36 protein-coding genes and 2 tRNA genes are annotated in these 40800 nt (G+C 48.9%); 20 read left to right on the forward strand and 18 right to left on the reverse strand.

Annotated features, from left to right (window positions below; translation table 11 throughout):
• Positions 1 to 284 precede the first annotated feature (284 nt).
• Both nadA and D9T21_RS14715 read left to right on the forward strand, forming a co-directional pair.
• A complete protein-coding gene (gene nadA, locus D9T21_RS14710; protein WP_123325708.1) occupies positions 285 to 1343 on the forward strand; it encodes a quinolinate synthase NadA in 1059 nt (352 codons plus the stop codon).
• Positions 1344 to 1471: 128 nt separating this feature from the next.
• Positions 1472 to 1562: transfer RNA gene (locus tag D9T21_RS14715), tRNA-Ser, on the forward strand.
• Positions 1563 to 1676: 114 nt separating this feature from the next.
• Here the strand turns inward: D9T21_RS14715 and D9T21_RS23140 are convergent.
• Together D9T21_RS23140 and D9T21_RS14725 are read right to left on the reverse strand one after the other, a co-directional pair.
• Positions 1677 to 1829 (reverse strand): recombinase family protein, encoded by a 153-nt coding sequence (locus D9T21_RS23140; RefSeq protein ID WP_277423860.1) that lies wholly within the window; start codon positions 1827 to 1829, stop codon positions 1677 to 1679.
• Positions 1830 to 1958: 129 nt separating this feature from the next.
• On the reverse strand, positions 1959 to 2648 hold the full coding sequence (locus D9T21_RS14725; protein WP_123325709.1) for a hypothetical protein: 690 nt from the start codon (positions 2646 to 2648) through the stop codon (positions 1959 to 1961).
• A 293-nt stretch (positions 2649 to 2941) separates the two neighbouring features.
• Between D9T21_RS14725 and D9T21_RS14730 the strand changes: the two genes are divergently transcribed.
• Complete coding sequence (locus D9T21_RS14730) at positions 2942 to 4567, forward strand: glycoside hydrolase family 43 protein (protein WP_123325710.1); 1626 nt, start codon at positions 2942 to 2944, stop codon at positions 4565 to 4567.
• Between the two features lies 1 nt (position 4568).
• Here the strand turns inward: D9T21_RS14730 and D9T21_RS14735 are convergent, their stop codons facing one another.
• The 4 genes from D9T21_RS14735 to D9T21_RS14750 all read right to left on the reverse strand — a co-directional run bounded on the left by D9T21_RS14735 (position 4569) and on the right by D9T21_RS14750 (position 7292).
• Entirely contained in the window at positions 4569 to 4952 is a 384-nt protein-coding gene (locus tag D9T21_RS14735) for a VOC family protein (RefSeq protein ID WP_123325711.1), read from the reverse strand.
• Between the two features lie 22 nt (positions 4953 to 4974).
• Entirely contained in the window at positions 4975 to 5478 is a 504-nt protein-coding gene (locus D9T21_RS14740; RefSeq protein WP_123325712.1) for a hypothetical protein, read from the reverse strand.
• A gap of 33 nt (positions 5479 to 5511) precedes the next feature.
• On the reverse strand, positions 5512 to 6189 hold the full coding sequence (locus D9T21_RS14745) for a YehS family protein (protein ID WP_123325713.1): 678 nt from the start codon (positions 6187 to 6189) through the stop codon (positions 5512 to 5514).
• Positions 6190 to 6398: 209 nt separating this feature from the next.
• Positions 6399 to 7292, reverse strand: a complete 894-nt coding sequence (locus D9T21_RS14750; protein WP_123325714.1) for a LysR family transcriptional regulator — start codon at positions 7290 to 7292, stop codon at positions 6399 to 6401.
• 120 nt (positions 7293 to 7412) lie between these two features.
• Here D9T21_RS14750 and D9T21_RS14755 point away from each other — a divergent pair, with 120 nt between their 5' ends.
• From D9T21_RS14755 to D9T21_RS14765, 3 genes are read left to right on the forward strand one after another with little or no spacing between them, the layout of a single operon-like run.
• On the forward strand, positions 7413 to 9089 hold the full coding sequence (locus tag D9T21_RS14755; RefSeq protein ID WP_123325715.1) for an ABC transporter transmembrane domain-containing protein: 1677 nt from the start codon (positions 7413 to 7415) through the stop codon (positions 9087 to 9089).
• Positions 9082 to 10119 (forward strand): efflux RND transporter periplasmic adaptor subunit, encoded by a 1038-nt coding sequence (locus D9T21_RS14760; protein ID WP_123325716.1) that lies wholly within the window; start codon positions 9082 to 9084, stop codon positions 10117 to 10119. The genes D9T21_RS14755 and D9T21_RS14760 overlap by 8 nt, the downstream gene beginning before the upstream one ends.
• A 9-nt stretch (positions 10120 to 10128) precedes the next feature.
• Complete coding sequence (locus D9T21_RS14765; protein ID WP_123325717.1) at positions 10129 to 11532, forward strand: TolC family protein; 1404 nt, start codon at positions 10129 to 10131, stop codon at positions 11530 to 11532.
• Between the two features lie 42 nt (positions 11533 to 11574).
• Here D9T21_RS14765 and D9T21_RS14770 read toward each other — a convergent pair whose 3' ends face one another.
• The 3 genes from D9T21_RS14770 to D9T21_RS14780 all read right to left on the reverse strand — a co-directional run bounded on the left by D9T21_RS14770 (position 11575) and on the right by D9T21_RS14780 (position 15865).
• A complete protein-coding gene (locus D9T21_RS14770) occupies positions 11575 to 14847 on the reverse strand; it encodes a S41 family peptidase (RefSeq protein WP_123325740.1) in 3273 nt (1090 codons plus the stop codon).
• A gap of 134 nt (positions 14848 to 14981) precedes the next feature.
• Positions 14982 to 15194 (reverse strand): helix-turn-helix domain-containing protein, encoded by a 213-nt coding sequence (locus D9T21_RS14775; RefSeq protein WP_123325718.1) that lies wholly within the window; start codon positions 15192 to 15194, stop codon positions 14982 to 14984.
• A gap of 2 nt (positions 15195 to 15196) precedes the next feature.
• Entirely contained in the window at positions 15197 to 15865 is a 669-nt protein-coding gene (locus D9T21_RS14780) for a DUF2975 domain-containing protein (protein WP_164464703.1), read from the reverse strand.
• Between the two features lie 394 nt (positions 15866 to 16259).
• Here D9T21_RS14780 and D9T21_RS14785 point away from each other — a divergent pair, with 394 nt between their 5' ends.
• Genes D9T21_RS14785 through D9T21_RS14795 form a run of 3 tightly spaced genes read left to right on the forward strand, consistent with a single transcriptional unit; the run spans position 16260 to position 19017 of the window.
• Positions 16260 to 17888 (forward strand): ATP-binding cassette domain-containing protein, encoded by a 1629-nt coding sequence (locus D9T21_RS14785; protein ID WP_123325720.1) that lies wholly within the window; start codon positions 16260 to 16262, stop codon positions 17886 to 17888.
• A 40-nt stretch (positions 17889 to 17928) separates the two neighbouring features.
• Positions 17929 to 18390: a hypothetical protein gene (locus D9T21_RS14790; RefSeq protein WP_164464704.1), complete on the forward strand. Its 462-nt coding sequence runs from the start codon at positions 17929 to 17931 to the stop codon at positions 18388 to 18390.
• Positions 18391 to 18420: 30 nt separating this feature from the next.
• Entirely contained in the window at positions 18421 to 19017 is a 597-nt protein-coding gene (locus D9T21_RS14795) for a GNAT family N-acetyltransferase (RefSeq protein WP_123325722.1), read from the forward strand.
• 10 nt (positions 19018 to 19027) lie between these two features.
• On the opposite strand, the gene D9T21_RS14800 is transcribed toward D9T21_RS14795, so the two are convergent.
• The 3 genes from D9T21_RS14800 to D9T21_RS14810 are packed head-to-tail and all read right to left on the reverse strand — an operon-like array spanning position 19028 to position 22984.
• A complete protein-coding gene (locus D9T21_RS14800) occupies positions 19028 to 21049 on the reverse strand; it encodes a transglutaminase TgpA family protein (protein WP_123325723.1) in 2022 nt (673 codons plus the stop codon).
• Positions 21036 to 22025: a DUF58 domain-containing protein gene (locus D9T21_RS14805; RefSeq protein WP_123325724.1), complete on the reverse strand. Its 990-nt coding sequence runs from the start codon at positions 22023 to 22025 to the stop codon at positions 21036 to 21038. Before D9T21_RS14805 ends, D9T21_RS14800 begins: the two co-directional genes overlap by 14 nt.
• Positions 22025 to 22984 (reverse strand): AAA family ATPase, encoded by a 960-nt coding sequence (locus tag D9T21_RS14810; RefSeq protein ID WP_276309512.1) that lies wholly within the window; start codon positions 22982 to 22984, stop codon positions 22025 to 22027. The genes D9T21_RS14805 and D9T21_RS14810 overlap by 1 nt, the downstream gene beginning before the upstream one ends.
• 205 nt (positions 22985 to 23189) lie before the next feature.
• Between D9T21_RS14810 and seqA the strand changes: the two genes are divergently transcribed.
• The 7 genes from seqA to D9T21_RS14845 all read left to right on the forward strand — a co-directional run bounded on the left by seqA (position 23190) and on the right by D9T21_RS14845 (position 31548).
• Positions 23190 to 23816, forward strand: coding sequence for a replication initiation negative regulator SeqA (gene seqA, locus D9T21_RS14815; RefSeq protein ID WP_123325725.1), 627 nt, complete (start codon positions 23190 to 23192; stop codon positions 23814 to 23816).
• 39 nt (positions 23817 to 23855) lie between these two features.
• Positions 23856 to 25508, forward strand: a complete 1653-nt coding sequence (pgm, locus tag D9T21_RS14820) for a phosphoglucomutase (alpha-D-glucose-1,6-bisphosphate-dependent) (RefSeq protein WP_123325726.1) — start codon at positions 23856 to 23858, stop codon at positions 25506 to 25508.
• A gap of 191 nt (positions 25509 to 25699) precedes the next feature.
• Complete coding sequence (locus D9T21_RS14825; RefSeq protein ID WP_123325727.1) at positions 25700 to 28180, forward strand: glycogen/starch/alpha-glucan phosphorylase; 2481 nt, start codon at positions 25700 to 25702, stop codon at positions 28178 to 28180.
• 180 nt (positions 28181 to 28360) lie between these two features.
• Positions 28361 to 29686, forward strand: coding sequence for a putative bifunctional diguanylate cyclase/phosphodiesterase (locus tag D9T21_RS14830; protein WP_123325728.1), 1326 nt, complete (start codon positions 28361 to 28363; stop codon positions 29684 to 29686).
• Between the two features lie 110 nt (positions 29687 to 29796).
• Positions 29797 to 30825 carry a succinylglutamate desuccinylase gene (astE, locus tag D9T21_RS14835; protein WP_123325729.1) on the forward strand — a complete coding sequence of 343 codons (1029 nt, stop codon included), beginning with the start codon at positions 29797 to 29799 and terminating at the stop codon, positions 30823 to 30825.
• Complete coding sequence (locus D9T21_RS14840) at positions 30818 to 31231, forward strand: HIT domain-containing protein (RefSeq protein ID WP_123325730.1); 414 nt, start codon at positions 30818 to 30820, stop codon at positions 31229 to 31231. Before astE ends, D9T21_RS14840 begins: the two co-directional genes overlap by 8 nt.
• Positions 31228 to 31548 carry a heavy metal-binding domain-containing protein gene (locus D9T21_RS14845; protein WP_123325731.1) on the forward strand — a complete coding sequence of 107 codons (321 nt, stop codon included), beginning with the start codon at positions 31228 to 31230 and terminating at the stop codon, positions 31546 to 31548. Before D9T21_RS14840 ends, D9T21_RS14845 begins: the two co-directional genes overlap by 4 nt.
• Before the next feature lie 6 nt (positions 31549 to 31554).
• Here D9T21_RS14845 and D9T21_RS14850 read toward each other — a convergent pair whose 3' ends face one another.
• Genes D9T21_RS14850 through D9T21_RS14865 form a run of 4 tightly spaced genes read right to left on the reverse strand, consistent with a single transcriptional unit; the run spans position 31555 to position 33897 of the window.
• A complete protein-coding gene (locus D9T21_RS14850) occupies positions 31555 to 31746 on the reverse strand; it encodes a DUF2897 family protein (RefSeq protein ID WP_123325732.1) in 192 nt (63 codons plus the stop codon).
• A complete protein-coding gene (locus D9T21_RS14855; protein ID WP_123325733.1) occupies positions 31743 to 32426 on the reverse strand; it encodes a M15 family metallopeptidase in 684 nt (227 codons plus the stop codon). Before D9T21_RS14855 ends, D9T21_RS14850 begins: the two co-directional genes overlap by 4 nt.
• On the reverse strand, positions 32423 to 33550 hold the full coding sequence (dapE, locus tag D9T21_RS14860) for a succinyl-diaminopimelate desuccinylase (protein WP_123325734.1): 1128 nt from the start codon (positions 33548 to 33550) through the stop codon (positions 32423 to 32425). Before dapE ends, D9T21_RS14855 begins: the two co-directional genes overlap by 4 nt.
• Positions 33550 to 33897: an ArsC family reductase gene (locus D9T21_RS14865; protein WP_123325735.1), complete on the reverse strand. Its 348-nt coding sequence runs from the start codon at positions 33895 to 33897 to the stop codon at positions 33550 to 33552. Before D9T21_RS14865 ends, dapE begins: the two co-directional genes overlap by 1 nt.
• A gap of 299 nt (positions 33898 to 34196) precedes the next feature.
• Between D9T21_RS14865 and D9T21_RS14870 the strand changes: the two genes are divergently transcribed.
• The gene (locus D9T21_RS14870) at positions 34197 to 34628 is read left to right on the forward strand and encodes an OsmC family protein (RefSeq protein ID WP_123325736.1); all 432 of its coding nucleotides are present in this window, start codon (positions 34197 to 34199) and stop codon (positions 34626 to 34628) included.
• An 11-nt stretch (positions 34629 to 34639) separates the two neighbouring features.
• Here the strand turns inward: D9T21_RS14870 and D9T21_RS14875 are convergent, their stop codons facing one another.
• The gene (locus tag D9T21_RS14875; protein ID WP_123325737.1) at positions 34640 to 35152 is read right to left on the reverse strand and encodes a PTS glucose transporter subunit IIA; all 513 of its coding nucleotides are present in this window, start codon (positions 35150 to 35152) and stop codon (positions 34640 to 34642) included.
• A 341-nt stretch (positions 35153 to 35493) separates the two neighbouring features.
• On the opposite strand from D9T21_RS14875, the gene D9T21_RS14880 reads away from it, so the two are divergent.
• The 3 genes from D9T21_RS14880 to D9T21_RS14890 all read left to right on the forward strand — a co-directional run bounded on the left by D9T21_RS14880 (position 35494) and on the right by D9T21_RS14890 (position 39124).
• The gene (locus D9T21_RS14880; protein ID WP_123325738.1) at positions 35494 to 36570 is read left to right on the forward strand and encodes a patatin-like phospholipase family protein; all 1077 of its coding nucleotides are present in this window, start codon (positions 35494 to 35496) and stop codon (positions 36568 to 36570) included.
• Positions 36571 to 36684: 114 nt separating this feature from the next.
• Positions 36685 to 36761, forward strand: a tRNA-Val gene (locus D9T21_RS14885).
• Between the two features lie 650 nt (positions 36762 to 37411).
• The gene (locus D9T21_RS14890; RefSeq protein ID WP_123325739.1) at positions 37412 to 39124 is read left to right on the forward strand and encodes an NAD-binding protein; all 1713 of its coding nucleotides are present in this window, start codon (positions 37412 to 37414) and stop codon (positions 39122 to 39124) included.
• A 166-nt stretch (positions 39125 to 39290) separates the two neighbouring features.
• On the opposite strand, the gene tnpC is transcribed toward D9T21_RS14890, so the two are convergent.
• A complete protein-coding gene (gene tnpC / locus D9T21_RS14895) occupies positions 39291 to 40700 on the reverse strand; it encodes an IS66 family transposase (RefSeq protein ID WP_123323152.1) in 1410 nt (469 codons plus the stop codon).
• Between the last annotated feature and the right edge of the window lie 100 nt (positions 40701 to 40800).

Here is a 40800-nt window from a genome sequence, read left to right on the forward strand (position 1 = left end):
AACAAACCATACATGCCCGCGCAGGATGCGAACCAGCGAAGCTGTTCGACACTAAACTATTCCTCTTATCAGCTCGTAGTAGGGCAAAGCTTGAGGAGTGCTGTCTACGCTGCAGATCTGCTGCTTGAAAGAAGCAACACCAGCCCCACATCTACAAAGAGAGGCAAACCGTAAACATTATTCTGATTATTTAATAAACAAGCGCCCGAGTGTATGAAATTTTTATGTCACTCGTGTATAATCGCCGCCCGTTGAGCCATAACCAGGTTAGGTATTTAGTAGCCATGACAATAGCGTATCGTATCGACCAGATTGATTATCCGTTTCCGGCAAAACCAGCCGTGCTGTCTGACGCCCGTAAAGCGCAGCTTAAAGATAAGATCAAAGCGTTGCTGAAAGAAAAAAATGCAACCATGGTCGCGCACTACTATACCGACCCTGAAATTCAGGCGCTGGCTGAAGAGACCGGCGGTTGCGTTGCAGACTCACTGGAAATGGCACGTTTTGGTCGTGACGCAGCCGAGCAAACGCTGTTGGTTGCCGGCGTAAAGTTTATGGGCGAAACAGCCAAAATCCTGAGCCCCGAAAAGCGCGTTTTTATGCCTACCATGGAAGCAACCTGCTCGTTGGACTTAGGCTGTCCTATTGAAGAGTTCTCTGCGTTCTGTGATGCGCATCCTGATCACACTGTAGTGGTGTACGCTAATACCTCAGCCGCGGTTAAAGCTCGTGCCGACTGGGTGGTTACTTCCAGTATCGCGCTTGAAATCGTCGAGCACTTAGACAGTCTGGGCAAACCTATTATCTGGGGCCCGGATCGTCACTTAGGTTCTTATATTGCTAAGAAGACCGGTGCTGACATGCTAATGTGGCAGGGCGAGTGTATCGTTCATGATGAATTCTCCTCACAAGCACTGCAGGACATGAAAGCACTATATCCTGATGCCGCTATACTGGTTCACCCGGAATCGCCGGCCAGCGTGGTTGAGATGGCTGATGCGGTGGGATCTACCAGTCAGCTGATTCAGGCTGCACAGGATATGCCTAACCAAACCTTTATCGTGGCTACCGACAAAGGCATTTTTTATAAAATGCAGCAGCTGATGCCTGAGAAGCAGTTTATTGAAGCCCCTACGGCTGGCAATGGCGCTACCTGTAAAAGCTGCGCACACTGCCCGTGGATGGCGATGAATGGCCTTGAGGCTATCTATGAGTCGCTTTCTACCGACGACACCAGTGCTCATGAAATCTTTGTTGATGACGCCTTGCGTGAAAGAGCCCTCATTCCACTGAACAGAATGCTGGACTTTTCAGCGCAGTTAAAAGCAAAGAAAAGCGCATAGTGCCTAATTAATCAGCAGTTGGCTGATTTTTTAAGGGTAGTTCTTGATTCGAAGCGCGGCTTTACCTACTATACGCGCACTTATTCGCAGCGACGTGTTTATGATCATGTGCTTCGAAGAAACAATTTGGAGAGATGGCTGAGTGGCTGAAGGCGCACGCCTGGAAAGTGTGTATACGTTTATAGCGTATCGAGGGTTCGAATCCCTCTCTCTCCGCCAAATACCTACAGGCCCCTAATTCACTGGGGGCTTCATTCTTAAAGGCCTAAAGAGAAAGACGGTAACCCCCTTGAGGTACAAAAGGGCGGTACAAAATGGGCATCATGGCAACTCCTAAGCCATTGCACAGACTGCGCCTGATACAGTCTCCTCAACAACCAAGCCCTCTTTGACCTCATAGCCTGTATCTCTGAATGATTGCACTTGATTAGCTGTAGTTTGCTCTGAGGTTGATACACGGCAATAGAAGTAAGTTCTCTGGCTCACAAGGTTTCTCTATAGATAAAAAGTAGGGGTATCCTATGCGCCTAGCTCATTAATGTTAAATCCCTACTTTTGATACTATGCGAGGCTAGCTCAAAGTGACAGGCTCATATATGAATGTTTATGAGCCCTTTAAGATAACTCAAATTCTTTTAGTTTCCCGCTATCTCGCAATCTTTGCTTCTCTAAATCAGTGTAAGGAGGAAGGTTTTTAATCACTGATAAAAAGGTGCGGCCAAAATTTGACTGTGTAAAACGTATCAATCCTAATTCGTCTTGCCTACCGTCATTGATTAGCTTTTGTTGGTCGATATGTTCTATTTTGAGTATTGGTGTACCTATGAGGCTTGTTAAACCATATGATTCTAAATCATCACTAGTATCACCAGAGAGCCAATTGACAGAGGAGAGCTTCTCTAGGTCACCTGCATATAGCTTTTGGATAAGATCAAGTGACCGCAGGAAGTCTTCTTGGGTCAACTCTAATTGACTATATAAATGCAGAGCTTGAGCGATGTACTTTGCTTTTGATAGATCATAGAGGCTATCTACAGCAAGTATTATTTTGTCAGCGAGATCAGATACAGGTGAGTTCTCTAGCGCATTGTTAATCTGCTTTAAATCACCATGTGTTAGCGAATTTATATCCTCCACAAACCTTGATAATTTTTTGATAAATATGTGATTACTTATGTTTTGTACTTGTTCTGCGTACTTTACGAACTGTCCAAAATAAGGAATATCTTTAATTGCCCCGGTTTCTATAACGGCATTAGTAAAGTCTTCATAAACATTGCCAAATTGACGGTGACTTTTTCCCATGTCTTTATATTCCTTTTTCTGTCTCAAATTTTTTAGGGTGATAGTGATTAATTAAGTACAGTAATATAATATGTGAACAGCTCTCAAGATCACTAGTTTGTGGACCCATCAAAAATTATCATATTCGTCTGAGTCTCAGGTTAACAAAAAGTTAAATATAACAACCGCTTCGTCTTAAAAGGTAAAGCCTGTGGCATTTACCCTCCCGCAGAATTCGCCTAATGTGCAACTCATTGTAATACCGAACACTGTTGTGGTGTCGGTAGCGAGTGATCAACATATAGGTGTTAATAATGAAATGGTTCGGTGTGGTAGGCAGTCTGTTATTGGCTTTTCTTTGTCCTCAGGCGAGTGCTGCACAAAATCCCGTTATCTGGGCTGACGTACCGGATGTCAGCACTATCAGAGTGGGCGATACCTATTATATGAGCAGTACCACCATGCACATGAGTCCGGGTCTGCCGATTATGAAATCCAGCGATCTGGTTAACTGGGAGATAGCAGGCTACGCCTATGATCGGTTGGTCGAAAACGACAAAATGAACCTGGAGAATGGTCAGGATGCTTATGGCAAGGGCTCCTGGGCCAGCAGCCTGCGATATCACAACGGCATGTTCTACGCCGCCACGTTCTCGGCTACTACCGGTAAAACCCATGTTTACAAAACCCCTGACATCGAAAGCGGCCCGTGGCAGGCCCACGAGTTTGCGCCGGTGTTACATGACAATTCTTTGTTTTTTGACGATGACGGCCGTGTTTACATGATATACGGCGGCGGCAAGATTTCTCTGGTTGAGCTTAAATCTGACGCGTCAGATATCAAGCCGGGTGGTACACATAAAGTCATCATCGAAAATGTTAACAAGGCCTTTGGTGAGAATGAGGTTGGCGGGCTGCCGGGTGAAGGTTCACAGATGCACAAGATTAACGGTAAATACTACCTGTTTACTATTGCCTCGCCGAAAAGCCGTTGGGCACGTTCTGTTATTATTAATCGCGCTGACAACATTGAAGGGCCTTATGAAAGCCGTGTGGCACTCGACTTTGCGCACATTGCCCAGGGCGGGTTGGTAGATACCCCTGAAGGTGACTGGTATGCCATGCTATTTGGCGATCGGGGCAGTGTAGGGCGTATTCCTTATCTTGTACCGGTAACCTGGCAGGATGGCTGGCCGGTACTCGGCGAAAACGGTAAAGTGCCGGAAAAATTGCCGCTACCCGATAATATAGCCGGTATTAAGGGGATCGTCGCCTCAGACGACTTTGAAAGAAGCGCAGGGCAGCCAGTATTGCCGCTGGTGTGGCAATGGAATCATAACCCGGATAACGCCAACTGGGCGGTGCTGGATAATCCCGGGCGCTTAAAAATTACCACCGGGCGTACCGATAAAACCGTACTTACGGCCAAAAACACACTGACACAAAGAACCTTTGGTCCTCGTAGTTCCGCAACCACGGCCATTAATGTTCAGCACATGAAGGCGGGTGACGTTGCCGGGTTAATTGCGCTGCAAAATAAGTATGGTTATGTAGCGGTGAAGGCCGGTAGCAATGGGCAGAAGTCACTGGTTATGGTGCGTTCTATTCTGGGCATCGATAACGAAGACGAAAAGCAAGGGATCGTTGGCGTGCATCAATTAAGTCAGCGCTATGAAACACTTGCCACACTGCCGGTAAAACAAGACCGGGTATATTTACGAGTCGATACGGATTTTAACCGAGATGTGGCTTTATTTTATTACAGTCTGGATGGCGAGCGCTGGCATCAAATAGGCAAACCGTTACAAATGCTATATACGTTTACCAAGCACTTTATGGGGTATCGCTACGGGCTATTTAACTATGCTACGGAGCAGGCTGGCGGCTATGTTGAGTTCGATTATTTTAAAATCGGCAGAACCTACGATAAGCCTTTTTAAGCTATAAGGCTTTAATGTTGACTTTCCACGGTGGGTTTAAGCGGTTCTCGCCGGCTCGGTATAGCTTAATTTTATTGCCCGACGGATCTCTCAAAATGGCTTCTTTCCACAGATAACGTTGCTCTGTGGGCGGTTGCTCAAAAACGATACCCTTTTCAAGTAACTCCTCGTAGAGCTCATCGAGCGCTTCATGTTCAAAATAAATCACCGTAGGATTGGTTATCCCGGCATCTTCCAGCGACAGTGAGAAGGTGGTATCGCCATCAGGGCAACTAAAGCGTGCGTAGTGAGGCGTATCTACAATCTGGGTAAAGCCCAGGGTTAAGTAAAACTGTACCGCTTGTGACATGTCCTGCACCGGCAGGGTGACCTGATTGAGCTCCATATCTTTGCTTTCTCCAACTGGGTTAATAATGCTTTTTGCGGGTGTGCCAGTGCACTACATAAAATAACACCGCCCCAAGCATACCACTGTAGAGGCAGAGTTTGTGCAGAGTACTCACTGATATTATTGCCAGTAATGGGTTAGCTAGCGTTAGTGGATAGGCGGGCTGGACATCCCCATGCATGATGGCATCCAGTCCTACGTGGCTGTAACTGCCAATAAAGGCGCTCAGAAAAGCCACCCACCAGGCAATAACTATGGGCTTCGAGGGCTTGGCGATTCCTATTATTTTCAGACCAAACTCGGATAAGTACTTGCCGGTTAATGCGGCAAATATAGCAATGAGTGAACTACCGGGTATGGTGTGAGAAAAACCGTGCAGGTGTCCATGGCCCACAATCATTACCCACAGCGGCTGCACGTCCATCACAATTTGCGTCCAGCCAAATACCATCAAACTAAAGCTACCTTGCAGCAGCGCTTTAATCAGCAGGCCCGGGCCCATGTGGACAGGTGTAAATGGCATTGCAGGTTCTGGTTATCAGTTAAGTGGTGGCTACTAATCCTGCTCGCGGCGTTTTGCCGGGCGTTTGGCTTTCTTACTATCATCCGCCTTGTGCCACACAGATATGCGGCCACCTGACTTGGTCCGTTTTTCATCGGGCTTGCTAGTCGCTCCCGGTCGCTTAGGCTTTACTTTCTTTTTCAGCGATTTTTTGATGGCAGGGGAGTTAACCGGTGCACCATTGTCGGTTACCGGTGAAGCGACATCGGGTCTTAATTTACGGGCCAGACCGAGCAGAAAATACCGCAGAACCTGATCGCCGCAGGGTTTAAAATTACGATGGTCGGGCTTACGGAAAAACGCCGACATTTCACCCTTACTCATATTGAAATTGCCGAGCTTCATCACTTCCAGCATATCGTCGTCACGAAACGACAGGGCAATTCGTAGTTTGCGCAGGATTTCGTTATTGCTTAAAAACTCCCCCTTAGCCAATTGCGGTGGCGGTGTATCAGACCGGGCACCGCGCATTTTAATGATCAGACCATCCAGAAACATCGCCATCACGCTGTCCCGGCAGGGCAGGTAACCGGGTTCTTCTTCTTTTCGCATGTTGGCTTTCAGATACTCAATATCCATTTTATAGCCAGCTAACTTAAAAATATTAATGGCGGCGGTATCGTCTATTCGCAGGGCGAAGCGCACTCTGCGCAAAACATCATTGTGGTTCATATTGATTGGGACTTATAAGTTGTCGAAGGTCTGTCGCGCCAGGGGGCATTTGCGTGTCGCATGCAGCAGGATGAGCCAGTAAAGCAGCCAGGACCCTAAATAGGTGGCGGTAAGTGCCACGTCACTGGTTAACAGTATACGTTAATTCTGCCGTGCGCGTATTCTTAGTTGCTGACCACAGCAGATTTTTAAACGAGTTTGTGCTGAATCTAACCCAGCAAGGCCTTCGCCTCCGCCACGATACTGTTAACCAACATGTGCTGAGCACGGTTTTTACCGGTAATGGCATAAAAACGCTCGGTAATATCGGTAATTTCGCCAATGCATGACACATTGTAAAAATCTGCCACGTGATCGGCAATTGCTGATGGCGCGCAAAATACGCCAAAGCCTTCGCTGCCAAATACTTTAAGCAACGCGCTGTCGTCAAACTCTGCCACAATTCTGGGGTGCAGCTGGTTGGCTTCAAGCCAGCTTGTAAGGCCAAGTGTAATACCCGATTTAATGCCGGGTAACAGTAAACTCACGCCGTTGAGCGAATGTGGGAAGTCCTGATGAAGACTTAACTGGGCATGGCTGGCAAAAAAACTTAAGTGAGATTCACCCAAAAAATAGCTGCTGGCATTTAACTGAGTGCCGGGAGCCACCCCACGATCGGCGATTATCAGATCGATATGGTTTAACGCTAAGTCACTGATTAACGAGTCAAATGGTCCTTCCCTGAAAATAAAGCGTACATTATTCGACAGGACCATGGTGGAATGCACAAAATCATAAGCCAGGACCTTGGGGATGGCATCAGTAATCCCTATAACAAAAGTCTGATCGATGGTCTCATTATCGGCATGGAGCAACTCAACCAGTCTGGCGCCTTTTTGAAATATTTCACTGGCATGCTGGTAAACTAGTTTGCCTTTACTGTTGAGGTAGAGACGTTTGCTCACCCGGTCAAACAGCGAATAGCCCAGTTGTTTTTCAAATGTACTAAGCTGACCGCTAACGGTTTGCGGTGTAACATGCAACAGTTTAGCGGCACTGGCGATACTGCCTTCACGGGCGATAAGGTAAAAGTAGTAAAGGTGATGATAATTTAATTGATGCATAATAAGGAAAATTCGATGTTTATAGTAGAATATAACAGTTTTACTCTTTTTTGTGGCCGGTTTATTATTGCTTTTAGTAAATGATATTGCATTCTTATCTTTAGTTGGATAAATATTGAAATGGAAAAAAACATCGATTTACGACAAACCAAAAAATACCTGGTTTCCTTATTAAAGCCGGAAGGCGGCTTTTTTGGTGTGGCAGTGGTGTATGGTGTAGCAATCAGTTTGCTTACCCTGGCGGTGCCGATTGCAGTGCAAACCCTCATCAATAGTATTGCCAACATAGGCTCTATCCGTGCCGTAACGATTCTGGCAGCAATCCTGTTTACTACGCTTTTTGTATCGGGCATTTTCAGTGCGCTGCGTATGCGGGTGATGGAGTACTATGAGCGCCGTGTGTATACCCGGCTTGTCTCTCAGCTCGGGCTTAAAACCATTATGGCGCCCCACAGCTTTTTTGAAGGGCGGCGTAACACGTCGATTACCCACCGCTATTTCGACATTATGACATTACAGAAAAACATCCCGTCACTGATGGTTGATGGGTTCGCCTTAGTGCTGCAAATTATTGTGGGTTTTACCCTGGTGTCGTTCTATCACCCGTTTTTGTTTGTACTGAATATGATCATTCTGCTGGTGATGTATCTGGTGTGGAAAATATGGGGGCCGGGCGCAAAACGCACTGCCATTGAGCTGTCTCAAACCAAATACGATACCGCGAAGTGGTTAAACGATGTGGCTGCTGCCCATGAGTTTTTTAAATCCTCCGACCATATGGATTACGCCGGGCGCAATACCGAAAGCTTCATTAAAAATTACATTGCCAAGCATAAGGGCCACTTTACCTTTACGTTTTCGCAAGCGGTGTCTTTTCTGCTGCTGTATGCCTTTGCCAGCGCCACCTTGCTCGGCCTTGGCGGCTTTCTGGTCGTGCAGGGGCAACTCTCTATTGGTCAGTTGGTGGCGGCAGAGCTGATTATGTCGGCAGTGTTCTTTGGGATCTCGCGGTTCAGCCAGTACCTTAAACTGTATTACGAGCTGTATGGTGCGGCAGAAAAAATAGGCTCTGCACTGGTTATCCCACAGGAAGAAACCCACGATGACGGCGCACGCATTCCGTCCTCATCCAAGCTGGTGTTTAAACGTCTGGCGCTGAGCCATTTTGAAGACAGCTGTTACCTGGATGCCACGCTGGAAGCGGGCCATAAGTACTTTATAACGACTCGCAAGAGCTGGGTGCAAAAACAACTGGTGGGTTTCCTCAAGCGTTTTGAACGCCCGGCAAAGGGCGAGATTCTGCTCGGAGATTACAGTTTATTCGACTACGACATGTACGAATTACGCCAAGCCGTGAGCACGCTCGACCGCTCATTGATTGTGGAGTGTACTATCGAAGAATACCTGCGTCTGGCAGCACCTGAGGCAACGATAGCCGAGGTGCGAAAGGCGCTGGAATATGTCGGTCTTGATGAAGTGGTTGATAATCTGGATGAGGGCATTGCAACACGTATTTCAGTACTAGGCGACCCCTTACAGCCGCTGGAGTTTCTATTATTAAAACTGGCTGCGGCGGTTCTTTCCAAACCGCAGGTACTGGTGATCAATCAGCATTTTGATGCTATTCCGCAAAGCATTAAAGAGCGCTTGCTGGACCGTATCGACCGGTTAGAGTGCACCGTTTTATACTTTACCAATATGCCCCTTAAAGGCGTGTTTAATGCCACTTTAAATTTGCAGGACGTGTTATACGTGGAAGACAGCGCAACCGATAACAAGGGAAAAGGTCATGAGTAAAGCAGAAAACCGTTTTATGCAAAATATCACCTCCTTACCTGCGCAAATTATTCCCAGTGTGCACAAGGTGGTGTGCTGGGTGATTGCCTTTTTAGTGCTGGTTGTGGCGGCCGGACTGTACTTTACGCCGTGGATCCAAACCGCACATGGCTCGGGCGCGGTAGACTCGTTGGACCCGGTGGATCGCATGCAGGCCATTTCGGCGCTGGTTGATGGCCAGATCCAAACCTGGCATGTACGAGAGGGGATGCAGGTGAGAGCCGGCGATCCCATTGTTACGCTCATTGATGTGGATGCCCAGCGACTGGAAAAACTGCAGTCGCAGCTAGCGGCCACGCGGCAGGCGCATAAGGCCAACGAAACCGCTGTCGCCAATGCCGAGAGCAACCTGCAACGCCAGCAGGCACTTCAGGAGCAGGGTTTGGTGTCCCGTAAGGATGTGGAAGCGGCGCTGATTAAAGTGCAGGAGCTAAAAGCCAAGGCGGCTTCATCGCTGGCTGATATTAATCAGGTATCCATGGTACTTTCTCGTCAGGCTACCATGACCAAAACTGCGCCGGTCGATGGCACCATCCTGCGTTTATTTAACGGCGGTGGCTCAACCTTTGTAAAAGCCGGAGATGTGCTGGCGCAGTTTATTCCGAAAAATGCCGAGCGTACGGTACGTGTAATCATTAGCGGGCTGGATGCGCCACTGGTGAAGCCCGGCGCAAAAGCCCGCCTGCAGTTTGAGGGCTGGCCGGTGTTTCAGTTTAGCGGTTGGCCGGGCACTGCCATTGGGACCTTTGGTGGTGTAGTCACGTATGTTGAGCCTGTGGCGGATGCTACCGGCGCGTTTCAGGTGTGGATCAAGCCTGATGAGTCCGAGATGCCCTGGCCAGAGGAAAACATTGCCCGTTTAGGTAGTCGGGTGAAAGCCTGGATCCTGCTGGAAGAAGTGCGCCTGGGTTACGAGTTGTGGCGACAGCTCAATAACTTCCCGCCCCAGAAACCGGCCACCCAGGCCAGTTCGTCTGCACCAGGCTGGTAGGGGGCGGCAATGACTAAACGCATTTTAGCGGTGGCCCTGCTGACGCTTACTGGTGGGGCGGTTACGTCGATTAAAGCGGAGCAGCTGTTGCCCACGGTTCCTGCGCTTATCGACAACATGCAGCAGTTGCACCCCTATGTAAATGTGCTGACTGAGAAAAATAACCAGCTGGTTTACGGCCTGGATAGCGCCCAGAGCGAATTCGACGGCCGCATTGAGCAGGATGTCAGTGGCCGGGTAGCTGGTTATTACGACGGCTCTGCCGCGGCCCAGCGCTTTGTCAAACCACTGGGTGATATGAACGCAAAGCTTATCAGTGAGTACCGCGTTGCCACCGGCGACTTCCCGGTTTACGAAGAGCAGTACAATACCTTATCAGGCGGTGAGGCCAGTATTGGTGTCGCCCTGTCGCTGCTGCAAAACCGCAGTATCGACAAGCGCCGGGTAGGGGTGAGTAACGCCGCATTAGCTATTGAGCAGTATCAGGCTGAATTAGCCCTGAGCATGAATGACTTTTTATATAAGGGCCTTAGCCAGTATTTAAAGTGGTATGAAGTAAGCCTTAAAATTGCCGCGGTAGAGGAGTTGCTCGGTACGTTGAAATATCGTCGCGAAGGACTGTCGACCCGATTGAAAAGCGGCGATTTAGCCGAAGTCGATCTCACCGAATTTGAAGCCAGTATTCTGGAGCAGAAGCTGGCCTTGTCGCAACTGCGTCAGACTCAGCGCGCCTCGGCACAGGCGCTGGCTTTTTACTGGCGAAATAGTGAGGGTGAGTCACAGGTGATTGCCAGCGATGCGGCGTTGCCAGCCGATATTGAATGGCCATTTAATATCACCCCTGCACAGGCGGCCCGTCTGCGTAATGCCATCATGCAACATCCGGCGTTAGCGGTACTGCGCACGGAGCAGAGCGTTACGCAGAATAAGTTTCGACTGGCAGAAAACCAGCTCTTACCCAAACTCGATGTAAAGGCGCTGGTGGCTAAAGATATGGGCAGCGGCCCGACATCACTGGCCGAAACCGAAGGTAAAATTGGCCTGACATTCTCTTATACTCTGGGGAACCGCAAAGCCAAAGCGGAAAAGGCGACCATGCGCTCTAAACTTAAGGTGCTGGAATATGAGGTCACTCTGGCCCAGGACCAGCTTAACCAACAATTTGAACAAGCCTATGCTTACTGGCAGCAGGCCCACGAAGTGCTGGCACTGCAGCAGCAAAATGCTGAGCTGGCGGTTACCTTGTCGCAGCTTGAGCGCAAACGGTTTGATGCCGGCGACAGTGATATGTTTAAGCTGAATGCCCGGGAGTCGGGTGTGCTAAAGGCAAAATTAAAAGCCATTGAGGCGCAGGTAGATTTACTTGCTGCAGAGCTCACTTTGCATAAAGTGGTGGCAGCGATTACTTCGTAAGAAAGAAAAACGCTGCCCTGTTAACAGGGCAGCGACAGTTAATTACGGCTCAATGTCATCCGCAGGTTCACTAACGCCAGGGTAGGCCTTGGGCGTTAAAGGTTTTACCGGGCGCTGCTTAATACGCTGCTGCAGATACTCAATCGCGGCATCCAGCTGCGCATCTTCACCCATAAAAGTGGCATGCGGCAGATTGTCTACTTCAATGTCCGGAGCAATCCCCAATCCTTCGGTGATCCAGCGGCCATCCTCGGCGAATACCGGTAGCTCAGCTACCCGCGCCATGCCGTTATCGGCCAGGCGGTTGCGGCCACGCAACCAGATGCCGGCACCAGCGGTTTGTTTGCCGATCACCGGGCCTAAATCCATGGCTTTTACCCCTGCAGTGAAGGTTTCACCGTCAGAGTAAGTGTACTGATCGGCCAGCACCACCAGGTGACCACGGAAAGTCTGTTGCATGTTGGTATTAGGTTCGCGGTTACCGCTGGTCCAGAACATCCAGACTTTGCGTAGCAGCTTTTCCAGAATCCAGCTATCGATATTGCCGCCGCGATTACGGCGTACATCAATGATCAGGCCGTCTTTTTTGTAGGCGGCGTAAAACTCGCGAGCAAAATCCGACACATCATTGCTGCCCATGGCATACAAGTGCAGGTAGCCAATATCCTGGTCGGCCTGTTCTACTTTCTGGCGGTTACGGGTTGTCCAGTCCTGATAGCGCAGGCGGGCATCGGTGCGATTACTTACCGGATACACAATGGTTTGCAGTGCTTCACCATTGCGGCTCAGCCCCAACAGTACCTGACGGTCTGCCTGATTAAGCAATGCCTGATTTAATTCAGCCAGCGTGTTAATCGGGCGCGCATTAATGCTGGTAATAATGTCACCTTCTTTGGCGTCAGTACCAGGTTTTAACAAGGGTGAGGCTTTGGCAGGCACTTCGTTGTCGTACTGGTAAATGCTGGCAATTTGCACGCCCTCATCGGTTTGAAGCAAATTGGCGCCTAAACTGGCTGGGGCAGGACGATCAGGCTCCTGCGGTGTGTCGCCGCCATACACCTGTGAGTGCAGCACATTAAGCTCACCGGTCATCTGGCCAAGCACGTCGTTCAGTTCGGCGCGATCGGTAATGCGAGCCACCAGTGGCTGATATTTTTGTTTCATTGCTGCCCAGTCAACGCCCCGCATGGCTTTGTCGTAGAAGTAATCACGGTGCATCAGCCAGGCATCATGAAACAGTTGTTGCCATTCCTGCTGCGGATCGATACGTAATTTCCAGGCCGACACATCGGCTTTCTGGTCGGTTTTATCTGACGGGAATTGTTTAGCAGCGCCAACAATAAAGATCTGATCGTTATTGCCGCTTTGTTTTAGCACCAGCATACTCTTGCCATCAGCGCTAAGCTTGTAGCTACTCAGGCCAGACATAAAGGTGCTGGTTTTATGATGCGGTGTTTGTTCAATAGCCTTAAGCACCGGTTTGCTGCCAGGCTCGGTCACCTGATCCCTGACATACAGGTATTTGGCGTTGGCTGCCAGGTCGCTATAGTTGCCGGGACTCACCGGTACCTGCCAGAGTCTGTTCGTTAACTGTTCCCAGTCAATAAGCGGTGCCTCAGGGGCATTGTCTGCTTTCTCGCTGTCGCTGTCTTCTTCCGGTTCGACCTGTACCGTCAGTTCGGTAGGTTTTTGGAACGGGAAGGTTGCATCGGCTTTCAGCGCGTAGGCGAAAATCTGAGTGCGGCGGTCAAAGGTGGTACCCATGTTGCGGTCGCCCCAGGGCGAACGGGTGGTGGGGGTAAATTCCCGGTCTGATAAGAAGTACAGCCATTGCTGGTCCTGACTAAAAGCCGGAGAGTAGGAGTTGTACTTGTCGCTGGTTAGCACCTGGCCGCGGTTTTCGGCAAAATTATGCACATAAATGCGCTGGCGTTCGTCGCCGAGCTTACTGGTGGTAATCGCCAGCAGCTGACTGTCGGCACTAAATACAATATCAGCGTAAGGGCTCATTTCGGTCTGGCCGGAGTAGAGCTTTTCAGTATCGCCCGTGTTGATATCGAGGATCCAAAGATCGCCGTTAAAATCGTCGAAGGCGAGCTTATTGCCATCGGGCGAGAGCACCAGTTGCCAGCGGCTGATGCTGGCGCCGCTGGTGAGCTGTTTGCGCTCGGATGAACCATCGGCAGCAAACTGCCAGATTTCCATTTCGCCACTGGCATCATTAATCGCATACACCCATTTACCGTCGTGGCTTAAAATAGCCTTACGTGAACGAGATGCCGCTGGCGTGTCAATTTCCACCAGGCGTTTGCCGTCGGTGCTGGCGATGGCCAGACGGCCGCGGGCCGTGAGGACCACCTGCTTGTTTTCGGCATTAAAATCTGCTGAAGTCAGGTATTTGGTGGGTTTGGTCAGCCAGTTATCCCGTAACTGAGGAAAGTCGCCACTCAGGGCAATGTCCAGTGTGCGGGTACGGCGATTGGCGATGTCGTAAATTTTAAGATCAGCGCCATGCTGAAAAATAATCCGGCCATTATCGAGGCTGGCCCGCTTAATGGGAAAGTCCTGAAAATCGGTTAGCGCTTTGGCGTTTTTACCAGAAGCCGACATAACCCACAGGTTGTCGTTACCATTTTGATTACTCACGAAATACAGTTTGTCGCCAGCCACCATGGGTTCGCGAGCCGAAGCGTCGTGGGCGTCGGTCAGCAGCAGCGCCTCGGTTTGGCTGCCCAGTTTATAACGCCACAATTCGCCCTGTGCACCGCCGCGATAATAACGGGCGTTGTCGCGTGACACCTGCAGGCCAAACTGGGTGAAATAAAGCGTGTCAGAGGCTTCGTCAATGGCGCCTTCAATGGCATCGGCAACCGGTACTTCCTCGGTATTCAGGGTAACCGGATCCACCTGTTTTAACGACCAGTTATTGGTGGGGCCTACCCGGGTATTGGTGCTGTATAACAACTTGCCGTCGCCGGTCCACTGCTGCAGATAAACGTAGCTGTTTTCAAAGGTCACCCGCCTGGCCAGTCCGCCTTCAGTGGGGATCACATACACTTCGGTTGCGCCTTCATAGTTAGCGGTAAAGGCGATTTGTGTTCCGTCTGACGAAAAGGCCGCTTGTTGTTCCTGCGCCAGATTGGTGGTCAGGCGGCGGGTGGCTGTGTTTGTTATGTCATGTAACCAAAGGTCGCCTTCGGCGGTAAATACTACCTGGTTATCGTGCAGGTCCGGGTCGCGGTAGTAGCCGGATTTGGCCATGGAATGGAAGGACATGAGCAACAGGCTCATGCCGACAATGGTTCGTTTTTTCATGGTGTTATTCACTTTGTCGTCGTTTTTTATAGTTGGTCGTGCACAGGGCAGTAAACGAGAGAAAGCCGGTAAAGTCAAACCGGGGCCGACAGATGGCTGTAAATCCCGGTTTGCTGGCAGGAGCAGGTGTAATGCTAATCTTCTTCCAGTTGAATAAGGTCACCCGGCTCGCAATCCAGTGCCTCACAAAGGGCGAGCAGTGTGGAGAAACGAATAGCTTTGGCTTTGCCGGTTTTCAGGGTCGACAGGTTAGCCATGGTGATTCCAACGCGTTCAGACAATTCGGTGAGTGACATCTTGCGTTGCAGCATGACCATATCCAGATTTATTTTAATGGTTTTAGACATAATTATATGGTCAGTGATTGTTCTTGTTTCATCTGAAAAGCGTACTCAAGGATCTGGGCCAGTACCAACAATGCTCCGCTAATCAGGATCCCTTCAATGGGTATTGAAACATAGGGGGAAAGTTGAAGCTGCTCATGAAATTCACCAATTTCAGCCAGTATTGCCATGCCGCACAGGTAGGTAATAAAAGGCGAAACAATGCTATATACCAGGATAATCAAGCCCAGTTTTTTTACATAAGCGACATTTTCTAAGTCGAAAATACGCTGACCAGCCAGGTTAGCGAACAATTTACGCAGGTTATATAGCGCGAGCAAACTGAATATACCGCTAATGAGTATTCTGTCTGTGTTGGCAATGAAAAAGGCTGCCTGGCCGCTGGTATTATTGAGCTTGAGCTTGCCATCAACCTGCATTATCTCACTTGCCGTTGCGGTAACATCATTGGTAATTACCCTGGCGTTAAACAAGTATTCGATATCAGTATGACGCTCGCTGATTTCCGCGGGAATATTTAATCCGACAACGAGGATAAATCCAACTCCCACAACCATTGCAAGTACGCTTAAGTAATAAAGCAGATCGAACCACATCTTGAGCTCAGGGGTGTATTTAGGAGGGGGTAACTGGCTACTAGTATCAATAGTGTCTGATGATTCCTGATTTTTCATGGTCATTTCCTTGCTTGGTTATGCTGATTGTTACTTTAGCGCATGTTTCTTTTTTTACAATAATTTTTTATTGAAAAACAATAAAAAGTTATCGTTGTTCGTTATTTTTCATTGCTTTTTAGCTGCTTACATCAGCGCCGAATCTGTAACAAAATGTTGTGATCGCTTGCAATACTCAAAGGTGTTGGTTAAATTCTGCGCACTACCTTATGCGGAGTTAGCGCCATCATGAACAACTAAGCCTGTCGTCCATTTTTATTGTTATTTTTTTTGGATCTACAGGGTTAGTCGGCGTAGCTCACTGTCGAAATAGTATGGCGCTTTACCGGCGCGATACCGCCTCTTAATATTTGTATGTGCTGCTAAGCTGAAGCCCGCTTATCGGGAGGCGCTAATGCCGATACTTCAAGCTCACAATCTTAGTTATCAACTGCCTGCGGGCGACACGCTTTTTCATTCGGTATCGGTATCGATGTCTTGCCGCCGGGTGGGGCTGGTGGGCCGTAATGGCGCCGGTAAATCGCTACTGGCAACAATTTTAATGGGTGAGCGGATGCCTACTGGCGGCAGCGTAGTGTGCAATGCCGATACCGGCGTGTTCTGCCAGCAACCGTCGCATTTACTGACAAGTGAGGCGACTATCGCCGAATTTCTTGGCGTGGCACCTGTACTTGATGCGCTTTCGCGAATTACCAAAGGTGAATGCACCGACTATTTGTTTGAGTCGGTGGGTGAACAATGGGATCTGCCTGCCCAGCTTGCCAGGGAGCTGGCAGTGCTGGGACTGCCTGATGATCCGCAAACCCCATGCGCAACGCTAAGTGGCGGTCAACTGGCAATACTGCGGTTATGGCAACTCTTTAAGGGGCCGCACAATTTGTTAATTCTGGATGAGCCGTCCAATCATCTTGATCGTCGTGCCCGGCGCTGGTTACAAGCGCAACTTCAATCTACTGCGGCAGCGGTGCTGCTGATAAGTCATGATCGTGAACTATTGCAGGGGATGGCAGAAATCTGGGAACTTAATCAAACCGGGATAACGGTGTATGGCGGCAATTACGCCCACTATGCAGCGCAAAAGCAACTTAAAGAGCAGGCATTAAACCGCCAACTTGAAACGCTACACAAGCAGCAAAAGCAAGTGCAGCAACAAGCCCAACGAAGCCTTGAAAAGGCCGCGCAACGGGCTGCGCAGGGGCAAAAGCTGCGGGGCAGTCAGGCTAAGTGTTTACTGGATAAACAAAAGGACCGCGCGACGGCCAGTGCTACCAGTCGCAATAAAAATATCGAAAGCAGGCAAAAACAATTACAGCAACGAGCAAGCCAGTTGCAGTCAGCACAATGCCTAACACAAAAACAGGCTATTTATTTATCCTCTGCTAATGCGGGTAACAAAAAGGCCATCTCTGTCCTTAACGGCGTGCTGGCATTTGGCAGCTCACAGACAGTTAATCTGCAGGTGGCAGAGGGAGATAAGCTGCATCTGCAAGGCGGTAATGGGAGTGGTAAATCCACGTTATTAAAAACGCTGACAGGCCGGCTACCGCTGCAAGCCGGTGAGTTACATGTGAATACCCCGCTGTGTTATCTCGATCAGCATTTTAGCTCGGTGCTCCCCACGCTCAGTTTACTGGATAACCTTTTACAGCAGTGCCCGGCGTTAAGCGAGTCTGACGCGCGCACCTTACTGGCTGGCATCGGCTTTCGTCGCGACAGTGTTTTTAACCCGGCCGAAACCTTAAGTGGCGGCGAGAAAATGAAACTGGCTATGTTAATCGCCAGTCATCAGCCGCAGCAGCCATTTTTGTTACTCGATGAGCCCGACAATCATCTGGATTTGAACGCCAAAATCCTGTTGGCAGCAGCGCTTAATCGTTATCAGGGCGGCTTTATTTTAATTAGTCACGATACTGCATTTGCGGATGAGGCCGGGGGTAAAAGTGCCTATCAACTTACCCGTGATGAAAGCCAGGCATCATTTGGTGCTGGCATTTTGTCAGACGTTACTGTACAAGGGCGGTAAATTAACATAGGTACTACGCTTTTATGAGTCATGAGCAGCAGTGAAAGTTTATCCTCAAGCCGGAATAGACCGGTTATATTTTGGCATGACCATGACCCAGGTACGCGATGCCTGGGGGCAACCAGAAGACATATACCATTTCCATCCGCTATGCGACAGCCTGGAAGAGCGGGATGTAGTGTGGCAATACGCCAACGGTACTGAGCTGAGTTTTTCATCCTGCGATAATTTTGTGCTCGGCACGATTTCGGTCTCATCCACTGAAGCAGAGCTGGAAGGCAAATGTGTTATTGGTAAATCGATTCTGGAAATTCGCCTAATGTTTCCAGAACTGGAATTAGATGACGATTTCGACGAGTTTGGCCAGGACTACCTGCTAGCCGACAAGGATGTGTCGTTGTGGGTGGTGGCCGGTAAGGTTGACACCATCAGTCTGTACCCGGACTATGATGAGCATGGCAGTATGAGAGTTAATCAACCGCTCAGCGAACGGGGCAGTTAAGCGGTTATTATTCAATGTTGAGAAAATGGTATGACGACCTTTGTTAAAGCAGTAACCCTTAGCGCTAACGGCGTGGCGTTGGTGCCACTGGAAGTCGCTCATGAGGCAGGTTTAAAGGCTGCCGCCGCCGATGGCGAATTATGGCAGTTGCGGGTGACTTCGGTACCTGAACCCGATGCCACGGCGGATTATATCGGCGCAGCACTGCGCGCTCGCGAGGCCGGCGACCGCTTCGCTTTTGCGGTTATTGAGCAGGCAACAGGAAATGTGCTTGGGACCACCAGTTATCACGATATTCTGCCTGCGGTTAAACGTCTTGAAATTGGCTATACCTGGTATGCTAAAAGTGCTCAGCGAACCCATGTAAATACCACCTGTAAGCTGCTGATGCTGTCGCACGCTTTCGATGTACTCAACTGCAATGTAGTCGGGTGGCGCACCGATAATTATAATTATGCCAGTCAGCGGGCCATAGAGCGGTTAGGAGCGAAAAAAGACGGTGTGATCCGCGGCCACCATATGCGCCGTGACGGCACTATCCGCGACACCGTGATGTACAGCCTGCACCAGGGAGAATGGCCGGAAGTGCGTGCCCACCTCAATTACCTGTTAAGCCGCTACCGTTAAGCCACTGGTGTTACAGTGCCTTAGCCTGGCGTATAAACGTTTTACACTGCGTAATAAAGGCATTGCTCTGGGCGCTGGCCTCACCATCTCGTGCGTAATTCAGGGCGATAAAAGCCTGACAGATTGCCTTAAACTGACTGGCCGATTGGGGCGAAAGCCGCTGGGCTGCGCGTTCGGCAAAGTGCTCAGGACCGTCATTATGACGCTCAAGACCGGTAATCTGTTCAGCCTTTTGGCTGGCCTGTAAAAACCAGCGTAGATTTGCTGGTGGGCGTTTACGCTGCCAGTGCGGGATAAAGTAAAGTGCCAGCAGCAACCCTATCACCAGGCATATACCCAGCATCAGAAACATAATCCGCTGAGTAGTTACTTTGCCCAATAACAGTACTAACAGGTTTTGCTGACGTTCAGCGTCGAACCCAAGCACCCAGCGGCTCCATTGGTAATCCAATAAACTGTAAAGATTGCGTAGCTCGGCAAACAGCGGCAGCTGTTGCAGTCTGGCCATCTGGTTATTGGCCAGGAACGACTCCTCTTCCACGGCTTGCTGCAACCCCAGCTCCAGTCGGGCCGGAGCGACGATACCGCTGGGATCAAAACGGACCCAGCCGCGGCCGTCCAGCCACGCCTCTACCCAGGCATGAGCATCATACTGATAGACGCTGAGTACGTCTGGTTGTAACGATTCGCCGCCATGATAGCCGGCTACCATTCTGGCCGGAATGCCCAGTAACCGCAGTACATAACTCATGGCACTGGCGTAATGAGCACAAAAGCCTTCCTGATGTATGAACAGAAAATCATCAATGGGATGATCCGGCATAGGCGGCGGTGTAAGGGTGTAACGGAAGCCCTGGTCAACAAAATAATCCAGCACGGCCTGTACCCGTTCAACCTGAGTAACGTTGTCGGCAGCTATTTGTTCGGCCCAGGCCTGGGTTTGTGGATTCACCGCCGGATTATTCGGTAGCTGCAGGTTCAGCCTGCTATCGATACTGTAGAGTGTCTGGTCCATCGGCGTGGTGGGATAAGAACGCACCCGGTAAGCTCGTCGTGAAGTAATCGGTGTTTCGCTGAGTAAGGAATAGTCACTGCTTTGCCAGATGGCTTGGGAACTGTTCAGGTCGTCGGGTATGCCTACGTCTATGCTGAATAACCAGTGCTTGTTAGTGGGCTCAGTTATTACTTCATACTCCCACCAACTGCCGCTCACCCGGGGCTTAAACTCGTTATTAAGTAGGCGATATTGCTTGCGTACTTGTTTGCGCAGCGGGCTGACAGACCATTGTTTGCCATCAAAATACTCAAGTGTCAGGGCCCGCCAGTAACGTTCGGCGGGAGGCGGCAGAGCGCCCGTAAACGTGGCTCTGAAAGCCAGTTCGCCGGATTGGGTCAGGTTGGCTATATCGCCGGGAGTTACCGTATCGGTTAATCCGGTCTCGGTACTTTTCGACACCGGCATTTTCCATAAAGGGGGCAGTTTGGGCAATATGAGAAACAGCAGGATTGCGATGGGCAGTGCCTGCACACTCATTACCGCCAGCCGTTTGATATGCCAGGGTAAATGCTGTGACGGTGAAAAGTAGCGGCCAAGGGCAACTAACAACGACAGGGTTAGCAGGCCATAAAATAACGTCATGACGACAGACTGATGAAATGTAAAACCCATGCCAATAACAAACAGGCAGGTGCAAAACAGGTGAAACAAGTCCCGTGGCCGGTTGAGTATAATAAGCTTTAAGGCGCCAGCCAGAATCAGCAGGTTAACCATGGTGAGTAACAGGCCAATCTGCAGGCTGAACCAGCCCAGACACAGACAACACAACAACCCCAGCAGATTAATGGTACGCAGCGAGGGCATAGGCTGATACCAGCCAAAGTACATCACGAGGCGAATGCCGGTAGCGCACAGGGAAATCAGTAGTACCCAGAATAACAGGGGCTCAAACAGACTCATACTCAATACGCAAAACACCAGAGCGATAAGCGCACTGGCGGTTTGGTTGCGAATGGGTTTATCAATCGGCTGCATAGTCTTGCTCGCATTGCCGGTAACGGGCCAGTGATTTAAGACAACGGTGTTTATGGGCCTCGCCGGTGGAGGGCTTTATGCGTTTGTTGCCAATGTTCAGGCCGAAAACATGTTGCTGAGAAGATAACCGGTTAACCTGATAAGTAAGCAACCCCAGCGCTTTCTCAAGAGGTTCACCTGCATAAGTATCGAGGCTCAGCCAGCCACCTTCCTGCTGTGCCTGGTTAAAAGTTTTTGTGCTCAGTTCGCCGCCTTTGGCAGCTTGTTTCCAGGCCACTCTGTTCATCGGGTCACCGGGCTTAAAGGTACGCAGGGTGTCAAATTCATCAATGCCGGCCACATTGCCAGCGGTGTCGCCCTGACTGGCATCAGTGGACGTCAGTTTTAATGCTGAGGCAATGGGTTTAGGGTAAATGGCCAGCGACTTATTGAAATCAAGGTGGGTCCAACAGCGAAACAGCCCCAGAGGGTAGGTGGATGACAGGGTGATTCTGGGTAAACGAAAAATGCCGCGCTGCGCAGCGGGCAGCAATAATTTAACTTCGCGATCCCGATCCGCGCGGCGATTTAACAAGGCCAGAGAAGTGCCCCGTAGCTGAATATGTAACCCCCCGTAAAAGGGCATGTCTTCATTATTTACGTGCAGTTGCAAACACAACAGGGCATGTTCTGAAACGTAGACCGGCTGGATATCCTTTAACGATAGCGACACAGCGGTAAAGTTACGGTAGCTGACAAATAGATGCAGCAAGAAGATAGCCAGCAGGAACTGGCACAATAACAACATCAGGTTGTTCTGATAGTTGGTACCTAAAATAAACAGTCCCACACAGGTGAGCAGATAGCCAAAGCCAAACCGGCTGGGGAAAATAAACACGTTTTTCAGGTTTAACTGATAGCGAGGGCTCGGCGGTATACGCCGCTGTAACCAACGGTTTTGCAGATCGTAAACTGAACGTTTAAGCCGTGAGACCATCAGGCAGCTAGCGGATCGGTAAGGTCAAGAATACGCTGGCTGAGCAGGCCATCTTCCCGGTAGTCAGTCTGACTGCCACGCAAGCGGTGCTCGGCAACGGCGGTAAAGATTGCCTGTAAATCTTCCGGCAACACAAAATCACGCTGATGTAGCAAAGCCCAGGCCTGCGCGGCGCGCATCAGTGCTTTACTGGCCCGCGGCGAGAGCGGGTAGGGGAATTCACTGTTATCACGGCTTTGATTTACCAGCCGAAGCAAGTAGTCCAGGATCGGATCGCTTACATGAATATCGCTGACCTGCTTTTGGATGGCCTGTAATTGTTCAGCACTTAATACCTGACTGGCAGGCTTTTGATGATGACTGCTGACACCTGCTGATTCCCGCAACATGCGCTTTTCAGCTTCGCCGTCGGGATAGCCCAGGCTGATACGCATTAAAAAGCGGTCAAGCTGAGACTCTGGCAGCGGATAGGTACCGGCCTGATAACTGGGATTTTGCGTGGCGATAACAAAAAACGGTGAGGGCAGTGAATGAGTACTGCCGTCTATGCTTACCTGGTTTTCTTCCATCGCCTCGAGCAGTGCGCTCTGCGTTTTCGGGCTGGCCCGGTTAATCTCATCAGCCAGCACTACCTGGCTAAACACCGGACCCTGATGAAATTCAAATTCGCCCTGCCGGGTATTGTAAATATTAACCCCCAGCATATCAGCGGGAAGCAGATCGGAGGTAAACTGGATACGAGAAAAGTGTAAACCAAACACCGTTGCTAAAGCATGGGAGAGAGTGGTTTTTCCCATGCCGGGTAAATCTTCTATCAGTAAATGACCGTCTGCCAGCAGGCAGGTTACCGCGAGCTTAATCTGATGTTGCTTACCAAGGACCTGGCTATCGAGATAAGCCAGCGCCGGTGAGAGATCTGTATGCATGATAATGTCCGGTTTTAGCGCTTTCGTTTTTATACGTCAATTCCATTAGCAGGATTACTCTAGCAAATATAAACAGCAACTTAGGTGATTGTCCTGATACTTAAGTATAGGAGAGAGTAGCGCGCCTGACAGAGATTTTAGGCAGTCGATTGGCGATCGGTGGAAGTTGTCTGTATAAAGTGCTGCGATCCTCAGCCGGGTTGACTATAATGACCGCCAAAAAACGGAAGTAGTATGTATGAAAACAATAGAAATAGATGATGAGCTGTATGCGTTTATCGCCAGCCAGACAAAACATATTGGTGAGAGTGCTTGTGAAATTTTACGTCGGTTACTGATCGACGAGCCCGGAATCGTTACTACCGTAGTAACCAGTGGCGCTTCAATTCCTGCGGCATCCGCTGCACCCGCTCAGGCAGAAACCACTCCGGAGCCGGCAGCTGAAACGCCGGTTAAAACCACTGCTAAGGCAAAACCCTCGCCTGTGCCAGCAGCAACAGCCACTGCGCCATCGGTATCGGGCGATGACTTACTGCAGTGCGTTAATAAAGATGCCCTGAGCCAGTTCGACAAAAGGGTTGATCAGTTCCTGTTTATCCTGCAACAGATTTATCTGCAACACCCGGGCGACTTTGCCAAAGTTGAATCGATTGTTGGCAAAAACCGTAAGTACTTTGCCAGCAGCAAAGAAGAACTGCTTAAATCTGGCAGCAGTACTAATCCAAAAGCCATTCCTCAAAGCGGTTTTTGGGTGGTAACAAACAACAATACGGCAAAAAAACTGGCCATGCTGAGCCAGGTTTTGCAGATTTTAGGATATGACGATAAGGTAGTGAAATCCGTTAGCGAAACCTTTGATTCGTAAACAATGATGTGATTTCACGACTTACAAAAGGATATTTTCATGGCGTTACACTCGGAAGCTGGTAAGGCGGCTGCTCCTGAGCAGCTTATTAATGTGGCCCAACTGGTTAGCCAGTATTTTAGTTATCAACCGGATGCTACCGACCCTGCACAGGCGGTTAGCTTCGGCACCTCAGGCCACCGTGGCACAGCGGCACAAACAACGTTTAACGATATGCATATCGCTGCCATCTGTCAGGCGCTGGCGGAATATCGTGAGCACCAGCAAATTACCGGCCCGGTGTTTATTGGTAAGGATACCCACGCACTCTCAGAACCGGCGATGATTACGGCCATTGAGGTGCTTAGTGCTAATGATGTCTCGGTGGTGATCCAGCGCGACGACAACGACTCTAAAGGCTACACCCCAACGCCGGTTATTTCCCGCACTATTATCCGTTACAACCGCGGTCGTAGTGAAGGCCTGGCTGATGGCATTGTTATCACGCCTTCGCACAACCCGCCATCTGATGGTGGTTTTAAATATAACCCGCCGCACGGTGGACCGGCCGACAGTGATGTCACCAAAATCATTCAGGAACGCGCTAACAGCCTGATTGCCAGTGGCAATAAAGACGTTAAACGTATCGACTTAAAAGCCGCCATGGCCTCTGACTTTGTGTCGGAACAAGATTTTATGGTGCCGTATATTGAAGATCTGGCAGAGGTGGTGGATATGCAGGCCATTGCCAAAGCCGGTTTAAAACTGGGTACCGATCCGCTCGGTGGTGCCGGTGTGGGCTACTGGAAATATCTGGCAGAACACTATGGTCTGGATATTAATGTGGTAAATCCGCAGGTTGACCCGCAGTTTGGTTTTATGCGCCGTGATAAAGACGGTAAGTTACGGATGGACTGTTCCTCGGCCTATGCCATGGCCGGACTGATAGAGCTTAAAGATAAGTTTGATTTAGCCTGGGGCAACGACCCGGACTTTGACCGCCACGGTATTGTATGCCCCAGCAGCGGTCTGATGAATCCTAATCATTACCTCGCGGTTGCCATTAATTACCTGTACCAGCACCGCCCACAGTGGGATGCCAGCCTGAAAGTAGGTAAAACGCTGGTTTCCAGTTCCATGATCGATCGTGTAGTGGGCGATATGGGTCGCGAACTGGCAGAAATGCCAGTGGGCTTTAAATGGTTTGTTGAAGGGCTGTCGGATGGCACGCTCGGGTTTGCCGGCGAAGAAAGTGCTGGCGGTATTTATCTGCAGCGTGACGGACAGACCTGGGCCACCGACAAAGACGGCTTTATTATGTGTTTGCTGGCGGCGGAAATCCTGGCCGTTACCGGTAAGGATCCCGGCGAGCATTACCAGGCACTGACCGAGAAATTTGGTTCACCGTGTTATCAGCGTGTGGATGTGGCGGCCAGTCTGGAAGAGAAAGCCAAACTGTCGGCCATGGACGCCAGCGTAGTTACCAGCGAATCGCTGGCCGGCGAACCGATCACCAACGTGCAGACTCACGCGCCTGGTAACAACGCCGCCATCGGCGGGGTTAAAGTGTCTACCGAAAACGGCTGGTTTGCTGCGCGTCCGTCCGGTACCGAACAAATTTACAAGATTTATGCTGAGAGCTTTAATGGTGAAAGTCACTTACAGGAGCTCATTAAAGAAGCCGAGCAATTAGTAGCAAAAATTATCAAGTAGCTACTTCATCTCATTAATTTTTGTAAAATAAATGTTAAAATCCAGCATGCCGATTAAAATCCATGCTGGATTTTTCTATTTTTAACAAATATTTTACAAACAAGTCATTCTAATGCTGTTATATTTGAACTATAGAGTTGTAATTAAATTACATTTTACTGTTAACCAGACATCTATAGTGAGAACCACACATGAGCGCCAAGAAACCCAACGTTGAACGCGATGTGACTATCAACAAAAGCGAATTTAAAGCTGCGGTCGTCAGGCACCTGCACTGTACGTTAGGTACAGATGAGAACAAAGCCAATAACCATGCATGGTGGAAAGCAACTTGCTCAGCCATGCAGGAGCAAGTGCTGGAAGGGATCCGCAAAACCCAGAAAACCCATTATCTGAATGATACCCGCGCGGTACATTACTTTTCGGCCGAGTTTCTGATGGGCCGCTTATTGTCGAATAACCTGCAAAACTTTGGTTTGTTTGATGTCGCGAATGATGCGCTCAACGAACTGGGGGTTAGCCTGAGCGATGTGCTGGAAGAAGAGCCGGACATGGCACTGGGCAATGGTGGCCTCGGTCGTCTGGCTGCTTGTTTTATTGACTCCCTGGCAACTATGGAATTGCCGGCCATCGGTTATGGTATTCATTACGAACACGGTCTGTTCCGCCAGGAAATTCAGGGCGGCGCACAAATTGAGCGTCCGGACAGCTGGCGTGATTACGGCAACCCGTGGGAAATTTGCCGTCCTGAGTCGATTCAGGAAGTTTCGTTATACGGCTACGTAGAAACCAAGTACGGTGAAAACGGCCGTATCCAGAAAGAATGGCACCCGGGGCATATTGTTAAGGGTATTCCATGGGATATTCCGGTGGTGGGTTACGGCGGTAAAACCGTAAACGTGTTGCGGTTATGGCAGAGTAAATCTTCTGGTTACTTTAACTGGGACGTATTTAATGCCGGTGGTTATGTGGATGCGCAGGTCGAAAACGTACAGGCAGAAACCATCTCTAAAGTGTTGTACCCGAATGATGAAACCGAAGCGGGTAAAGAGCTGCGCCTTATCCAGCAGTATTTCTTCTGTGCCTGTTCACTTAAAGACATTATCCGCCGTTATAAGCGTGCCCATGGCGATGACTGGAGCCGCTTTATCGATCAGGTGGTTATCCAGTTAAACGACACGCACCCGGCTATTGCTATTCCGGAACTGATGCGTATCTTAGTCGATCGCGCCGAGCTCGACTGGGATCAGGCCTGGGGTATCTGTACCAAGGTATTTGCGTATACCAACCATACCTTGCTGCCTGAAGCGCTGGAAAGATGGCCGGCTCGCATGCTGGAGAAAATCCTGCCGCGTCATCTGGAAATCATTTACGAAATTAACCACCGCTTTATGAAAGAGGTTGATAAGAAATGGCCTGGCGATAACGCCGTAAAAGCCCGCTTGTCGATCATTGAGGAAGGCAATGAGAAGATGGTCCGCATGGGGCATCTTTCTGTGATAGGCTCCTTTGCGGTGAACGGTGTAGCCGAACTGCATTCGCGCCTGGTGAAACAAAACCTGTTCCCTGAGTTTGACGCCTTATGGCCAGGCAAACTGACTAACGTGACCAACGGTATTACGCCGCGTCGTTGGTTAAAAGCCTGTAACCCTGCGCTGTCTAAACTTATCGATAAGAAAGTCGGGGCCGACTGGCCGCTGGAACTTAAAAAGCTGGAAGGGCTGGAAAAATACGCCGGTAACAAAACCTTCCAGAAGCAATTTATGCAGGTGAAGCAGCAGAATAAACAGCTGCTGGCCGCCGAAATTAAAGAATCGCTGGGTTTTGATGTAGACACTAACGCCATCTTTGATGTGCAAATTAAGCGTCTGCACGAATACAAGCGTCAGCACCTGGCGTTACTGCATATCATGGCACTGTATCGCCGATTGCTGGAAAATCCGGATTACGATATGCATCCCCGGGTGTTTATCTTTGGCGCCAAAGCGGCACCAGGCTATAAACTGGCGAAAGATATTATCTATGCCATCAACAAAGTGGCCGATAAGATCAATAACGATGCACGGGTGAATCAAAAACTCAAAGTGGCGTTTTTGCCTAACTATCGTGTGTCGCTGGCCGAGAAGATGATCCCTGCGGCCGATGTGTCAGAGCAAATCAGTACCGCTGGTAAGGAAGCTTCGGGTACCGGTAACATGAAACTGGCATTAAATGGTGCAGTAACCATCGGGACCCTGGATGGTGCTAATATTGAAATTGCCGAGGAAGTGGGCGATGACAATATCTTTATTTTTGGTTTAACCGTAGATGAAGTCAACGAGCTTAAAGCGTCTGGCTACAAGCCGTACGATTACTACTACAAAAACCCGGAAATTAAAGCGGTGCTGGACTGGCTGGAAACCGATTACTTCACGCCGGGTAAACCCGGTGCGCTGGCGTCAATTAAGCAAAGCCTGCTGGATCATGGCGACCAATACCTGGTACTGGCCGACTACGAAGCCTATTCCAAAGCGCAGGAAGAGGTGGATAAAGCCTACCGCGACAAGGAACGCTGGGCCAAAATGGCCATCATTAATACTGCCAAAATGGGTAAATTTACTTCCGACCGTTCAATCAGAGATTACGTTGAACGCATCTGGAAGCTAAATGCCTGTCCGGTACGAAAAGGCTAACTGTTAGTTATTCTAAAGCCCCTTTACGGGGCTTTTTTTGTTGCCTGAATAAACGAATTTGTAAATAATACTAAGGTATTGCGATGAATACTTGATTGCGCTTGCATGTCGCAGTGTTCAATGTTTCTATAGTTTATTATCAATAACTTGCGTTATTTTGTTTTAGGATTTTATCACTGCATGCTTCGCTCACATTTATCGCTGGCAACCATCCCCAATCGATATGCGTTTATCGATAAAATAGCGCAATGTGGGGACCGTCACAATCAGCTGTCGCTGATGCTGATCGATGTGGTGCGCTTCTCAGACGTGACGACCAGCTTTGGTATAGAGGTAGGCGATCAATTCCTGTTGGAAATTGCTAACCGTTTGCAGGGACTGTTTAACCACGATTTTGAGTTTGGGCGCATTAGTGGTGATGTATTTGGTGTGGTGTTGCCCGGTGTTCACTCGCCGGTGGTGCTGCAGCAACAATTTGAGTTCCTGGTTGAGCACTTCAAATCGCCCATGTATTACGACGGCCATGCGTTCATTGCCGACTTTAATGTTGGCGTGGTGTCTAAGTCCCAGGGCGAATTCGATCTTACTTTGTTTGTTTCGCGGGCCGAAACCGCGCTTAAGCAGGCAAAGGAAAACAAATACGAAAACTTTTACCTGCTGGGTATGCTGGATAAGGCTGAGACTGGCCGCAGCCTGGCGTTAAAAGCAGATTTACAGCGAGCGCTGGCCAGAAACGAGCTGGAGCTGTACTTTCAGCCCAAGGTCAATTTGCAAACGCTGGAAATCGTTGGGGCGGAGTGCCTGCTGCGCTGGAACCACCCGACAGACGGTTTGCTGTTCCCCGGTCCACTCATCGAGGCGGCCGAGTCGTACAACATGATGAACGAGCTGGGCTACTGGACGTTAGAAACGGCTTTAAAGGGCCTGGTGGATTTTGACCTGCAAGGGCTTGATATTACCTTGTCAGTGAATATTTCTCCGACCCAGTTATACGATACCCGCCTTATTGCCAACCTCAAATCCTTAAGTAACAAATACAATATCCATCTGTCTCGTCTTGAGCTGGAGCTTACCGAAGACATTGCGGTGTCTAATTCACTGATGGTGAAAAAGCAGTTAGCTGAACTTCATGACATGGGTATTAAGATCGCTGTGGACGATTTCGGTAAAGGTTATTCAAACCTGGCCTATATTCGTGAAATTACCCTGGATGCGCTCAAGATTGATAAAACCTTTGTGATGGAACTTAGCGACAATCCGGTGAATAAGGCCATCATTGAAGCGGCTCGGGTGATTGGCAATGCCAAACACTGCGAAGTGATTGCCGAAGGGGTGGAAACCATTGAACAATTGCATGTACTCAGAGAAATAGGCATCAAAACGGGGCAGGGCTACCTGTTTTCCAAGGCAATCCCGAGTCATGAATTTGTGCGCCTGGCGCACAGCGATATTATCGTTGGTGATTCGCCATCCCGGCGTAAAGTGGTAGCTGCCAGTCCGCGCTGAAACGCCAGCTTGACACCTCTTTTCTAAGAACTTTTTGTGTTGCTGTTATCCTTATGGCTATCGCGCTAAACTAACGATACGTTATTTTCAGGACTTAACACAGACACAATATGGAACTTTCTGATCTGGCGAATGGCCAGTTTCTGCACCTTTCCCGTTTTCAGCCCGACACCTTTGCTCAGACCCGGCAGTGGGCGTTGCCCTCGGGTGACAAAGTGGTAGTCACGGCACCTGGCATTATTGTTATCGAACCGGATAATGCCGGCAATAAGCACATTGTGCTTTCCTGCGGTGTGCACGGCAATGAAACCGCCCCCATCGAAATTTGCTCTGATATTCTGGATGCAGTGTTAACCGGCGATTTACAGCTTAAACATCGTCTGTTGCTGATCTTTGGCAACCTGCCAGCCATGAACATTGGTAAACGCTTTGTTGAAGAAAACATGAACCGGCTGTTTAGTGGCGCCTGGCAACAGGGCAATAATGCAGAGTGTCAGCGGGCAAAGTTACTCGAAGAATCGGTTATCGGCTTTTTCAGCAAGGCAGGTGAGGGCGATGAAAAACTTCACTATGATTTGCACACCGCTATTCGTGACTCCAAGAACGAAAAGTTTGTGGTCATGCCTTACCTTGATGATGAGCGTGAACACAGCACTAAACAGTTTGGTTTTCTGGCGGCCTGTGGGGTTAATACGTTTCTGCTGTCCTCAGCCCCCACTACGACTTTCAGTTATTTCTCTACCGCTACCTGTAAAGCCCGCGGATTTACCGTAGAGCTGGGTAAAGTAAGACCATTTGGCGAAAATGATATGGCGCGCTTTGAAGCGGCCCGGGCGTCTTTGATTGCGTTACTCAGCGAAACCGATTATGCCCCTGAGGCTAATCTGGATAGCTTACTGATTTACCGGGTTAATCAGGTGATTAACCGTAATCATGCCGACTTTAAGCTGCATTTCGATGACGATACCCCCAACTTTAGCGATTTTAAGCAAGGCGAGGTGTTAGCCTCAGAGCCCGGTTGCGAATACGTGGCTGAACACGAAGGTGAGGCGATAGTATTCCCTAATGCAAAGGTTGCTATAGGTCAGCGGGCACTGTTAACAGTGGTGCCAACCACAGTGGAGAAACTTGATGTTTGAACTGGATCCGGTACTTGATGCCGACACGCTGATGGTAGGGGATTTACCTTTATGCCGCGTATTATTGATGAATGACAGCCAATACCCCTGGCTTATTCTGGTGCCCCGGCGTCCACAGCTGGTGGAGCTCGCCGATCTGGATGAACAGGATTACCTGCAGTTTTGTGCCGAGAGTCGCGCAGTGGCGATCGCAATGATGAAGCATTACGCCGGCCACAAAATGAATATCGGCGCTTTAGGTAATGTGGTGGCTCAGCTACATATTCATCATGTAGTGCGTTTTCATGACGACCCAAGCTGGCCGGCACCTGTGTGGGGCAAATTACCCGCCGTAAAATATACCGATGAGGAGGCGGCCCGTCAGGTCGCACAATTACAACAAGTATTATTTAAGGAATCAGCATGATACTAACGACAACACCGACCATTGAAGGTAAAGAAATTAAAAGCTATCACGGTATTGTGATTGGCGAAGCCATTATGGGCGCCAATATTTTTAAGGATCTGTTTGCTTCTATCCGCGACATTGTGGGCGGGCGCTCGGGCTCTTATGAAGATGAACTAACCAAAGCGCGTCAGATTGCTTTTCGTGAGCTCGAGCAGGAAGCTCTCGGCATGGGAGCTAATGCCGTAGTAGGCATCGATTTGGATTACGAAGTGCTGGGTGACAAAAACAGCATGCTGATGGTAAGCATCAGTGGTACTGCAGTAACGGTTGCTTAACCGAAGTTACTCCTGGTCGGGGCGCTTTTGCTCCGACTGCTCACCATTTTCTGTTTCTGCCTGTTTTTTTCCGGGCACTTCTGGTGGCGTATAGGCTTTTGGCATTTTGAATTTGGCGCTATATTTCAGCAACATAATATTACTTATAATGATGCCCAGTACGCCGACAATAATGCCAATAACTACCCACATGCTCATCGCTGCTGCACTCCCTGATTTAATACAAAACGGTTGAATAATTCGTCCAGCATGGCCAGCACTGTGGATTTACCTTCCATGGGCGCGTTGCTTAAGCATTCATAAAGTGCCTGCTGATTGCGCCGGGCTTCGAACGCTGCCGCGCTGCTGTTGTGAGTAAGATGCCATAACTCGGTGGCAACGCCGCCGTTATCCTGCAAAAATGGCCGGCTAAAGCCAAAGTCTGCCAGATGCTTATCCATCCACTGAGCCAGCGCATAGCATGGGCCACCCGAGCGGTATTCTGCATCAACCAAATCAAACTGGCCGCCACAGGCGTCTACCGTGGCTTTATCATACACATCCAGATCGGTGCCCCAGTGGTGACGACTGCCACCGGGCAGGGCCGACCAGATTAGTATAGCGTACACTTTTTCCTGGTCTGATAAGGAAGCGGCATCGAGTTGTTCGCCCTGATGGCTATACAGTGGCAATTCACCCCGCCATTTACGATTCCAGATAGACAACTGGCGGTCAAAGTTACGATAGCTGCTAACGATTTGCATATCCTGACCGGCCTCGCGGGCGTGCTGTTGCATGGCGTTAAACGCTTCGGCCACTGCTGGCAGCAGCCGATGTTGTTCACCTACGTTAATCAGGGCGCTGTCATCGCGGCCCAGCCAGGCTTTATCCAGGTTCATGTCAGCAGGTTTTCCAGCAGGCGATAATAAATACGCTCCAGATGATAAAGATCTTTAATCCGCACGTGCTCATCAATTTTATGGATGGTGGCATTTACCGGGCCTAATTCAACCACCTGAGCACCAGTTGGCGCGATGAACCGCCCATCTGAAGTACCGCCTGCAGTAGATAAAACCGTATCAAAATCCATCTCACTGGCAATGGCTTTCTGCGTGGCGGTTAACAGGTCACCATGGTCGGTTAAAAAAGGCTGACCGTTAAAGGTCCACTTTATTTCGTATTCCAGGCCATGCTTGTCGAGGATGTCTTCTACCTTAGCGATAAGCTGCTTATCGGTGACTTCGGTTGAGAAGCGGAAGTTAAAGCACACATGCAGTTCGCCGGGGATCACATTACCGGCACCTGTGCCGCCGTGAATATTGGAGATCTGAAAGCTGGTGGGCGGAAAAAAGTCGTTACCGTTATCCCAGTGGGCTTGTGCCAGCTCGTCCAGAGCTGGGGCAGCCTGATGCACCGGGTTACGGGCCAGATGCGGGTAGGCCACGTGCCCCTGAATGCCCTTTACCACCAAATCGCCGGTCAGTGAGCCACGCCGACCATTTTTCACCACATCGCCAACCACATCGGTACTGGAGGGTTCGCCCACTACGCACCAGGTAATTTTCTCATTTCGGGCTTCCAGTGTGTCGATAACCCGGGTTGTACCATTAATAAACGGGCCTTCCTCATCACTGGTGATAAGGTAGGCGATACTGCCGTGGTGGTCCGGGTAATCCGCCACAAACTGGCGGGTAGCAGCGAGCATTGCGGCCAAAGAGCCTTTCATATCGGCTGCGCCACGACCATGCAGATTACCGTCTCTTTCGGTAGCGACAAACGGCGGCGTTTGCCAGGCATCTTCCGGGCCACTGGGTACCACATCGGTATGACCGGCAAAACAAAATACCGGGCCATCGGTTCCACGGCGGGACCACAGGTTGGTAGTATCCTCAAACACCATGGTTTCATTTTCGAAGCCTGACTTGGCCAGCCAGGCTTTCATAAAGTCCTGACAACCGGCATCTTCAGGGGTGACTGAACGGCGATTTATTAGCTCTTTGGTTAACTCGAGTACGTCGGTCATTAGTTAAAGATCTCCTCGTACTGCGCCGGCTTGAAGCCCAGGTGCATGGCATTATCGGTAACCAGTAAAGGCCGCTTAATCATCGCCGGGTTTTCTATCAGCAATTGCAGTGCGGTTGATGCCGAAAGGTTAGCTTTCTGTTCGTCAGAGAGCTGGCGGTATGTGGTGCCACGTTTATTCAGCACGTTTTCCCAGCCCAGTTCGTTAAGTGCTTCAGACAGTACGTCCTGGGGCACACCCTGTTTGCGATAGTCGTGAAATGTGAAAGAGATATCGTGCTGAGTTAACCAGTTTTTTGCTTTTTTGATGGTATCGCAGTTGGGAATACCGTACATCACTACCGTCATGCTGTTGCCTCGTTGAATCGATAAATGCTGGCAAGTCTATCCTGACCATCTCAAGCTGTAAAATCGGCTGAGCGAAGAAGACACTGCCAGTATGAAAATTTTGTGCAATGCCGGTAATTATGACACAGACCACTGCCGGAGTTTAACTATTTGATACTGCAAAGATAACCTCATTGCCTGCCAGTAAAGGCTTGCAGGGCATTTGCTCATACCGGCATGGCACATGCTTCATTGACTGTACATCATTTTTTGCCGGCCGATTCAGCGCCGGCTTCAAAACAGACTATCGGAGGTCATCGATGAGTATTGTAAAAACTGCATCCGCACACTATCAGCCACTGGGCAAACAAGGTAAGGGCAAAGTCAGTACCCAGAGCGGTGCACTGAAGAATCAGCCCTATGGATTTAATACCCGCTTCGAAGACGAGCCGGGTACCAACCCGGAAGAGCTGCTGGGCAGTGCCCACGCCAGCTGTTTTGCTATGGCCTTATCATTTGCATTAGCTGACGCAGGTTTCGAAGATGGAGAACTATCAGTAGAAGCCCACGTCACGCTGGAAAAGGATGGTGACGGCTTTAGCGTGGTAAAATCAGAGCTGGTACTCGACGCAGTGGTTAATGGCATTGAGGAAGATCAGTTTAAGGAAATTGCCGGCGGGGCAAAAGAAAACTGTCCGATTTCCAAAGTACTGAATGCCGAAATTACCCTGACACACACGCTGAATAAATAAATGGTGATGGATCAGGCGTAAAGGGCCAGAAAGTCTTCGTCATTGATTCTGATCTTCGGATCGGAAGTTAAAACGATGGCACCGAGCCTGCCAGCATTTAATAAAGTCAGGACGCACACCGGAAGTGCGTCCTGCTGTTTTATCCATAATGGATCGCTTTGTAGCAAAGACGTTCCGGCCTCACAGCGCTGGCCTTTTTTAACTAGCCATTTAAGTCTCTCGCCGTAACTAATCTCACCGGGCTGACCAATTTGTAATTGAAGCTTAAGGCCTTTGGCGTGCACCAGTACTAATTGCGCTTTGGCAATATTAATACTCTGAACCACTGCGGCAATTGGCGCACTCACTTCACCAGTAGTCATGTTAATAGCAGCGCCAGTGCCCAACAAACCAGTCTGAAGGAGCGGATGAGGTAATTCATCCAGCCGCAACACCTCGCCGGTAGCAGGCGCATTAAGGCGCATTACCGCTTCGCCAGAAGCGGGCGCTGAGTAACTGAGCGGTTTGGCAATGGAGAAGGTCATATAAGGCCGGGTATCTAAATTTCACTTCATTTATACCTTAACCAAAATCCGAACCCAAGTGTTATTTGGCCAGGCAAAGGTTATCCACTATATCTGTGGATAACTTTGTTGAGTAGTTATGTGGTAACTTGTAAGTTTATGAAAATAATGATTTTATCTGGCTGTATAATATATGTTCAGTATGTTGATGGGCATAAATCAGAGCAGGAATCCAGACTTTTTCACAACTTTTTATGATGATTAAAACCTGTACCTCGGGGCAATTTACCTGATCAGGCCATTAGGGTAGGATTAAGCAATAAAATCATAATTTAACCGTAAAGGTACATACCGTTTTGGGAATGCCGCTCTCCATCTATGCCGGTCCGTCTGCACTGGCACGTATTCGTGAACACGGGCTGACGCCTGCTTTATTCTCTCATGTGCTGGGTGCCTCCGGCGGGCCCAAGTGGTTTGTGCTGGCCGGGATCGACCGGATCCTGTTTCCGGCGTTTTTTGCGGGGTCTTCACAACAGGTTAATGTAATTGGTTCCTCTGCCGGCGCTTTTCGTTCGGCTTGTTTCGTTCAGCGCGAGCCGGTTGCCGCCATTAACCGGCTGGCAGAAAACTATTCTCAAACCGTATATTCCCCCAAACCAGGCCCTGGAGAAATTACCCATAAAGCCCGCGAACTGATCGATTATGTGATGGGGCGTAATGGTGTAATGGAGGTACTTACCAACAGGCGATTCAAGCTGCACGTGATTGCCGCTCGCTGCCACGGCTTAATGCAGCATTACGGCCGGTATCGCCAGATGTTGGGCCTTGGGGTGAGTGCTGCAGCGAACACCATGAACCGCCGTTTACTCAAAAAGCTGTATACCCGCAGCGTCTTTTCTGCTCCGGACAGCGAGTTGCAGATTAACGATCCCTACCAGTTAAATACCGAATATATCGAGCTGGGCTTTAATAACGTTAAAGACGCCTTGTTAGCCTCTGGCTCAATTCCGCTGGTGATTGACGGGGTAGAGCGCATGGTGGCTGCACCAGAGGGAATGTACCGCGACGGCGGGATCATAGATTATCACTTTGATCTATCGTTCGGCCCGCAGGATGGCCTGGTGCTGTACCCGCATTTTTATCCCCGTGCCATCCCAGGTTGGTTCGACAAAGCTCTTAAACGACGAATTCCCCATGCCAGCAGTTTTGACAATGTGGTGATGCTGGTGCCATCGGATGAGTTTGTTGCCTCCTTGCCTTACGGCAAAATCCCCGACCGCAAAGACTTCGAAAAATTCGATGCCAGCACTCGCATTAAATACTGGCAAACGGTAATCAGCGAGTCTGATCGCTTAGGTGAATGCTTTGCTGATATCTATCGCAAGGGCACTATAATGGATGTTATCCAGCCGCTGCCATTCCTGTGCCGGGCGAGTTAGTTCGTGATTGGTTAAACTACAGGCAATTAAAGCAATTCTCGCAATTTCTGCTTGCACAGTGGCGGGGGCATCGCTATTATACGCGCCACTCGGTATTCACCGACGTTCAGATTTGCGTCTATAGCTCAGTTGGTTAGAGCGCTACCTTGACATGGTAGAGGTCCCCTGTTCGAATCAGGGTAGACGCACCATTTAGTTTTCTTCTAAAAACTCTATCAAACATAATCGTAAATCCAGTTTTATAACTCATTGACAGCGCTAAATTAATCTCTCGTACGCAGCTTTTTGAGAATTTGTGTTTCTTTTCTTACTACATTTGTACTTAACAAAGTCGCTCAAAAGCTTTTCCCAATTCTGCTTCACTCAACAACTACAAGCGCTTAATAAACATTCCATCCGCAGCGAATCCTTTCGAGCACTTTATCGCTAATTAGTCCAAAGGTTCTGGCTGCTTCGGATAAGTTATCATTAACCTGACTTTGTACTTCAACTTGCTTTTTATTAGATACATGAGATGTCATGGCATTACTTCTTGCAGTTAAACTCCGTAACAGTATGTTAAGTTTTGAATTTATTTTTTAAAAAATAATGAAAAAATTGAATAAGAGATTCTGTCCTGCATCCCTAATTTAAAGCGCTAGTTTTCCTATATCTGCGTTAAAAATATAATGATACGAGTAGCGTTATGCCAATGGACAAAGAGATAACCTATTGGCGAACTGACTTAATTGGTTTAGGATTGCGGCTTGTAAAATAATAGATTTGGCGTGTTTTAATGTTACGTAAGCAACTCAATTCGTTATTATTTTAAGTGATTTTAATCAGGTAAAGGGAGTTTCAGTTGAGCGAGCAGGTAGCACCGAGTTTCTTTTCGCCACATGAGAGATACAGTTTAATAATTGTCGGCGTTATTGCCTTCATGTTGGGTGTTCACGGTTACAACCAATATTTTGAAACAGCGAAACAAAGCGCAACTCTACTGGATTCGATTTATCATGCTATCAACCTTTTTCTCATGCAATTCGCTGCCAAAGACCAGCTGCCGTGGTCACTAGAGCTGGCTCGCTGGCTGGCGCCAGTTACTTTAAGCTATACGCTGATAAAAACTATATTAGTACTCGCGAAAGATAGTGTTCATACAATTCAAATTAAAAAGCTAAAAAAACACTGTGTTATAGTGGGGTTAAACAAAGGTAGTTTCGAACTTGCGCGTTCAATGGTCAAGCATGGCATAAAGCCTGTTGTCGTTGACCCCAATGAAAATAATGAATACCTTGGACTCCTGGGTAAGCAGAAAATATATTTCGTTGCAGCCAATCCATCTGACCCTGTTATTTTAGAACGGATAAATACTGTAGAAGCAAGTTATTTATTCGCTGCTACAAATTCAGATACAACTAATCTTGAAGTGATTCATAACGCCGCATACCAAAAGCGATTATCTTCATTAAATATCGTATGCAAAATCAACAATCAGTCACTTGTTCGAGCCCTATATAATCGGCCACTATTTTCTGTCAATCACCCCAATATCACCACCAAAATTATCAATAGTTACAAAGTAACGGCAAGATGGCTCTTAAATGAATTTGGACCAGATTGTTTGATTAGTGATATCGCTAAACGACCTTGTATCAATATAGCTATTGTCGGAGACACCCAGCTAGTCGACGCGTTGGTTAAAAGGTTAGTTGAAATTGGTATTTATGGCGCTAATACAACTTTGAAAATTTCAGTATTAGCAATAAAAAGAAATGCTTCTAAAGACGACGAGCATAGCACACTACTGCTAAACGAAGAAAAGTTAGAGTATCTAGAAATTAAGAAAGTATATTTGAAAGAGCCAAGCATAGAGGATTTTGATGAGCAACTCTGTTCAAGTCATCTAGATTGCTGTTATATCGCTATGCACGAATCTGACTACGCTTTAATGGCGTTACAGAGTCTTTTAGACATGTCTGTATCTTGTCCCATGGTTGTGAGCGAAACTGAAAATAACGAAACTTTTAGCTGGCTAGCTTCAGAGTTTGTTGATGAAAAGGGGATTCATTTTGCGAAAACACATACGGTCACCAATAGCTTTAGTAGTATCTTTGGCGAAAAGCATGATTTGTTTGCACGAAACATACACGAACAGTATGTCGCTGAACAGACAGGAGCGGGATTTACGATTAAGGACAATTCTTCGCTTGTAAGTTGGGCCGACCTGCCTGAAACGCTTAAAGATGCAAATCGCAATCAAGCTGATCATATAAGCACGAAATGCAGGCTGCTAACCGGTAAAGCGAATCCTGAACCTTTGGAAATGCAGAATGCTCTGACCAGAGAGAATGTGGAAATGTTGGCTCAGACGGAACATCTCCGATGGATGGCTGAAAAGTTTTTGAGCGGATGGCGATTTACTGAAGGTGAAAAAGATGCGGTAAAGCGTTTATCGCCTAGTCTGAAACCGTGGCACCTACTTCCAGAATCTGAGAAGCAAAAAGACCGAGATGCAATTTTGCATATCCCGGAGATGCTCAAAAAAATGACTTCCAATAATGTTGTAAGGTAGTTGCCATGACCGAACCTGTTTTTAGCGAAAGACTTGAAACTTACAGGAAGACGCTCGAATACCCCAAAGTACCCATAGCTCTTAGGATAGGAATTGTAGGTCACAGAAAACTTACAAAAGATCAAGCAAGCTACTGCTCTCTCCAGCGTAACCGTTCACCAAGGCCCTATTGACAGGCAGCTTTAAAGTCGTTGAGCAGAGGATAGGTGGTTTTATTCAGCGTCGCAGCAAGTATTGCCCGGATCCATTTCAGAGGATTCAGCTTTTGTTTTCGGCAGGTTTCTACGATGGTGAGTATACGTTGTCTGAACAGTTCGCCCCGATGTGACCACACGCCATAGCTGCCTTTTCGCCACAGCACATAGCTTCGCAATGAACGCTCGGCTTCATTGTTAGTGAGAGGGACGCCATCGTGACTGAGGAATACCCAGCACATGTCATCGTGTTTTAGCAGTAGCTTACACCGGTTCTGATAGCGGGGAGTCACACAGCGTCTTGATGCCAGTTCAAGTTGCTCTCGCCAGGCGATGCGTAGTTTTTCCATCCGGTCCAGGTATCGCTTTTCACTTAGTGCGTTACTCTCATACCGGTGTTGCAGCCGGAACAGTATGCGAATGAGCCTGACTAACGTTGTTCCATAGGTTTTATTCGTACCCCAGCTTTCCGCCAGCGCATTCATGTTTCTTAAGATATGCGCCCAGCACAATTGACGGTGGTCTGAATCGATGTAGTGATAACCGGCATACTGGTCAGTAACAACAATGTTTTCCGGATTATCGCCGAGTAGTTTCTTTGCCGCCCAGGCGCCACGTGAGAAGTGCGTCATAAAGCATGATAATTCTGCTGTGCATACCTGCCACATCCAGCGGTTTTCGTTACCACGCTGATGACGGGTTTCATCGCAGTGCACCACCGCCTCAGTGCGCATCGTCTCTTTGATATCCTGATACGCTGGCGTCAGTACTGAACTAACCCGGCCCTGCGCTTCAGAGATAGCACCGCGACTGAACGATAAACCGAAGTTCTGTTCGAGCTGCTGCTGGATTTTACTGATACTCTGGTGAAACTGCCCCGACTGCATTGCCACATAGGCTAGCAGGTTATTTCCCATCTGCCCCTGATTCACGTTGTCAGGTAGCGTTGCTTTTACCGTTTTACTGCACTGACAACACTGGCCCTGATGCAACTGATGTTCGACTACAGAGAATGCCTGGCTGGGAATATCAAATACCTGATGCCGACGATAAGGGGAATCATTGATAGCAATGTCACCACCGCAAGCACAAGTATCGTCGGGATAATAGGTGCGCGTCTCATCAACGGTATCGGCCAGCATCCGCTTACTACCTTTATGGCCGGATTGCGCACCGCGCTTACGGCCCGTCGGCTTTTTAGCTGGCGCAGATGAAGCTACACTCGGACCATTAGAAGATGGCGGGCGCGATGAATTACGACTGTTTTGATTCAGTCGGTCTTCGAGGTCATTTAGCCTGTCCCAGAGTGTACTAATGAGCTCATTGGCATCATCGAGATTAGTAGCGACGGGTGGCTTTGTGGGCTGCTTTTTACGTGGCATGAAACCACTCTGACAGACTGGCGGGATCAATCAATAGGATCCCCACGATCATTGAAAATAAATATTACTAACTGTCAATAGGGCCCTGGTGAACGGTTAC

This window comes from Marisediminitalea oceani (genome assembly GCF_003731635.1).
Classification (GTDB): domain Bacteria; phylum Pseudomonadota; class Gammaproteobacteria; order Enterobacterales; family Alteromonadaceae; genus Alteromonas; species Alteromonas oceani.

What these genes read in the sequence shown, in the direction of transcription:
- nadA (WP_123325708.1), top strand. Translation starts at nt 285, where the DNA reads ATGACAATAGCGTATCGTATCGACCAGATTGATTATCCGTTTCCGGCA.
- D9T21_RS14725 (WP_123325709.1), bottom strand. Translation starts at nt 2,648, where the DNA reads ATGGGAAAAAGTCACCGTCAATTTGGCAATGTTTATGAAGACTTTACT.
- D9T21_RS14730 (WP_123325710.1), top strand. Translation starts at nt 2,942, where the DNA reads ATGAAATGGTTCGGTGTGGTAGGCAGTCTGTTATTGGCTTTTCTTTGT.
- D9T21_RS14735 (WP_123325711.1), bottom strand. Translation starts at nt 4,952, where the DNA reads ATGGAGCTCAATCAGGTCACCCTGCCGGTGCAGGACATGTCACAAGCG.
- D9T21_RS14740 (WP_123325712.1), bottom strand. Translation starts at nt 5,478, where the DNA reads ATGCCATTTACACCTGTCCACATGGGCCCGGGCCTGCTGATTAAAGCG.
- D9T21_RS14745 (WP_123325713.1), bottom strand. Translation starts at nt 6,189, where the DNA reads ATGAACCACAATGATGTTTTGCGCAGAGTGCGCTTCGCCCTGCGAATA.
- D9T21_RS14750 (WP_123325714.1), bottom strand. Translation starts at nt 7,292, where the DNA reads ATGCATCAATTAAATTATCATCACCTTTACTACTTTTACCTTATCGCC.
- D9T21_RS14755 (WP_123325715.1), top strand. Translation starts at nt 7,413, where the DNA reads ATGGAAAAAAACATCGATTTACGACAAACCAAAAAATACCTGGTTTCC.
- D9T21_RS14760 (WP_123325716.1), top strand. Translation starts at nt 9,082, where the DNA reads ATGAGTAAAGCAGAAAACCGTTTTATGCAAAATATCACCTCCTTACCT.
- D9T21_RS14765 (WP_123325717.1), top strand. Translation starts at nt 10,129, where the DNA reads ATGACTAAACGCATTTTAGCGGTGGCCCTGCTGACGCTTACTGGTGGG.
- D9T21_RS14770 (WP_123325740.1), bottom strand. Translation starts at nt 14,847, where the DNA reads ATGAAAAAACGAACCATTGTCGGCATGAGCCTGTTGCTCATGTCCTTC.
- D9T21_RS14775 (WP_123325718.1), bottom strand. Translation starts at nt 15,194, where the DNA reads ATGTCTAAAACCATTAAAATAAATCTGGATATGGTCATGCTGCAACGC.
- D9T21_RS14780 (WP_164464703.1), bottom strand. Translation starts at nt 15,865, where the DNA reads ATGAAAAATCAGGAATCATCAGACACTATTGATACTAGTAGCCAGTTA.
- D9T21_RS14785 (WP_123325720.1), top strand. Translation starts at nt 16,260, where the DNA reads ATGCCGATACTTCAAGCTCACAATCTTAGTTATCAACTGCCTGCGGGC.
- D9T21_RS14795 (WP_123325722.1), top strand. Translation starts at nt 18,421, where the DNA reads ATGACGACCTTTGTTAAAGCAGTAACCCTTAGCGCTAACGGCGTGGCG.
- D9T21_RS14800 (WP_123325723.1), bottom strand. Translation starts at nt 21,049, where the DNA reads ATGCAGCCGATTGATAAACCCATTCGCAACCAAACCGCCAGTGCGCTT.
- D9T21_RS14805 (WP_123325724.1), bottom strand. Translation starts at nt 22,025, where the DNA reads ATGGTCTCACGGCTTAAACGTTCAGTTTACGATCTGCAAAACCGTTGG.
- seqA (WP_123325725.1), top strand. Translation starts at nt 23,190, where the DNA reads ATGAAAACAATAGAAATAGATGATGAGCTGTATGCGTTTATCGCCAGC.
- pgm (WP_123325726.1), top strand. Translation starts at nt 23,856, where the DNA reads ATGGCGTTACACTCGGAAGCTGGTAAGGCGGCTGCTCCTGAGCAGCTT.
- D9T21_RS14825 (WP_123325727.1), top strand. Translation starts at nt 25,700, where the DNA reads ATGAGCGCCAAGAAACCCAACGTTGAACGCGATGTGACTATCAACAAA.
- D9T21_RS14830 (WP_123325728.1), top strand. Translation starts at nt 28,361, where the DNA reads ATGCTTCGCTCACATTTATCGCTGGCAACCATCCCCAATCGATATGCG.
- astE (WP_123325729.1), top strand. Translation starts at nt 29,797, where the DNA reads ATGGAACTTTCTGATCTGGCGAATGGCCAGTTTCTGCACCTTTCCCGT.
- D9T21_RS14840 (WP_123325730.1), top strand. Translation starts at nt 30,818, where the DNA reads ATGTTTGAACTGGATCCGGTACTTGATGCCGACACGCTGATGGTAGGG.
- D9T21_RS14845 (WP_123325731.1), top strand. Translation starts at nt 31,228, where the DNA reads ATGATACTAACGACAACACCGACCATTGAAGGTAAAGAAATTAAAAGC.
- D9T21_RS14850 (WP_123325732.1), bottom strand. Translation starts at nt 31,746, where the DNA reads ATGAGCATGTGGGTAGTTATTGGCATTATTGTCGGCGTACTGGGCATC.
- D9T21_RS14855 (WP_123325733.1), bottom strand. Translation starts at nt 32,426, where the DNA reads ATGAACCTGGATAAAGCCTGGCTGGGCCGCGATGACAGCGCCCTGATT.
- dapE (WP_123325734.1), bottom strand. Translation starts at nt 33,550, where the DNA reads ATGACCGACGTACTCGAGTTAACCAAAGAGCTAATAAATCGCCGTTCA.
- D9T21_RS14865 (WP_123325735.1), bottom strand. Translation starts at nt 33,897, where the DNA reads ATGACGGTAGTGATGTACGGTATTCCCAACTGCGATACCATCAAAAAA.
- D9T21_RS14870 (WP_123325736.1), top strand. Translation starts at nt 34,197, where the DNA reads ATGAGTATTGTAAAAACTGCATCCGCACACTATCAGCCACTGGGCAAA.
- D9T21_RS14875 (WP_123325737.1), bottom strand. Translation starts at nt 35,152, where the DNA reads ATGACCTTCTCCATTGCCAAACCGCTCAGTTACTCAGCGCCCGCTTCT.
- D9T21_RS14880 (WP_123325738.1), top strand. Translation starts at nt 35,494, where the DNA reads ATGCCGCTCTCCATCTATGCCGGTCCGTCTGCACTGGCACGTATTCGT.
- tnpC (WP_123323152.1), bottom strand. Translation starts at nt 40,700, where the DNA reads ATGCCACGTAAAAAGCAGCCCACAAAGCCACCCGTCGCTACTAATCTC.